57 protein-coding genes (2 of these 57 only partly in view) are annotated in these 57,671 nt (G+C 36.9%); 31 read left to right on the forward strand and 26 right to left on the reverse strand.

Annotated elements, in window-relative coordinates:
• The 7 genes from recR to trpB all read left to right on the forward strand — a co-directional run.
• Positions 1-35, forward strand: partial view of a recombination mediator RecR gene (recR, locus tag CQZ96_RS01060; RefSeq protein WP_004719588.1) — the final stretch only. The gene continues 562 nt to the left of window position 1, outside the view; 35 of the gene's 597 nt are visible here — the last part of the coding sequence; its start codon lies beyond the left edge, outside the window; its stop codon occupies positions 33-35.
• Positions 36-382: 347 nt separating this feature from the next.
• Positions 383-1,525, forward strand: coding sequence for a ribonuclease D (locus CQZ96_RS01065; RefSeq protein WP_016539239.1), 1,143 nt, complete (start codon positions 383-385; stop codon positions 1,523-1,525).
• A 184-nt stretch (positions 1,526-1,709) separates the two neighbouring features.
• On the forward strand, positions 1,710-2,015 hold the full coding sequence (locus CQZ96_RS01070) for a YcgL domain-containing protein (RefSeq protein ID WP_004822235.1): 306 nt from the start codon (positions 1,710-1,712) through the stop codon (positions 2,013-2,015).
• The gene (locus tag CQZ96_RS01075; RefSeq protein ID WP_016539240.1) at positions 2,008-2,421 is read left to right on the forward strand and encodes a hypothetical protein; all 414 of its coding nucleotides are present in this window, start codon (positions 2,008-2,010) and stop codon (positions 2,419-2,421) included. Before CQZ96_RS01070 ends, CQZ96_RS01075 begins: the two co-directional genes overlap by 8 nt.
• Positions 2,422-2,441: 20 nt before the next feature.
• A complete protein-coding gene (locus CQZ96_RS01080) occupies positions 2,442-3,293 on the forward strand; it encodes an AAA family ATPase (RefSeq protein ID WP_004719598.1) in 852 nt (283 codons plus the stop codon).
• 15 nt (positions 3,294-3,308) lie between these two features.
• On the forward strand, positions 3,309-4,496 hold the full coding sequence (locus CQZ96_RS01085) for a vWA domain-containing protein (protein WP_105712437.1): 1,188 nt from the start codon (positions 3,309-3,311) through the stop codon (positions 4,494-4,496).
• A gap of 123 nt (positions 4,497-4,619) precedes the next feature.
• Positions 4,620-5,828: a tryptophan synthase subunit beta gene (gene trpB / locus CQZ96_RS01090; protein ID WP_105712438.1), complete on the forward strand. Its 1,209-nt coding sequence runs from the start codon at positions 4,620-4,622 to the stop codon at positions 5,826-5,828.
• A 258-nt stretch (positions 5,829-6,086) separates the two neighbouring features.
• Here the strand turns inward: trpB and CQZ96_RS01095 are convergent, their stop codons facing one another.
• The 3 genes from CQZ96_RS01095 to CQZ96_RS01105 all read right to left on the reverse strand — a co-directional run bounded on the left by CQZ96_RS01095 (position 6,087) and on the right by CQZ96_RS01105 (position 7,457).
• Positions 6,087-6,518, reverse strand: a complete 432-nt coding sequence (locus CQZ96_RS01095; protein ID WP_004822228.1) for a CBS domain-containing protein — start codon at positions 6,516-6,518, stop codon at positions 6,087-6,089.
• 147 nt (positions 6,519-6,665) lie between these two features.
• Entirely contained in the window at positions 6,666-7,043 is a 378-nt protein-coding gene (locus CQZ96_RS01100; RefSeq protein ID WP_004719606.1) for a DUF2750 domain-containing protein, read from the reverse strand.
• Positions 7,044-7,223: 180 nt separating this feature from the next.
• Positions 7,224-7,457 (reverse strand): hypothetical protein, encoded by a 234-nt coding sequence (locus CQZ96_RS01105; protein ID WP_004719607.1) that lies wholly within the window; start codon positions 7,455-7,457, stop codon positions 7,224-7,226.
• A 222-nt stretch (positions 7,458-7,679) separates the two neighbouring features.
• Here CQZ96_RS01105 and CQZ96_RS01110 point away from each other — a divergent pair, with 222 nt between their 5' ends.
• Together CQZ96_RS01110 and CQZ96_RS01115 are read left to right on the forward strand one after the other, a co-directional pair.
• The gene (locus CQZ96_RS01110; protein ID WP_105712439.1) at positions 7,680-8,036 is read left to right on the forward strand and encodes a hypothetical protein; all 357 of its coding nucleotides are present in this window, start codon (positions 7,680-7,682) and stop codon (positions 8,034-8,036) included.
• A 264-nt stretch (positions 8,037-8,300) separates the two neighbouring features.
• Positions 8,301-8,627: a hypothetical protein gene (locus CQZ96_RS01115; RefSeq protein ID WP_056511806.1), complete on the forward strand. Its 327-nt coding sequence runs from the start codon at positions 8,301-8,303 to the stop codon at positions 8,625-8,627.
• 10 nt (positions 8,628-8,637) lie between these two features.
• On the opposite strand, the gene CQZ96_RS01120 is transcribed toward CQZ96_RS01115, so the two are convergent.
• Together CQZ96_RS01120 and CQZ96_RS01125 are read right to left on the reverse strand one after the other, a co-directional pair.
• On the reverse strand, positions 8,638-10,248 hold the full coding sequence (locus tag CQZ96_RS01120; RefSeq protein WP_105712440.1) for a M16 family metallopeptidase: 1,611 nt from the start codon (positions 10,246-10,248) through the stop codon (positions 8,638-8,640).
• Positions 10,249-10,261: 13 nt separating this feature from the next.
• Entirely contained in the window at positions 10,262-11,656 is a 1,395-nt protein-coding gene (locus CQZ96_RS01125; RefSeq protein WP_056511802.1) for a M16 family metallopeptidase, read from the reverse strand.
• A gap of 176 nt (positions 11,657-11,832) precedes the next feature.
• Between CQZ96_RS01125 and ftsY the strand changes: the two genes are divergently transcribed.
• The 5 genes from ftsY to CQZ96_RS01150 all read left to right on the forward strand — a co-directional run bounded on the left by ftsY (position 11,833) and on the right by CQZ96_RS01150 (position 18,435).
• Positions 11,833-12,939 carry a signal recognition particle-docking protein FtsY gene (gene ftsY / locus CQZ96_RS01130; protein ID WP_004719613.1) on the forward strand — a complete coding sequence of 369 codons (1,107 nt, stop codon included), beginning with the start codon at positions 11,833-11,835 and terminating at the stop codon, positions 12,937-12,939.
• Between the two features lie 474 nt (positions 12,940-13,413).
• Entirely contained in the window at positions 13,414-14,007 is a 594-nt protein-coding gene (locus tag CQZ96_RS01135; RefSeq protein WP_004719619.1) for a nitroreductase family protein, read from the forward strand.
• Between the two features lie 637 nt (positions 14,008-14,644).
• Positions 14,645-16,807, forward strand: coding sequence for a malate synthase G (locus CQZ96_RS01140; protein WP_105712441.1), 2,163 nt, complete (start codon positions 14,645-14,647; stop codon positions 16,805-16,807).
• Positions 16,808-16,997: 190 nt separating this feature from the next.
• Positions 16,998-17,618 carry a 2OG-Fe(II) oxygenase gene (locus tag CQZ96_RS01145; protein ID WP_004719624.1) on the forward strand — a complete coding sequence of 207 codons (621 nt, stop codon included), beginning with the start codon at positions 16,998-17,000 and terminating at the stop codon, positions 17,616-17,618.
• 145 nt (positions 17,619-17,763) lie between these two features.
• Positions 17,764-18,435 (forward strand): SOS response-associated peptidase, encoded by a 672-nt coding sequence (locus tag CQZ96_RS01150; RefSeq protein ID WP_105712442.1) that lies wholly within the window; start codon positions 17,764-17,766, stop codon positions 18,433-18,435.
• 3 nt (positions 18,436-18,438) lie between these two features.
• Here the strand turns inward: CQZ96_RS01150 and CQZ96_RS01155 are convergent, their stop codons facing one another.
• A complete protein-coding gene (locus CQZ96_RS01155) occupies positions 18,439-18,903 on the reverse strand; it encodes a MarR family winged helix-turn-helix transcriptional regulator (RefSeq protein WP_004719627.1) in 465 nt (154 codons plus the stop codon).
• Between the two features lie 962 nt (positions 18,904-19,865).
• Between CQZ96_RS01155 and CQZ96_RS01160 the strand changes: the two genes are divergently transcribed.
• Positions 19,866-21,407 (forward strand): TerC family protein, encoded by a 1,542-nt coding sequence (locus CQZ96_RS01160; RefSeq protein WP_004719629.1) that lies wholly within the window; start codon positions 19,866-19,868, stop codon positions 21,405-21,407.
• Between the two features lie 124 nt (positions 21,408-21,531).
• On the opposite strand, the gene CQZ96_RS01165 is transcribed toward CQZ96_RS01160, so the two are convergent.
• Positions 21,532-22,389 (reverse strand): alpha/beta fold hydrolase, encoded by an 858-nt coding sequence (locus tag CQZ96_RS01165; RefSeq protein ID WP_105712444.1) that lies wholly within the window; start codon positions 22,387-22,389, stop codon positions 21,532-21,534.
• Between the two features lie 126 nt (positions 22,390-22,515).
• Here CQZ96_RS01165 and CQZ96_RS01170 point away from each other — a divergent pair, with 126 nt between their 5' ends.
• Complete coding sequence (locus CQZ96_RS01170) at positions 22,516-22,974, forward strand: hypothetical protein (protein ID WP_056511786.1); 459 nt, start codon at positions 22,516-22,518, stop codon at positions 22,972-22,974.
• 53 nt (positions 22,975-23,027) lie between these two features.
• Here the strand turns inward: CQZ96_RS01170 and CQZ96_RS01175 are convergent, their stop codons facing one another.
• Together CQZ96_RS01175 and brnQ are read right to left on the reverse strand one after the other, a co-directional pair.
• Positions 23,028-23,264 carry a hypothetical protein gene (locus CQZ96_RS01175; protein ID WP_004719635.1) on the reverse strand — a complete coding sequence of 79 codons (237 nt, stop codon included), beginning with the start codon at positions 23,262-23,264 and terminating at the stop codon, positions 23,028-23,030.
• A gap of 644 nt (positions 23,265-23,908) precedes the next feature.
• Positions 23,909-25,201, reverse strand: a complete 1,293-nt coding sequence (gene brnQ / locus CQZ96_RS01180) for a branched-chain amino acid transport system II carrier protein (RefSeq protein WP_105712445.1) — start codon at positions 25,199-25,201, stop codon at positions 23,909-23,911.
• Between the two features lie 335 nt (positions 25,202-25,536).
• Between brnQ and map the strand changes: the two genes are divergently transcribed.
• A complete protein-coding gene (map, locus tag CQZ96_RS01185; protein WP_056511782.1) occupies positions 25,537-26,331 on the forward strand; it encodes a type I methionyl aminopeptidase in 795 nt (264 codons plus the stop codon).
• Between the two features lie 349 nt (positions 26,332-26,680).
• On the opposite strand, the gene CQZ96_RS01190 is transcribed toward map, so the two are convergent.
• From CQZ96_RS01190 to CQZ96_RS01205, 4 genes are all read right to left on the reverse strand, one after another.
• Positions 26,681-27,853: a benzoate/H(+) symporter BenE family transporter gene (locus CQZ96_RS01190; RefSeq protein ID WP_056511779.1), complete on the reverse strand. Its 1,173-nt coding sequence runs from the start codon at positions 27,851-27,853 to the stop codon at positions 26,681-26,683.
• Positions 27,854-28,142: 289 nt separating this feature from the next.
• Entirely contained in the window at positions 28,143-28,796 is a 654-nt protein-coding gene (gene leuE, locus CQZ96_RS01195; RefSeq protein ID WP_105712446.1) for a leucine efflux protein LeuE, read from the reverse strand.
• Positions 28,797-28,945: 149 nt separating this feature from the next.
• Positions 28,946-29,929 carry a transaldolase gene (gene tal, locus CQZ96_RS01200; protein WP_096734337.1) on the reverse strand — a complete coding sequence of 328 codons (984 nt, stop codon included), beginning with the start codon at positions 29,927-29,929 and terminating at the stop codon, positions 28,946-28,948.
• 88 nt (positions 29,930-30,017) lie between these two features.
• Positions 30,018-30,908, reverse strand: coding sequence for a LysR family transcriptional regulator (locus tag CQZ96_RS01205; protein ID WP_034618362.1), 891 nt, complete (start codon positions 30,906-30,908; stop codon positions 30,018-30,020).
• 147 nt (positions 30,909-31,055) lie between these two features.
• On the opposite strand from CQZ96_RS01205, the gene aceI reads away from it, so the two are divergent.
• The 6 genes from aceI (at position 31,056) to CQZ96_RS01235 (ending at position 39,564) form a co-directional block, all read left to right on the forward strand.
• Positions 31,056-31,481 (forward strand): chlorhexidine efflux PACE transporter AceI, encoded by a 426-nt coding sequence (gene aceI, locus CQZ96_RS01210; RefSeq protein WP_004822192.1) that lies wholly within the window; start codon positions 31,056-31,058, stop codon positions 31,479-31,481.
• A gap of 952 nt (positions 31,482-32,433) precedes the next feature.
• Positions 32,434-34,503, forward strand: coding sequence for a hypothetical protein (locus CQZ96_RS01215; protein ID WP_105712448.1), 2,070 nt, complete (start codon positions 32,434-32,436; stop codon positions 34,501-34,503).
• A 131-nt stretch (positions 34,504-34,634) separates the two neighbouring features.
• A complete protein-coding gene (locus CQZ96_RS01220) occupies positions 34,635-36,350 on the forward strand; it encodes an AAA family ATPase (RefSeq protein ID WP_105712449.1) in 1,716 nt (571 codons plus the stop codon).
• A gap of 23 nt (positions 36,351-36,373) precedes the next feature.
• Positions 36,374-36,787 carry a hypothetical protein gene (locus CQZ96_RS01225; RefSeq protein WP_105712450.1) on the forward strand — a complete coding sequence of 138 codons (414 nt, stop codon included), beginning with the start codon at positions 36,374-36,376 and terminating at the stop codon, positions 36,785-36,787.
• 396 nt (positions 36,788-37,183) lie between these two features.
• The gene (locus CQZ96_RS01230; protein ID WP_105712451.1) at positions 37,184-38,638 is read left to right on the forward strand and encodes a SulP family inorganic anion transporter; all 1,455 of its coding nucleotides are present in this window, start codon (positions 37,184-37,186) and stop codon (positions 38,636-38,638) included.
• Positions 38,639-39,180: 542 nt separating this feature from the next.
• Positions 39,181-39,564 carry a 5-carboxymethyl-2-hydroxymuconate Delta-isomerase gene (locus tag CQZ96_RS01235; protein WP_105712452.1) on the forward strand — a complete coding sequence of 128 codons (384 nt, stop codon included), beginning with the start codon at positions 39,181-39,183 and terminating at the stop codon, positions 39,562-39,564.
• Positions 39,565-39,603: 39 nt separating this feature from the next.
• On the opposite strand, the gene CQZ96_RS01240 is transcribed toward CQZ96_RS01235, so the two are convergent.
• From CQZ96_RS01240 to CQZ96_RS01250, 3 genes are read right to left on the reverse strand one after another with little or no spacing between them, the layout of a single operon-like run.
• Entirely contained in the window at positions 39,604-40,224 is a 621-nt protein-coding gene (locus tag CQZ96_RS01240) for a DUF4240 domain-containing protein (RefSeq protein WP_105712453.1), read from the reverse strand.
• Positions 40,225-40,283: 59 nt separating this feature from the next.
• Positions 40,284-41,150: a hydroxyethylthiazole kinase gene (gene thiM / locus CQZ96_RS01245; RefSeq protein WP_105712454.1), complete on the reverse strand. Its 867-nt coding sequence runs from the start codon at positions 41,148-41,150 to the stop codon at positions 40,284-40,286.
• A 9-nt stretch (positions 41,151-41,159) separates the two neighbouring features.
• Entirely contained in the window at positions 41,160-42,314 is a 1,155-nt protein-coding gene (locus CQZ96_RS01250; protein ID WP_004719663.1) for a hypothetical protein, read from the reverse strand.
• A 170-nt stretch (positions 42,315-42,484) separates the two neighbouring features.
• Here CQZ96_RS01250 and CQZ96_RS01255 point away from each other — a divergent pair, with 170 nt between their 5' ends.
• The gene (locus tag CQZ96_RS01255) at positions 42,485-42,745 is read left to right on the forward strand and encodes a hypothetical protein (protein WP_105712455.1); all 261 of its coding nucleotides are present in this window, start codon (positions 42,485-42,487) and stop codon (positions 42,743-42,745) included.
• 137 nt (positions 42,746-42,882) lie between these two features.
• Here the strand turns inward: CQZ96_RS01255 and CQZ96_RS01260 are convergent, their stop codons facing one another.
• Both CQZ96_RS01260 and CQZ96_RS01265 read right to left on the reverse strand, forming a co-directional pair.
• Positions 42,883-43,146: a hypothetical protein gene (locus CQZ96_RS01260; protein WP_004719666.1), complete on the reverse strand. Its 264-nt coding sequence runs from the start codon at positions 43,144-43,146 to the stop codon at positions 42,883-42,885.
• A 128-nt stretch (positions 43,147-43,274) separates the two neighbouring features.
• Complete coding sequence (locus CQZ96_RS01265; protein WP_105712456.1) at positions 43,275-44,468, reverse strand: hypothetical protein; 1,194 nt, start codon at positions 44,466-44,468, stop codon at positions 43,275-43,277.
• 546 nt (positions 44,469-45,014) lie between these two features.
• On the opposite strand from CQZ96_RS01265, the gene CQZ96_RS01270 reads away from it, so the two are divergent.
• The 3 genes from CQZ96_RS01270 to CQZ96_RS01280 all read left to right on the forward strand — a co-directional run bounded on the left by CQZ96_RS01270 (position 45,015) and on the right by CQZ96_RS01280 (position 46,666).
• Positions 45,015-45,680, forward strand: coding sequence for a DUF2057 domain-containing protein (locus CQZ96_RS01270; protein WP_056511748.1), 666 nt, complete (start codon positions 45,015-45,017; stop codon positions 45,678-45,680).
• Between the two features lie 61 nt (positions 45,681-45,741).
• Complete coding sequence (locus CQZ96_RS01275) at positions 45,742-46,128, forward strand: hypothetical protein (RefSeq protein ID WP_162242515.1); 387 nt, start codon at positions 45,742-45,744, stop codon at positions 46,126-46,128.
• Entirely contained in the window at positions 46,118-46,666 is a 549-nt protein-coding gene (locus tag CQZ96_RS01280; RefSeq protein WP_105712457.1) for a GNAT family N-acetyltransferase, read from the forward strand. The genes CQZ96_RS01275 and CQZ96_RS01280 overlap by 11 nt, the downstream gene beginning before the upstream one ends.
• Before the next feature lie 47 nt (positions 46,667-46,713).
• Here CQZ96_RS01280 and CQZ96_RS01285 read toward each other — a convergent pair whose 3' ends face one another.
• Genes CQZ96_RS01285 through cydP form a run of 5 tightly spaced genes read right to left on the reverse strand, consistent with a single transcriptional unit; the run spans position 46,714 to position 50,065 of the window.
• The gene (locus CQZ96_RS01285) at positions 46,714-47,010 is read right to left on the reverse strand and encodes a cyd operon YbgE family protein (RefSeq protein WP_056511744.1); all 297 of its coding nucleotides are present in this window, start codon (positions 47,008-47,010) and stop codon (positions 46,714-46,716) included.
• Positions 47,011-47,013: 3 nt separating this feature from the next.
• Entirely contained in the window at positions 47,014-47,115 is a 102-nt protein-coding gene (gene cydX, locus CQZ96_RS01290) for a cytochrome bd-I oxidase subunit CydX (RefSeq protein WP_002120988.1), read from the reverse strand.
• A 30-nt stretch (positions 47,116-47,145) separates the two neighbouring features.
• Complete coding sequence (cydB, locus tag CQZ96_RS01295) at positions 47,146-48,291, reverse strand: cytochrome d ubiquinol oxidase subunit II (protein WP_004719675.1); 1,146 nt, start codon at positions 48,289-48,291, stop codon at positions 47,146-47,148.
• A complete protein-coding gene (locus tag CQZ96_RS01300; protein WP_004719676.1) occupies positions 48,288-49,874 on the reverse strand; it encodes a cytochrome ubiquinol oxidase subunit I in 1,587 nt (528 codons plus the stop codon). Before CQZ96_RS01300 ends, cydB begins: the two co-directional genes overlap by 4 nt.
• Positions 49,874-50,065, reverse strand: coding sequence for a cytochrome oxidase putative small subunit CydP (cydP, locus tag CQZ96_RS01305; protein ID WP_056511741.1), 192 nt, complete (start codon positions 50,063-50,065; stop codon positions 49,874-49,876). The genes CQZ96_RS01300 and cydP overlap by 1 nt, the downstream gene beginning before the upstream one ends.
• Before the next feature lie 546 nt (positions 50,066-50,611).
• Here cydP and CQZ96_RS01310 point away from each other — a divergent pair.
• Positions 50,612-51,208, forward strand: coding sequence for an NAD(P)H-dependent oxidoreductase (locus CQZ96_RS01310; RefSeq protein ID WP_105712458.1), 597 nt, complete (start codon positions 50,612-50,614; stop codon positions 51,206-51,208).
• Positions 51,209-51,279: 71 nt separating this feature from the next.
• On the opposite strand, the gene CQZ96_RS01315 is transcribed toward CQZ96_RS01310, so the two are convergent.
• From CQZ96_RS01315 to CQZ96_RS01325, 3 genes are read right to left on the reverse strand one after another with little or no spacing between them, the layout of a single operon-like run.
• A complete protein-coding gene (locus CQZ96_RS01315) occupies positions 51,280-51,894 on the reverse strand; it encodes an OB-fold-containig protein (RefSeq protein ID WP_004822174.1) in 615 nt (204 codons plus the stop codon).
• A 14-nt stretch (positions 51,895-51,908) separates the two neighbouring features.
• Positions 51,909-52,220, reverse strand: a complete 312-nt coding sequence (locus tag CQZ96_RS01320) for a Rieske (2Fe-2S) protein (protein ID WP_162242519.1) — start codon at positions 52,218-52,220, stop codon at positions 51,909-51,911.
• Between the two features lie 18 nt (positions 52,221-52,238).
• The gene (locus CQZ96_RS01325; protein ID WP_105712459.1) at positions 52,239-53,234 is read right to left on the reverse strand and encodes an adenosine kinase; all 996 of its coding nucleotides are present in this window, start codon (positions 53,232-53,234) and stop codon (positions 52,239-52,241) included.
• 313 nt (positions 53,235-53,547) lie between these two features.
• Here CQZ96_RS01325 and CQZ96_RS01330 point away from each other — a divergent pair, with 313 nt between their 5' ends.
• The 3 genes from CQZ96_RS01330 to CQZ96_RS01340 all read left to right on the forward strand — a co-directional run.
• On the forward strand, positions 53,548-54,015 hold the full coding sequence (locus CQZ96_RS01330; RefSeq protein ID WP_105712460.1) for a GNAT family N-acetyltransferase: 468 nt from the start codon (positions 53,548-53,550) through the stop codon (positions 54,013-54,015).
• A gap of 535 nt (positions 54,016-54,550) precedes the next feature.
• Positions 54,551-57,490 (forward strand): insulinase family protein, encoded by a 2,940-nt coding sequence (locus CQZ96_RS01335; RefSeq protein ID WP_056511732.1) that lies wholly within the window; start codon positions 54,551-54,553, stop codon positions 57,488-57,490.
• A 27-nt stretch (positions 57,491-57,517) separates the two neighbouring features.
• A protein-coding gene (locus CQZ96_RS01340; protein WP_105712461.1) for a phospholipase A crosses the window boundary here: on the forward strand, positions 57,518-57,671 show its beginning. The gene runs 995 nt beyond the window's last position; the window shows 154 of its 1,149 coding nt (coding positions 1-154); its start codon is at positions 57,518-57,520; its stop codon lies beyond the right edge, outside the window.

Raw genomic sequence — 57,671 nt, forward strand, 5'->3', positions numbered from 1 at the left:
GTCAGGCTGTTCATAATCGCATGAGAATGAAATAGCGATCTTAGACTTGCTACCATTTAGAGTTTGTTGAGCTTGGATGTTTAGCGCAAATGCGATAACGATTAAAAGATCAACAAACTCTGTCTCATTTAAAAATTATTTACATTCAATCTAAATTTTTTAGGTAAACTCAAGCTAAAGCAATGATTAGCCATGTTATTTATTACTTTAAAATATACTTTTATTAAGTTGTAAAACCTATATATAAAATAAATATTCACAAGAAACTTTATTGAAAAATAAGGTGTTTACGGAGAATTAGTTTAAAAATATTATATTTAAATTTTATATATTAAGGTAAAATCATATTTCATTTGAATGTAACATTTTGACTTAAACTGACATGTTTCAATTTATTAATCAACAGACCGATCTCGAACATGTGTTGAATTTGATGCAACATACTTCGACTTATGGTCTAGACACTGAATTTATTAAAGTCGACACACTTTGGCCAAAACTCGGTGTATTCCAAATTAATGTCAATGGTCAAGTATTTTTGCTCGACGGCACAACCTTAAATTTAGATCGCTTTTGGTTTCAACTTTTTCAAGCACAGCAAAATATTTTTCATGCTTGTGGAGAAGATATTGATCTCATTTATCATTATGCAGATCAGAAAAATCTGAAGAATGTCTTCGATACCCAAGTGGGGTTGTCTTTTTTAGGACATGGTCTACAAGTCAGTTATCAAAATGCATTGAAATTGGTGTTAGAGATTGATATTGATAAAGATCAAACACGTTCAGATTGGCTGGCTCGGCCGTTAACAGATGAACAAATGAATTATGCAGCCAATGATGTTTTATACATTATGCGTTTGGCTGAAAAAGTAAAAGCTGAATTGGTCGAGAAAAGCTTATATTCACATGTGCTTGAAGATTGTCAAAATTTAACCTTTGAAATCGCTTCAGAAACACCAAAAGAAAAATTATATTGTGATATTGGTAATTATCGTCATTCCAGAAAACAATTGATGCAATTGCAACAATTAAGTGTTTGGCGTGAAGAAATGGTCAAAGCACTCAATCAACCACGTAGCTTTATTCTAAAAAATGCCACGATGATTGATTTGGTTGAAGTCAATCCTAAAAATAATTTTCAATTGTCCTCTGTGAAGGGAATACGTCCAAATATTGTGCGTGAACATGGAAAAACAATTTTAGATTTATTGAAGTTTCTGCCTGAAACCGATGAGTGGCCACTGCGTATTGCGCGCCCAATCAAGCATTCTTCTCAGGGAATCACCCTTGAAGTAGATGAGTTAATTTCTCAGGTTTCATTTGAAATGCAAGTACCTAAAGAAGTACTTATGCGTAAAAAATGGTTAAATGCCTTGTATCATCATGTGGTATTTCATGGCAATGAACAGGATTTACCTGGTTATTTGTTGGGGTGGCGCTATGAATTGCTTACCCAGCCACTTATCCATCTGTTACAAGAAGATATTAAGTTTTTAAGTATGCAGATGAAGGTCAATGAATAGCGGCTGTTGCTGCTGTTGTTTAGATGAATAATCACCAATAGCCAAGAAAGCTTACTGTGTTATTGTTGATCAAAGATTTAGCAATTGGACATAAATAACGACTGATGCGTTAACTTTCGATAATGTATCCGTCGTTTTTTTCATGTATGCTGTCAACTAAGTTTTACTGAAGCTGTTGTTTAAAATGCATTGTGATATTTATAAATCGAGCAAAAAAGATGAAATGTATCTTTATGTGGCTCGCCCAAATCATCCAAATACAGACGAAAGTGCAGATCCCTTAGCGGCTCTTTCTGAGCCACTACGTGTTGCCTTTGGTCGTGCAACGCATGTAATGCATCTTGAACTGAGCGAAGCTCGACCTTTGGCACGTGTAAATGTGTTACATGTAATCGATTCACTCAATACAAAAGGCTTCTTTATTCAAATGCCGCCAGAAGGTTTAATTAACCCAAATGCGGTTGAACCAGAGGGATTACGTGGTGCTTGATCAGTTATCAGGAATATGGGCAAATTTTTTAGATCTATTTGATGCTATCCCAGAAGATAATATCGCAATAACCGTCTATATTCTTGGGACGCTGTTGATTTTATGGTGCTGGTATTCGATTTCAAAACGATTGCCATCGCCACTTGGCGGTATTACATGGATCATTGTATTTGCCGTTCTTGCAACCCCGACCATTTCTGAAGGACCAAACTCAGCGATTGCGCCAGCAATATTTGGACTGTTATTTGGTATTCTTACCAAGGATTCACCATTGATTTGGTCAAATCTTGCCTTAATTACATTTGTCATGGGTATTGGTTTAGTCATTGGATTTTTTTGGTCTAAATACAAAACCACGAAAAATACCCAAGCAAGCGCTGTAGCAAAAAATATTTCACCACTTTAAATAAAAAATAAAGGTAAGTTATGTCTGTCGATTCTCAACAATTCACAGGTACTGAACAGTATATCGCAACGGATAGTTTAAAACTGGCTGTAAAAGCAGCTCGAGCATTGCAAAAGCCATTATTGGTGAAAGGCGAACCTGGTACAGGTAAAACCTTATTGGCTGAACAAGTTGCTGAGAGTCTAGGTCTTAAATTAATTACTTGGCACATTAAATCTACAACCAAAGCACAGCAAGGTTTGTATGAATATGATGCAGTTTCTCGTTTACGTGATAGCCAGTTGGGTGATGACCGTGTTTACGATATTAAAAACTACATCAAACCAGGTAAGTTGTGGGATGCATTTACCAGCGAAGAACGCTGTGTATTGTTGATTGATGAAATAGACAAAGCAGATATTGAATTCCCAAATGACTTGCTACATGAATTAGACAAAATGTCATTTTTTGTCTATGAAACAGGCGAAACCATTACTGCAACCCAACGTCCAATCGTAATCATTACCTCAAATAATGAAAAAGAACTGCCAGACGCATTTTTACGTCGTTGTTTTTTCCATTATATTGAATTTCCTGATGAAGCAACGATGCGTGAAATTATCGCAGTTCATTTTCCGAATATCTCTGGAACACTGGTTTCAGAAGCATTACAAGTCTTCTTTAAATTACGCCAAGTGCCTGGCTTAAAAAAACCACCTTCAACATCTGAATTGATTGACTGGTTAAGCTTGTTAATGGCAGATGATATGCCTGAAGATATTTTGCGTAATCATGATAAATCAAAAGCGATTCCACCTTTATATGGTGCATTGATTAAAAATGAGCAAGATGTACAGTTGCTTGAACGCTTAGCCTTTATGTCACGTCGTTAATGAGGAGATCGCAACATGTTTGTGCGATTATTTTATACCCTCAGAAAATATGGTGTTCCAGTTTCAACACGAGAACTCATTGATCTCAACCAAGCAATTAGTGAAGGCTTGGTTTTTGCCGATCAAGATGATTTTTATCAATTAGTAAAGACAGTCATGGTCAAAGATGAACGCTTCTTTGACAAATTTGACCGTGCCATGAAAGATTATTTTGAAGGTATCCATACTTTTGATATCGATGATCTGCTCAGCAAAGTTCGAAAACTTCCCAAAGACTGGTTTGATTTAGAGTTACTTGAAAAACATCTCACACCTGAACAGCGTGCTGAATTGCTGAAAGCAGGTTCGCTTGAAGAACTGATGAAGATGTTGGAAGAACGCTTGCGTGAACAACATAAAAAACATCAAGGTGGCAACCGTATGGTTGGCACAGGTGGAACTTCACCTTTTGGTGCTTTTGGTGACCATCCTGAAGGCGTGAGAATTGGTGGCCCGAGCCGTAAAAATTCAGCAGTAAAAGTTTGGGAACAGCGTAAATATCAAAATTTAGATGATGAACAAATTTTAGGTACTCGACAAATGCAAATGGCTTTACGTCGATTACGTAAGTTTGCTCGTCAAGGCGCTGCAGAAGAATTAGACATTAACAGCACCATTTATGAAACTGCCAAACAGGGCATTTTAGATGTACAAATGGTGCCTGAACGGCGTAACCGAATTAAAGTTTTGATGTTGTTTGATGTGGGGGGATCGATGGATTCACACATTGCACAATGTGAAAAATTGTTTAGTGCGGCAAAAACTGAATTTAAAACCTTAGAATATTTTTATTTCCATAACTGTCTATATGACTATGTGTGGAAAGATAATCATCGTCGTTCTTCTACCCGAATGAATACATGGGATTTATTCAATACCTATGGTAAAGACTATCGTGTAATTGTGGTGGGTGATGCAAGTATGGCACCTTATGAGCTGAAATCGGTCGGTGGTTCTGTTGAATATATGAATGATGAAGCAGGAGACGTATGGTTACGCCGCTTGCGCAATCATTTTGAAAAAACAGCATGGTTAAATCCAGAAGAGCAAGGTTATTGGCATTACACGCAAACCATCGCATTAATTAAACAATTATTCGACGATCATATGTTTCCAATGACCCTTAAAGGCATTGAGGATATGACGAAATATTTGTCACGGTAAATTAGGGTCTGTTGATATTTTATAAATGGTTTGCAGTGTAGGCTAAAATTGTCAATAAACCCTATTCTCAAGCAAAGTTGTTATTCATAAATTCAACGGCTGATTTATTAAATAGGGAAAGAAATGGATCATCAAATAAATGGTATTGCATTACCAAATGAACAAGGCTTTTTTGGTGAATATGGTGGTCAATTTATTCCACCTCATTTAAAAGAAGCAATGGATGAAATCAATGTCGCATATGAGGAAATTCGTAAAACGCCTGAATTTCAAAATGAATTGGCTGATTTATTTGCCAATTATGTAGGTCGCCCTAGTCCTTTATTTCATGCAAGACGTCTTTCTGATCAATTGGGTGGTGCACAAATCTATTTAAAGCGTGAAGATTTAAATCATACAGGCGCACATAAAATTAACCATTGTTTGGGCGAAGCTTTGCTTGCTAAATATATGGGTAAAACCAAAGTAATTGCAGAAACAGGTGCTGGTCAACATGGCGTTGCACTTGCAACCGCATGTGCTTTGGTTGGTATTCCATGTGAAATTCATATGGGACAGGTGGACATTGAGAAAGAACATCCCAATGTCGTGAAAATGAAGATTTTGGGTGCAAAACTGGTTTCAGTCACTCAAGGTACTGCAACACTGAAAGATGCTGTAGATAGCGCATTTGAAGAGTATTTGAAAGACCCTAAAAACTTTATTTATGCGATTGGTTCTGTGGTTGGACCGCATCCTTTCCCAAAAATGGTACGTGATTTCCAATCTATTATTGGCAATGAAATTAAAGTTCAAACCCAAGATCGCTTTGGCGCACAACCTGATTATGTGGTTGCGTGTGTAGGCGGTGGCTCAAATGCAATTGGCGCATTCACGGCATTTTTAAATGATGTAGAGGTTAAACTGGTTGGTGTGGAACCTGCAGGTCATGGTTTAGATACTCAACAGCATTCAGCAACATTGACTTTAGGTAAACCAAGTCAGATTCATGGTATGGCTTGTTATGTACTAGAAGATGAACAGGGCGCACCATTGCCTGTGCACTCGATTGCATCTGGTTTGGATTATCCGGGTGTAGGCCCTCAACATAGTTTCTTAAAAGATTTAGGCCGTGTGGAATATTCTACAGTAACTGATCAAGAGTGTTTAGATGCGTTTATGACCCTTTCACGCGTAGAAGGAATTGTTCCTGCATTGGAAAGCTCTCATGCTGTGGCGTGGGCAATTCGTGAAGCGCCTAAATTAGCGAAAGAAATCAAAATTGTTGTAAACCTTTCAGGGCGTGGTGATAAAGATGCCGACTATGTTGCTGAGAAGCTAAACCTAAACTGATGATTAAAAATTGATTGATCTAAAAACCTAGCTTTGGCTAGGTTTTTATGTTTTCGTTAAATTTGAAATTCAGCCTTAGTTTTTATTTAATGAACTCGATTGTTTATCCCCGTGATAAATGAAGATATGCAACTCAAAGCAGGTGATTATTTCTATTATCTTGAAATTTAAAATGGTTTTACATGCAAGCTGAGCTGCCAATTTTCTATACACAATAAAAAACCCTCCACATGGAGGGTTATATTTTTATAATGTCACTTAACCTGAAATATATTGTCTTAACTGTTCAATCAATTTTCGTTGATCTTCCATCGTAGCTTTGACTAAATCGCCAATAGAAACAAATCCAACCAGTGTTTCACCTTCAATCACAGGTAAATGGCGTAGGTGTCCGTCAGTCATTAAATTTAAACATTCTTCAACCGTATGGCCACGTGTCACAGAAATCACTCTAGACGTCATAATTTCAGCGACCGTTGTATGGTCAGAGGTACGCTGCATAAGCGCAATTTTACGCGTATAGTCGCGTTCTGAGAGGATTCCGACGACCTTTGTATCTTGAGTGACAACCACAGCACCAATACCTTTGTTTGCCATAAGTGTAATGGCTTCTAATACTGTGGCAGAGGGTGAAATCGTATAAATTTCACGACCAATCTTATCTTGGATTACTTGTGCTACTGTCGTCATAATTATTCTTCCTTTTCTAGGGTGCTTACCAATCTGCACACCTTTAACTTAACTGTATTTTTTAACTTTGCAAATACTTTGCAGTCATAAAAATATAAAGTTTATTTTTTACAACAATTTTAAACCACTAAAAATATATCTTCGCCTTTAAGCCGGTTGAAATTGAACATGACTATGGAAAAAGAAATGTTCCATTTGAGAGGTTGAGAGTTTAAATTTTCGAGATGAGGAATTAAACAATGCAGGCATGATATTGAGCCGTGTCAACGTAGGTAACAGCGATTCTCTAAAATCTTTAGGTGTTATTCTGCGAGGGGTGTAGTGAGGCCAATGAATCTTTGCATACTGATGGGCTTGAACAGCGTTTAGCCAAAAAGGAAAATAAACTTCATTTGAACCAGACTTCATTGCCCAGCCATCATGGTAAAGTCCCCAAAGTACACCACAATACATGAGTGATTTTAAAATAGAAATTTTAATAAACAATTCATTCGAAATGGGCTGAAGATGAATATACTTTTTCATAATTAACAATCTTATTTAGTACATTGCCTATTGTAGTTGAAATTCTTATAAGAACTGTTGGTGCTTTATGCTCAATCGTAAGCATTTATTAAAACAATAAAAAATGTATTGAAAGCGTAATGATTTATTAAAAAATGAAAAGGATAGGGGTTAAAAAAACGCCACCTAGGTGACGTTTTATTATGCTTGCATGGTTGCCATCTTTTGCCAATATTGGGCTTTTAGAGAATCACGTTCAACGCGGAAACCTTGGTAGTAAAGTTCTGCAAGAAACATTGCTGCTTTACCATGACCAGCTTTCGCCGCATCTTCTAATGCTTTTACCGCTTCTACAAAGTTCATTTCACACTGGATTGTATTTACAGCATCTGCATAAACATGTTCTAAGTCTTGGTGAGAGATTTGATGAATCATATATAACTCCTTATTGTAATTATGATCTTTTAACATAGCTCCCCAACGGAGCTTATACTTAACTAATCTAACTTAACTTTATTAAACTAATATTACAATTAGCCTTGTTTGTCAAGCGATTTGAAATCTATGCTTGACGAAGATAAGATTACATGATTAAACATTAATCAGAAATAATATTTATTAAAATCAATATGAGAATTAAGACAAAGGGAGAGCAAAATGACAAACACTATAGATGGCTTTATTTTTGATGTACCCGCTGCTGAGACTCAGATCGTTGAATTAGCTCAGTATCACCGTAAACAACTGGATGAGGCAATTTATCATCAAGAAATCCATCTTGGAGATTATTGTTTAGCCCAGCGTAAACGCGTGTACGATTATACCCGAAACTTAAATCCAGTGCAAAAAGCAGGCTTTTACCGAATCTATGATGGTGAATTAAGGCGTCTTGCTGATGATGATGATTTGCATCCTGCGCATGCAGAGGGTGGAGTGAGTATCTTTGCTGTCAGTATTGCATTGGCAATTATTGCGATCATTTTGTATTTTGCATTTTTGAGAGCAATTATTTAATCATGCAATTTATGCGTTAAGCGCTATTGTTCTCTAAACATTCATAAAGCTCTCGTCTTTTATTAGAGGAGAGCTTTCATTTTGTCGATAAATTATTTTTGCTGTTGCAGAGTTTGTCTGTTACGGTTTGCTTGGCATATTTCCTCAAGATATCAATGATGATTGAAGATGGCTGTATACTTGAGAATACAGATAAAATGTAGTTTAGAAAGCGCTATATTTTTATGATCAGAGTGATAAACTATCCATAATTAGAGGTAGTTCATGCGTAAATTCAAAGATTATTTTCAAAAATTGTATAGTTCTTTTCCTGTGGAAAATATCTTGAATTCCCTTGTGGTGATCATCAGTGCAAGTACGGTCTTTCTCGCAATATTGGCTTTAACACGGCCAATTAATCCAGATCAATACAAATATGTGGTGCAATATTCACAACAAGCAGCCAATCCTAAGACGCAAAAGATTGCCCATCAATTGCGCAGCCAAGATCGTATTTATGTGGTTGAATATTTACGCCTACTACGTGCCTATCATTTTGAAAACCAACAGGTAAAACGATATCCTGCGGTGGATAGTAAAGATCCACAATAACTGGCAATACTCATTTGGCTGGTTCCGCTTGCCGGCGAATTGTTTTTTGAATGATCAATGTCGGGACATCTGGCATGGCTTGCGTATCCACTTGCTTGTTTTGATTTGTACTGGATTGATCTGGGGTGGCTAAATCAGCACTTAACATGTCTTTTAATTCATTCTGATCCAGTGTTGGTGCAACAACAACCAAGGTGAGACGGTCTGCACGAAGATGTTTTTGAATCGCTTTTTGAACTTGTTTGGTGGTGACTTGGCTCAATTGCTTTTGATATTGGGTCAAATAATCCACAGGAAGTTGATAAAAACCAATCGATGCGATTTGTGCATTGATATTGGCATTGGAACTAAAGGTCATTGGGAAAGAACGTAACATGCCTTCTTTGGTTTCTTCGAGCTGTTTTCTTTGGATTGGATTTTTTACAAAATCACGTAAGGCTTGATGTGCAACTTTGATACTGTCCATCAATTGATTTTGTTCAGTGGAATAACTCAAACTGAAAAAACCCTGAGCCAATGTGGAGGTCAAATTACTATAGGCTCCATAGGTATAACCCCGTTTAACCCGAAGTTCTTTCATTAAAATTGAATTAAATCCGCTTCCGCCAAACATTTGATTGGCAACCTCTAATGCAACACGATCAGGATCACTGCGTTGAATAGCCAAGTGTCCCAACATCACATTGGCTTGAGTTGAGTTAAATGGGATGTAATGGATATTAAAATCACTTTGATCTTGTGGTTCAGGAAGTGCTTGTGCAGCTTCACCTTGGGTTAGATTTTGACTGATTAAATTGGCCAGTTGGGTTGCATCGGCTGAAGTTAAATTACCAGTAATCGCAATATTCATGTTTTGGGCAACAAGCAGTTTTTGTCTATAAGCCCTAAGTAGTTCTGGGGTAATTTTTTTAAGGCTCCCATTGGTTCCCACAGTGGGTTCGGCATAAGGATGTTGTCCATATAACGCACGATAAAAGCGAATATTCATAATCCGACTTGGATTTTCTTGGATTTGCTTCTGCCCAACCTTGGTATTATTTAGCACAAGATTTAAACCCGATGGATTAAATTGTGCATGATTCAGCACATGCAACATGGTATTGATAGCAGGGTTTAATTTTTCAGGATCTGACAAGACCCGGAGTCGGACGACAAACATATCACGGTACGCGGTAACGCTAAATTGAGCGCCTAATCCTTCAAATGTGGACGCGATTTCTTTTGCTGTGTATTGATCTGTGCCTTCAGTGATCAGCTTGGCTGCCATATTTGCCATACCATACAGACCTTTTCCTAGTGCTTCATCCTGTGACGAACCTGCATTAAAGGTGAGTTGAATATCCACAATAGGTAGGTCGGTGGCTGAAACAAACAGTGTTCTGACTTTTTGGTTGTTGGAGAGGTCTTGAACAAAGGGCGCTTGGTACTGTTGATGTTTATCAAGATTTTTTAAGCTTTGTAAAGTCGAATTTGCCTTAAGTGCGGAATCATCTATAACCGCATCGGTTTCATCATGATTGTCTAACTCAACCTCTGCATGGTTAAGGGGGGAGTAGAGTAAGCTGATGAACACAAACAAGGGTATTTTTATCGAATAGGTCGAGAATGGATTAAAATTCATGAGAGATCCTTTTTTATTCTTTTGTACTTTCAGGCATTAAATACAAACTACTCAGATTGGCTTTGACAAAATAAATATTGGCAATTCGTTGTAAATCTTGTGGCGTCACTTTGTCATAATGTTTGGGTAATTCATCCATTAAACGAAAACTTAGGCCGTTTACTTCCAAATTCCCAATCATATTGGCTTGTCCACCAATATCATCCTGACTATAGATTAAATTTGAAACGAAGTTGTTTTTGACACGATCGAGTTCAGCTTGATTGACTAATTCTGTTTTAAATAAATTCATCTCTTTTTCAATCGCTTTTTGTGCCTCATCCAGAGAAACATCATCACTTGGGATCGCGGAAATCATAAATAAACTGTCGCCACGATTATAGGGGTCATAACTGACACTGATTGCGGTCAGCACTTTTTTATCTCGAATCAGACGGTCTTGTAAGCGTGCGGAGATACCGCCATCCAGTAAGGACTGGATAATGGTCAGTGCGTAGGCATCTTGTGGGTTTTTTGCTGTAGCAATGGATTTGACATTCCAAGCCATAAACAAGTTGGGGACTTGTACTGGCAACTGCACTTCCATATGCCGATAACCCATTCGATCAAACTCTAAAACATCATTACGGTCAGGAAGCTCCTTTTTGGGAATTGCCGCAAAATATTTTTCAACCTGTTTAAGTGCCTGTTCTGCATTGACATCTCCCACAATTACCAAGGTCGCATTATTGGGGGTGTACCAAGTTTGATACCAATGTTTAAGATCATCCAGACGAATATTCTGTAGGTTTTTCATAAAGCCAATCACCGGTTGACGATGGTGACTGGTTGGATAGGCGATCCATTTAAAACGTTCGTAGGCTAGATTTCGTGGATTATCATCTGTCCGTTGTCGTCTTTCCTCCATAACCACTTTGATTTCAGGATCAAAGTCTTGTTGTTTGAGGACCAGATTTGTCATACGGTCTGCTTCAAGTTCCAAAGCCAATGGAAAATACTTCTTGGGGTAAAGCTGATAATAGTTGGTGTAATTTGTATATGTGGCAGCGTTGGTGCGGCCACCATAAATTCGACTCAAACGTGCAAACTCATCATCAGGAACTTTTTTGGTTCCTTTAAACATCATATGTTCAAGCACATGCGAAATACCTAGTACATTACCTGACTCATCACTACTTCCCACGCCGTACCAGATTTGGGTCATAACAATTGGTGAACGATGATCTTCACGGATAATCACTTTTAAACCATTTTTCAGTGTGGTTTCAAAGGTGGTCCTAGAAAGTTGGCTTTGAGGTGCTGCCTGAAGTTGCGTATTTACCGTGTTAAAAGATAAAAATAAAAGTGGCGCAAGGATAACTTTGGATTGTCTAAGAAGATTTAAGAATTTAGATTTCAGAATATACACAGATAACCCAAAAATTTATTTTAAATTTAGAACTATTCTTAAAAAATTAATGATTTAAAGCAAGGCTGGAATGTTGCATTTTGGTTTGCTTGTTTTATCGCTGCTTTAACGCTAAAAATGATGCAATCTATGCTAAACTCATTCTTTTTTAACGCTATGCTTTTCAAGGAATCGGCATGCAAGAACAGCAAAATAAATTCTTGATTGATGCGGATATCGGGGATGACGATGTCACATTACCTAGTTTACCAGCCGTCAATGTGCCTATTATTGAAAATAATGTAGAAACACCTAAAACGGAACCTGTTCAAACTGAGAGCCAAGACGCACAGATTGAATCGGCAGATGAAAAATCTAAAGGTGGCTTTTTTAGCCGCATGAAAGAAGGTTTGACCAAATCGCGTAAAAGCCTTGCCGATGGTATGGTCAATATCCTGATTGGTGGTAAAGAAATTGATGATGAGTTGCTCGAAGAAGTAGAAGAGCAACTTTTGGTTGCTGATATCGGGGTAGAGGCGACTAAAACCATTATTGCGAATTTGACTGAGCGTACAGAACGTGGTGATTTGATTTACTCACATTCATTGTATAAAGCGCTACAAGAAGAGCTGGTTGCTTTACTTGCACCTCGGGTAAAACCATTGCATATCGATCCCAATAAAAATCCATTTGTGATTTTGGTGGTGGGGGTAAATGGTGTGGGTAAAACCACCACGATTGGTAAATTAGCCAAACGTTTACAAGGTGAAGGTAAGAAAGTCATGCTTGCAGCAGGAGATACCTTCCGTGCAGCGGCAACTGAACAACTTCAAATCTGGGGTGAACGTAACAATATTGCTGTCGTGGCTCAAGGTCATGGTGCAGATAGTGCTTCAGTCATTTTTGATGCCTTTGAAAGTGCACGTGCCAAAGGTGTGGACGTTTTAATTGCTGATACAGCAGGGCGTTTGCATAACAAAAGTAACTTAATGTCTGAGTTGACTAAAGTAAAACGTGTGATGCAAAAAATTGATGCAACTGCGCCACATGAAGTGATGTTGGTGGTGGATGCTGGTACTGGTCAAAACGCGATTAACCAAGTTGAAATGTTTGACGAAGCTGTAGGCTTAACAGGTTTAACCATTACCAAATTAGATGGAACGGCAAAGGGTGGTGTGTTGTTTAATATTGCCAGTCGTACTCATGTACCAATTCGATATATTGGTGTGGGTGAGAAGATTGATGATTTACGTCCATTCTCTGCAAAATCATTTGTTGCCGCACTGTTTGAAACAGATAAGTAATTTAGATAACTATTTATCTTAAATGAGACTCCGCTTTATGCGGAGTTTTTTATTTTCTAAGATTGGGGTTAATGGTGGTATGTTATTGAAAGAAGACATCATAAGAATGTCATCAAGTTGTACTTTAATGCGATGTCTAGAATCATCTGTCCAGATTTGCAATATTTTTACCACAAAACAAGCAATGAAAAGTATATAGGATATTTGCCATATTCTTATTGTTGTAAAGCTCAAAGCAATAGGCTGAGTTTAATGGTAAATTTTAATTGAATTGTTTGATTAATAAATACTTTAATTGCAATTAAAAAGGGAACCACATAAACACGGTAGCATTTAAAAATTTCCAATTTCACATATTGTTCTAAATATAGAACACATTGTTATGTATATAAGCATGACGAAACTAAGAATGATGCAATACACTCAAACCATGTTAAATAACACGACCCATTTGGTCATAGAAGGATTAACACCATGTCATTTTTAAATCAAATCAAACAACGCCGTACAATTTATGCAATTGGTAGAGATTTAAGCTTAGACCAAGCGAAAATTGAAGAAATCATCAAAGATGCAATCAAGCATAGCCCATCTTCATTTAACTCACAGTCTTCTCGTGCTGTGATTTTATTTGGTGACTCACATGTTAAATTCTGGACAATCGTTTTAGAAACTTTACGTAAAATCGTTCCAGCTGAAGCATTTGAAGGAACTTCGGGTAAAATTAACAGCTTTATCGCTGGTGCTGGTTCAGTGTTGTTTTATGAAGATTTAAGTGTGATTAAAGCTTTACAAGAACAATTCCCATTATATGCAGACAATTTCCCAGTATGGTCTGAGCATTCAACAGGTATTGCACAATTTGCAACTTGGACTGCATTGGCTGAAGCGGGTATTGGTGCATCTTTACAACATTATAATCCAATCGTAGATGAAGAAGTGGCGGCAACATTTGATGTACCTGCTGACTGGAAACTTCGCGCACAATTAGTATTTGGTTCAATCGAAGCACCAGCGGGCGAAAAAACATTTATTGATGATGCAACACGTTTTAAAACTTTTAACTAAGTGAAACATTTTGTTTTAAGCTGAGGTCTATTGCTTATTTAGCTTAGACCTTGCTATTCCAGAAACCTGTTTAGAATGTAAATTTTAAACAGGTTTTTTATGTGCAGTGCGTTATCCCTGCTTGTCGCCAGACAATAGGTAGAAGCCTATGATTAAATAATCTAAAAAAGCATAAGTGGTTTAAAAAAAATTATGCGATTCCATCTTGTTGCTAAAGATTCTAATCATCTAAATTGAAACAATAAGATCAGGTTTGAACAAACAGAAAAAAATATAAGTGAATCGAACAATTCTTTACACAGAATTATGGATTGGTTTTATCGACATTTAGCGCTATTCATGGCTTAATCTTTGCTCAAGGAATAAAAGTGTATAAAAAAATGGGGAAATTAGGGTTGATTCAGCACTTTGGTCTAATTTAGACATTTTAAAAAATTTATACACTGTTAAAAAGCGATTTAGTTGATGATTTAGTTGATGGTGTTGCTGTATTTTTGATCGTTATTTTTTAAGTTAATGTCGCTATTTTTTTAATTAAAATGATCACTATTTAGCAATGTGATAGTACTATTCAGCATGGTTTAAATCGGTATACTAGAAACTCTTGTTATAAAAAGTAGCAATATCAGGAAAGACAATGACTGCACGTATTCAAAAAGGCAAGTTAGCGATTGCTAAAGAACTTTACGATTTCATCGAAAATGAAGCACTACCAGGTTCTGGTTTAGATAGTGAAACATACTGGAAAAACTTTGAGCAAGTTGTTGTCGATCTTAGCCCTAAGAATAAGGCGCTTTTAGCGAAGCGTGACGAGATTCAGGCTAAAATTGATGAATGGCACCGCAACAATAAATTTGAACTTCAAGCTTATAAAGCTTTCCTTAAAGAAATTGGCTACTTATTACCAGAAGTAGAAGATTTTCAAATCAGTACAGAAAATGTAGATGAAGAAATCGCATTATTGGCTGGTTCGCAATTGGTGGTACCTGTGCGTAATGCACGTTATTGCTTAAATGCGGCAAATGCACGTTGGGGTTCTTTATACGATGCGCTTTACGGTTTTGACGTGATCTCTGAAGAAGGTGGCGCGGAAAAAGGTAAAGGCTATAACCCAGTTCGTGGCGATAAAGTTATCGCATTTGCTAAGAATTTCTTAAATGAAACATTCCCATTGGCAAAGGGTTCACATACAGATGCAACAAAATATGCTGTTGAAGGCAAAAAACTTGTTGTAACCCTTAAAGATGGTTCAACCTCGACTTTGGCGAAAGAATCACAATTTGTCGGTTTTAATGGCGACGAATCTGCACCCGTTGAAATTGTACTTTTAAATAACGGCTTACATGTTGTTATTGAAATTGATGCAAATAGCCCAGTGGGTAAAACTGATGCGGCTGGTGTTAAAGATCTTGTTTTAGAAGCGGCTGTTACTACGATTCAAGATTTAGAAGATTCGATTGCTGCTGTAGATGCAGAAGAGAAAGTAGAAGGCTACCGTAACTGGTTAGGTCTAATGAAAGGTACGCTTGAAGAATCAATTGAGAAGAACGGTAAAACCGTGACGCGTACATTGAATAAAGATCGTACACATAAGAACTTGATCGGTGGTGAAACAACACTTCATGGTCGTTCATTGATGCTTCTTCGTAACGTTGGTCATTTAATGACGAACCCTGCGATCCTTGTAGATGGTGCTGAAATCTACGAAGGTATTATGGATGCTTTAATTACACCATTATTGACTTTCGCAGACATCAAAGGTCAAAACGAAAACAAAAACTCGCGTAAAGGGTCAATGTATATCGTTAAACCAAAAATGCATGGTCCAGAAGAAGTTGCATTTGCTGTTGAATTGTTTGAACGTTCTGAACAAGCACTTGGCTTACCAGCTAAAACTTTGAAAATCGGGATTATGGATGAAGAACGCCGTACATCTGTAAACTTGAAAAACTGTATTGCACAAGCGAAAGACCGTACTATTTTCATCAATACTGGTTTCATGGACCGTACAGGTGATGAAATTCATACCTTTATGGAAGCAGGTCCTTTCGTTCGTAAAGGCGAAGTGAAAAGCCAAATTTGGTTCCCAGCTTATGAAAACCGTAATGTTATGGTCGGTCTACAAGCAGGTTTACGTGGCAAAGCGCAGATTGGTAAAGGCATGTGGCCTAAACCTGACATGCTTTTAGACATGTATAAAACCAAAATTGAACATCCTGAAGCAGGTGCGAGCTGTGCATGGGTTCCTTCACCATCAGGTGCTGTGATTCACGCGATTCATTATCATCAATGTAATGTTTCAGCACGCCAACAAGAGTTATTGAAAACTGAAGCGCTTCCGTTAGATGACTTGTTGACACCGCCTTTAGCGACAGATACAAACTGGACTGAAGAAGAGAAGACCAAAGAGCTTGAAAATAACCTTCAAGGTATCTTGGGTTATGTTGTTCGTTGGGTTGATTTAGGTGTGGGTTGTTCTAAAGTGCCAGACATTAACAATGTCGGTTTAATGGAAGACCGTGCAACGTTACGTATTTCTTCTCAACACGTTGCGAACTGGTTGCGTCATGGTATTGTGACTAAAGCGCAAGTTGAAGAAGTTATGCAGCGTATGGCGAAGATTGTTGATGAGCAAAATGCCAACGATCCTGAATATAGCAACATGGCGCCTGGTTTTGACGGTTATGCATATAAAGCTGCTTATGATTTAGTATTCAAAGGTGGTGAACAGCCGTCTGGTTATACTGAGCCATTATTGCATGCGTATCGCTTAAAGTTAAAAGGCTATACAGGCGATTAATTTTATCGTCTAATTTATCCTATTAGCTTATCAATAAAGCCTCTTCGGAGGCTTTATTCTTTTTATGGTTTATTTTAAATGTTGCTTTGCTTTCATATATAAAATTTGTAGACCCGACTTTGAGTTTTAAGCCAATAATATAAAATCTCTGATACAATTTAAGGGAATTAATCATTAAGCTGAATTATAAATGACATCAATTCTGAAATTAGATGCGCTGAAAAATGCTGAAGTTGCAAGTACGCCTTATCCGTATTTTGTGGTTGAAAATGCTTTGGCTGACAGTGAAGTCCAGGCAGTAATCCAAGACTTTCCTAAAATTGAACAGGGCGGAAGCTTTAACATCGAAGATGTAGAAATTAAGCCTAATTTTGATCGCTTTCTAAAATCATTGGATACACCAGAATTTCGTCAAATTTTAACAGATAAATTTGATGTCAATGTGATGGAACATCCGATGATGATTACTTTACGTGGCTACTCTCGTCAAAAAGATGGGCGGATTCATAGTGATTCAAAAAGCAAATTGTTGACGGTTTTGATCTATTTAAATGAATCTTGGGATGCACCAAATGGACGTTTACGTATCCTCAATGACGATAAAGACATCAATAACTATGTGACTGAAATCAATGCAGGACCAGGCTCACTGGTTGCATTTAAAGTGACTGACAATGGTTGGCATGGCTATATTCCTTATGAAGGGCAACGTCAATCTATTCAAATTAACTTTTTGACCAGCGAAAAAGCCAATGCAAAACATAAGTTTTTCCATGGTTTAAGTGCCAAGGTAAAAAAGATTTTTGGATAAAAGCAAAGAGGATAAATTTCGGTTTATCCTCAATTTAAATTGCGAGCTGTCTCAACTTTTTATCAATGTCTAAGGTTCTTATCAATGGATAGCGGCGATAGATAGATTCCACAATTATAAATTAATCATTTAAAATCTTATTATTATGTGTGCTAATTTTAAACCGATCAGCTTAATACAAGTTCAGCAGCTTGGCTTACCCGCGATACCTTTCTCGTATGAAGATGAAATATTTCCAAGCTTTCAAACGCCGTTGTTATTTAAATCTAATCAAGGGATTGAATGGCGTTTAGTCAACTTTGGTTTAGTGCCAAAATGGGCTGAGGATAAAGAAGCAGCAAAACATACTTATAATGCAAGAAATGAAACGCTGATGGAAAAGCGCAGTTTTGTAGAGGCTTTTAGCAAGTGCCAATTTGGCGTGATCCCCGTGACAGAGTTCTATGAATCCAAATACATCAAAGGCCGACCACAGCGTTGGGGGGTAAGGCGTAAAGATGGCCAAGCTTTTTATATTGCGGCATTGTATGAGATTACCCGATTAAAAACCGGTGAAGTTGTTCGTTCAGCTACCATGATCAGTATGGACGCCCACCCCCATCCGATGATGAGTGAATTCCATGAACCTCGAACAGATAAGCGTTCGGTGGTAGTCATTCCACATCATCGACTTGATGAGTGGTTGGGCTTACAACAGCCCAATATTTCGAGTTTTATTGAGGGTTTCCCCGTGGCGGAGTTTGAGTGTTTTTATTGCCCCAAAGTATCAAATAACAAAAACTCGCCACAGTTGAACATCTTTGATGAAGAATCTTAAGGATTAATGTGCAAGATTCTTAAAGATGATTTTTAAATTTTCCATGGTTTTTTCAATTTGTAGTGGTGTTAAACCGTCAAATGACTGTTCAAGTACAACACTCATTAAATCATTAATTTTTAGCGTCATTTGTTGACCAGCTTCTGTTAAATGTACCCGTGTAATACGTGCATCATGTTCACAAGAGTAGGTATCTACAAAGCCTTCCTCTTTTAAGCGATAAACAATTTTGGTTGTCGTCGACATTTTTGAAACGATCATTTCCGAAAGCTCAGAAACACTTGCATCTGGTTTGGCTTCTAAAGCAACTAATAATCGTCGTCTAGAATTGTCTACCCCATACTTTTTAAGTACGTGATCTAAATTTAAAACATACTGAGAATGAACTTGGCTGATCCAATAGTATGGGAAATTTTCGATATTAAAATTTTCAGCTGCAGGTAAAAATTTTGCATATTTTTTAGTCATTTAGAGGTCCCTGTTTTTTGTAATTATTGCCATATATTAAGCGGTAATCATATTTTACTTTGAATACTTGAATCAATATGTGATAGATCACTTAATGAAAAAAACAAGTAAAATCGACGAAATGTAAATTTTGCTTGAACCAAACTTAAGTTAAAGTATTCAGTAAAGGCATTGTATAACTGTCTTAAATTAGATAAAAAGTAGTAATACCTTGCGTAAATTTAGTCGCTTCTTCATGCAATTTAGAATGAACAGAGTTCATTCTTTAGTTGTTAGTGTGGAATCGAAAGTTTCAAAACAACCGCAAAGGTTGATTTTATTGAAAGTCATTGAATGTCCCTGTGTCATAGTGGCTCCTCCTACGTATATTTCAGCTTGCTTAAGTATGAAAATTACCAAGAAGATGTTGTTAAAAGCAAGCTTATTAGTTAAAAAAATTAACATCTGATGTTATTTTAACTGAAAAATAAGAAAAATCAACTTGGCTTTACTGTTAATAATTAGGTTTGATTACGCCATAATGGGAATAAATCTAAGTATTTCCTCCCTAAATGCCCATATATCCGATTGAAAATCATTAATTAAATTAAAGCGATTTATACCGTTAGAAGGTAAATAGCATTTAATAACTATAGTTATACACAATTTATATTGAAAAAAGCTAATGACATTTTTGTTAGATTGAGTGAAAAATAATTTGAATAAGATGAATCGGCATCTGTAAAGCATCGAATTGATCATGCGAGGCAGGGATTACTTACAATTCACCCGTATCGCGAGGTTATTCATAAGAAAAATCTTAAATAAATGTAAAATTTTTGTGAAAATTAATTACAACTGCAAGATATTGTGCATAATTAATCTAATTTAGTTGAAAAGGTTTCATTCATGGATCCGTCGTCGTGTAGGTCAAATTTATTTTTCTTCTTATATATTGATAATAATAAGCAGGAGCTCTAATAATGGAATTTTTATTAGACCCTGGAATTTGGGTTGGTCTTTTAACCCTGATTGTTTTAGAAATTGTACTGGGTATTGATAACCTGGTCTTTATCGCCATTCTTGCAGATAAACTTCCTCCTGAACAACGAGACAAAGCACGTATTATTGGCTTATCTTTAGCCTTAATTATGCGTTTAGGCTTGCTGTCTATTATTTCGTGGCTGGTCACATTAACCAAGCCTTTAATCGCTTTTGGCGGGTTGTCTTTCTCAGGTCGAGACTTAATTTTATTATTCGGTGGACTGTTCCTCGTCTATAAAGCCGTCACTGAACTACATGAAAAAATGGAAGGCAAACCTGAGGTTAAAAGTTCAGGTGCAGTTGTTTATGCAAGCTTCTGGGCAGTTGTGGCGCAAATCATCGTTTTAGACGCAGTATTCTCTCTTGATTCGGTGATTACCGCGATTGGTATGGTCGACAATATCTATGTGATGATGGCCGCTGTAACGATTGCTGTGGTTGTGATGTTGATTGCGTCTAAGCCGTTAACCGCTTTTGTCAATAAGCATCCGACAGTCGTGATTCTATGTTTAAGTTTCTTATTATTGATTGGTGTGAGCTTAATCGCTGAAGGTTTTGGTTTCCATATTCCGAAAGGCTATATTTACTCGGGTATTGGTGTGGCAATTTTAATTGAAGCCTTTAACCAATTTTCCAGCCGCAATGTTGAAAAGCATCAGTCGAAAACGCCATTGCGTCATCGTACCGCAGACTCAATCTTAAAATTGATGGGAAGTAAGCTGGATGCAGATTTATTACAAAGCCCTGAAGCTTTAGCTGCTCAAAAAGCCTTTGGTGATGAAGAACGCTATATGGTTGGTGGTGTATTGACACTTGCTGAACGTTCAGTTGCCTCAATCATGACGCCAAGAAATCAAATTTCGTGGATCAATCTTGAAGATGATGCGGAGAGTATTCGTCAGCAAATCTTGGCTGTACCACATAGTTTATTCCCGGTATGTCGCGGACAATTGGATAAAGTGGTTACGGTTGTACGTGCTAAAGAGTTAATTGATGTACTGGATGAACCAGAGCAATTACAAGCCTTGCTTAAACGTAGTCGTCCGATTTTTATTTTTGAAAAAATGAAAGTGATTGATGCTATTCATACTTTAAGAACGTCTAAGGGGTCTTTGGTCTTGGTGAGTAACGAATTTGGTAATATCCAAGGTTTGATTTCTCCGTTGGATGTGTTTGAAGCAATTGCGGGTGAATTCCCAGATGCAGATGAACAGTTAGAGTTGATCAAACTGAATGATACAACGTGGAAAGCATCAGGTATGCTTGACTTGTATCAGCTTGAGCTGGAACTTGGCATGTTGGATCTAGTTCAAGAAGACTCAGGTTACTTTAGCGTAGCAGGTTTGATTTTAGACAAGACTCAAGGCGAAGCAAAAGTTGGCACTCAGATTGAACAAGAGGGCATTTGGTTTGAAGTCATCGAAATGGATGAAAATCGGATCAAGACGGTAAAAATTACCCGTCCAGAGCAATTTTCGTAACTGCTTTACGATTAAATCGCAAGCAGATATAAAAAACTAAAAAAATGCCTCATTAATGAGGCATTTTTTTAAATAAAAAGAGCACTTAGATAGGATTACTTATCTAAGTACTTAAAACTAAAAATTAATTTAAAATATTTTGTGCCATTGTTGGCCATAAATTTTGATGTGACTTCTTAAACATTAACATATGACCAATGGCTTTATGGCCTGTATCTTTCGGTTTAAGCTCTATCATTTCTGTGGTGGCTTTTGGATACAAGCGAAGTAAGTCTTTGACATTGGCTTCTGTAGCGATCTCATCATCCGATGACCAATACACCGTAATTGGGCATTGAATTTCGTTGTGATAGTCCTCGAAAATCGTTTTACCTATAGCGTTCATCACATAACCGGGTTTACTGCAAAATTCAGCCCATTGTTTTGCAACATTTTTGGGTAAATTTTCTCCCATGCCTAAAAACTTGGTTGCGCCATAGCCTTTGACTAAGCTTGAAACAGGGAAGATCATTTTAAACATGACAGGCGCCATACGTTTGGTTCGCCCTTTAAGTCCTTTTACATGTCCTGTAGAGCCTGAAATTGCAATCACTTGTGCCACTTTCTTGTAATTAGAAACAATGCCTAGTAATTGTCCCCCAGCACTATGACCTAAGAGTATGACTTGTTCTTTGCCTGTTTTATTCAGCAATGTTTCAATAGCAGCAGGAATATCCAGTTGTCCCCAGTCTTGAATACTTGCAGTGGACTGACGAATAGGACCATGTAAGGACTCACCTATACCACGAAAATCGAAGACTAGTACATCTGAACCTTGTTGGGCAAGCCATTCTATAAAATGATGATAAAAACCTTGGGTAATACCTGTTGCAGGACAAACCAAAATAGGCAATTGATGGGTTGATTGTTTTGCCGGATAAAAACGTGCAGTTAAGCTATAGCTATCTGCACAAGTTATGGTTAAATTTTCAAATGTATTCATGACAATTCAATGGGTATGCTTTAATGATTACTTTACATAAGTTCTAAAAAGAAACTTGATGAAAGTATGACTTATGAGTCAAAGGTAATATAAATATTTTAAGCTGTTGGAATTAGGATGTTTTAAATGGATTTAGTGAGTTTAAGTTTGTCGGTAAAGTTAGCTTTAATATTTAGTGGGATTTATCTATGGGTGGGTATGCTAACAGGGGTTTGGAAATATTACCAAATTAGTCGATCAGAAATGGCTCGAGCTCATTATTATGTCGATATCGCACATCGCAGTAGCTTGCTTTATGCTCCAGCCACTTTGATTTTAGCGGTGATGGCCTATTGTTCAAGCTGGACAGAAACCACAAATTTAATATTTGTCTTGATTAATTTATTCTTTTTTAGCTTTTCAATTGCCAGTTATGTTTTGCATGGTTTTTTAAAAGATACGACAAATCAATTCAAAGAACCGCACCAATTAGGAACAATGCACTTACCGAAAATATTGTTACGTATCGCAATGCTGTTATTGGTACTCGGGGAGATTGTTGCGACTGGAGGATTATTACTAGGAATGTTTAATACTTTGTTTTAATACTTAAATTTTTATGATTTTCTTATTTAAGATGGATGCATGGCATCCATCTTTTATTCTGTAATCTTCGCGAGTTTACGAGATTTATGGTCGACTACATCCCAAACATAGAAGGCAGCAGAAACGACTAATGCATAGGCAAAAAATTCAGGTTTTAAATTGCCTTGAATGAGTCCATGAATAAACAGAGTCACTAAAAGTGCAAGTGTTGTACTTAAATAGATGACTAGTTTTGTATTTGTCTTCAAAGAATTAATGAAGACTTGCTTATTGAAATGTATTGATAACATCCCCATTCCTCCTGTCTGCTCGACAAAAACCACATTGTTTTAGTCTGGATTGGTTTATTCAGTTGTACCATATCTAATTATTATTTCAAGAGCAAATATCTCTATTATTCAAAATAATTATGACATATTTATTACAAGTGATGATTATTTTATAAAAAATGAAAATATAAGTGATTTTTTTGATAAATGATGTAATTGTTGTTGAAGTAGTGTGAGCTAGTTATCAAAATAAAATACAATAACTGAATAGGTCTTGAAAGTATTATCGACTAAAGTTGATAAAAATTATGCAATATTTATGCAAAAATCGAAAAAAATGACTATTTTTTCAAAATAATTCAATTTTGGCATGGAGAACGGTTCACTCATTCAAAAAAAGCAACAACGCGACTGAATTTATCTTTGTTGAATTAAAATTAAGTTTTAGTATTTTTAGCCAAATGTTTTTTATACGTAGAGCAAAGCTTGATTTGATCTATTCAGGTGCATTGATCACATGTTTGAAGCACTAAGATGGATCAAAGAACGCTTTAAAAATTGTGTCGCAAACAATAACGGCCTGTGGGGTAAACATGACAATTATTGATCACTGTTAAAATAAGATTTGGGTAAAATCAAATTTTAAGGATGATAATTAAAAAGCTTTATTTTTTAACTTTATCAATTACGACACAGATGATTAACACGATCAATGATGGGATCACCCATGCAAGATTCTGTTCATTTAACGGTAAGTTTTGAATCATCAAAGGTAAGCTGTCTTTAAAGCTTGTGACTTTAATTCCTTCAATAAGACCAAATAAAAATGCAACGCCAGTAACAGGTGCGATAACCGTGGTTGGGTTATTGAATTTACCCCAAAAGAAGCTCAATAGAATGACCACAATTGCGGGTGGGTAAATTGCACTGAGTACGGGAACTGAAAAAGCAATCAGTTTGGTTAAACCTAGATTTGAAATCACCAATGAAAACAACACCAAAATAACCACTAAAACTTTATATGGAATTTTTGTCAGTTCAGAGAAGTATTCAGCACATGCGCAGGTTAAACCAATCGCAGTAACCATACATGCAATAAAAATCAAACCTGTCAGGAATAAAGAGCCTAAGTCACCAAAAGCATGTTGAACATAAGCATGCAGGATCACTGCGCCATTTTCAGCATTTGGAGCAGCATCATGACTGCCTAAACCAAGTTTAAATAAGCTGAGATAAACCAGCGTTAAACCTACACCAGAAATCAAACTTGCAATAATGGCATATTTGGTTACGAGCTTTTTATCTGTGACACCACGAGAGTGGATTGCATGAATAATCACAATACCGAAAACCAAAGCGCCTAAAGTGTCCATGGTTAAATAACCATTTACAAAACCTTCAGAAACAGGGCTGGTAGCGTAATTGTTGATCGCAGGAGAAATTGAACCAGTCGGGATCAGAAATGCTGCAATACCTAAAATTGCCAGTGCAATAATTTTTAGCGGTGCAAGAATATGACCCACTGTATCCAATAATTTATTTGGATAAAGAGAAACTAAAGTTACAAATGCAAAATAGATAACACTATAAATAAATAATGCTGTACCACCATTTCCAAAGTATGAGGAAAAACCAATTTCATAAGAAACAGTTGCAGTACGAGGTGTAGCAAATAATGGCCCAACCGAGAGATAACACACTACAGTCAGTACTAAGCTTGCGACTTTACCTAAAGGCGAGCTTAAAATCGCAATAGAACCTTCAGTTTTAGAAAGTGCCATAATGGTAATAACAGGTAAGCCTACAGCTGTGACTAGAAAACCTAGCGCTGCGAGCCATACATGTTCACCGGCTTGTTGAGCAACAATGGGTGGAAAAATAATATTGCCTGCCCCAATAAATAAGGCAAAGGTCATAAAGCCTAAAGCAATAATATCCTTTGTACGGAGATTAGTCATAAACTGTGGTTGAAAAAGCAAAACAGCGATTTTAGTAGAAATAGCTTATTTTTTGTATTTTATTTTATGGATAATATTCCCGTTTTTTATAAATTTTAACCAATTAGTCATATTGATTATATTTATGTGGATGATTCACAGTTAATTTTCAAAAATTGAAAAAATCAAAATTTTCAAAAAATATAGAATAGATAAAATCATCATATGGAAAGATTATACTTATTCTAAAATTTATGTGTTTGATTTTGCATTTTTATTGAATAAGATAGGCGGTAAATTGCCCTAAACGTATTGAAAAGGCATATAATATTTTTTCACTTTTGCGGACAGATCCAATGAAAGCTTCTACAGTCACTATTAAAACCGAACAAGACCTTGAAAAATTAAGAGTGTCGGGGCGTTTAGCTGCTCAAGTTTTAGCAATGATTGGTGAATATGTGGAGCCAGGGGTGACGACTGAGTATTTAGACGATATTTGCAATGATTTTATTGTCAATACGCTGAAAGTGATCCCTGCAAATATTGGATATTATGGTTATACTAAAACCACCTGTATTTCTCCAAATGAAGTGGTCTGTCACGGTATCCCATCAAAACACAAGGTTTTAAATGATGGCGATATTATCAATATAGATGTTGCGATTATCAAAGATGGTTATTTTGGTGATACCAGCCGTATGTACTATGTAGGTACAGTTAAACCTGAAGCGAAAAGACTGGTTGAAACGACTTATGAGGCAATGGTGGCTGGGATTCATATGGTCAAACCCGGTGCAACACTCGGGGATATTGGTCATGCAATCCAACAAGTTGGGCAACGTGAAGGTTATACGATCGTTCGTGAATATTGTGGTCATGGGATTGGTAAGATTTATCATGAGCAACCTAACGTATTACATTATGGTCAACCCGGACAGGGCTTAGTGCTTAAAAAGGGTATGGTTTTTACCATTGAACCAATGATTAATGCGGGGAAATCCAGTGTCAAAGAGCTGAAAGATGGCTGGACTGTGGTTACTGCGGATAAGTCATTGTCAGCACAATGGGAACATATGGTTGCTGTCACAGATACAGGATTTGAATTGCTTACACCTTGGCCTGAAGGTACTGGCAACTACCCTGAGATTTAATCTTTAGACTTTGGTCTAATGAATGAATTATGATCGGCGATTTATTGTTTTTTTATCTTTGAAAATGAGATTTTTCTCACTTTATTTACTGGGAATGTGGTTCTTTTAGGGGATGTTTTCGGTTGAGAAATATCCAATAAGTGTTTTTAAGTATTGGTTTAAATATTAACCAATCGCTAAGATAGCTTCCAGATTCTCGCTGTAGTTTCTATTGTTGTTTCAAGCTTTCTAGCTTACCCATCCTAGGGTAAGCTTTTTTTTGTCTATCGCTTCTCGATTTGCTTTGATTCGATGATTGAAAATTTAAAATAAGATGAATGAGCCTCCATTCATCTTATTGATCAGAATGCTATTTTTTAAGTTTAAAGTTTAAAATAAACGAAACAGCGAAGCCAAATAGGAGTCCCCAAAAAGCGGAACCAATCCCAAAAAACTGAACACCTGATGCACTGAATAAGAAGGTGAGCAGTGCGGCTTCACGATCTTTGACTTCATGAAATGCAATTGCAATATTATGGCTAATCGTACCAAACAAGGCGATTCCTGCTAATGCTACAATAAAAAGATGTGGAAAAGACATCAATAGACTTGTCAATGTTGCCGCAAATAGCCCCATCAAAATATAAAAGAAACCACAGCTCATGCCAGCAATATAGCGCTTCGCAGGGTCTGGGTGAACTTGGTCATCCAGACTGACAGCAGCACTGATTGCGGCAATATTCACGGTATAACAGCCAAATGGTGCAAGCAAAGTCTGCGCTGTACCTGTCCAACCAATAAGTTGGTTAACATGGGGTTTATAGCCATAACTTTTAATCATCGCAATCCCTGGTAAATACTGAGATGCCATATTGATTACAAATAAAGGCAGTGCCAATCCGAGAATTGCAGACCATGTGAACTCAGGTGTCATCCATACTGGTTTTGCCAATCCCCACTGTAAGGTTGGAACATGAAACTCCATAAAAAATGGACAAATGATAATTCCTGCGATCACGGTAATCACAATACAATAACGAGCCCATAGCCGTTTAGTGACGATATAAACCGCCAAAAGGCTGAGAATAAATGCCCAGTCGTTTTGCATACTGGCAAATAGAGCAATACCAAATTTGAGTAATACACCTGCCAGCATGGCACTGGTCAAACTCTGAGGAATATACGAAATAATTTTTTCAAATATGCCTAAAAAGCCTAGTGTGGCGGTCAGTAAACCACTCACTAAGAAAGCACCAATGGCTTCATAGAGTGAGTAGCCGCTGGCAGTGGCAATGATGAGTGCAAGTGCAGCGGTTGACCATGAGGTGGCAACAGGATATTTGAATTTCCAAGAAAGAATTAATCCTGAAAGACCTATACCTAAACCGAGTGCCCAAAACCAAGAGGTAATTTGTTCAGGGTTTGCGCCAAGTAATTGAGCCGCTTGTATGACGAGTACAGCCGAAACACTGATACCAATTAAGAAGGTAATGAAACCTGCAAATACAGCAGGTATAGAGAAGTCTTGGAGTAACTTTTGCATGATCCCTTGCTTTTAAATTTGATTGAATGGTTGAAAATGCAACCATCATACATGGATCATTTTAAAGCTTATAGGGTTAATTGGAATTAAATAGCAAAAGGAAAAATAAAATTGAATAAATTCTCATTTTTGGAGAATTTGGCTTTTTTAAAATTAAAACAGTTTAGTCGAAAGTAATTTATACTTACTTATAAAGATTAGATATTGCCTTGAATAGAAAGCGCAGTTTATCCAAAAGAACGATCCAAAAAGAATGCTTTAATCGGGAGATTTATTTAGCTAAAGCAGCTTACATCGTTGAAACAGCAAGCTTTATTCCAAAAGCACAGAACAGTAAGCCTACACAAGCAACACAACCTGCAGCAATTTTGTAGCGTGTATTAAAAAAAGTGGCGAGTTTAACGCCTGAGAAGATCAAGATCGTCAAATAACTCATACTGATGATTTGCAGAATCACTGAAAGTGCCGCAAAACTTAAAGCAGGGTAAGGGTAATCAGGATTGACAAACTGAACAAAGAACGAGAGATAAAATAAAATTGCTTTTGGGTTGAGTAAGCTGATGGTGAGTGCTGTTCGAAATGGATGAAATTGTTCGTTAGTTGCAGTATTCGATGTATTTGTTTGCAGCGTTTGTGGTTTGCTCTGCCAAGTTTTGATACTTGCGATCAGTAAACGAATACCGAGATAAGACAGATAGCTTGCACCAACAACTTTGAGAATGATAAATAACCAAGGAAAGGCATGTAGTAGAGAGGCAGCACCTAAAACAGTGCAGAGAATCAGGATTAAATCTCCTGTAAAGACACCTAAAGCACCGATATAGCCCGTTTTAATTCCAAATCGAGAGGCAATTGACATCACATACAATGAGTTAGGACCGGGTAAAATGACGATAAAAATAGTCCCTAGTATATATGTCACAATATCGGTAATACCAAACACAACATTCTCACTGTATAAGAAAAGCGAAATAAAAAAGCCGAGCGTTTATGATAACAAACTCGGCTTTAGAGTGTGAGCGATTTTAGTGCAATTTTAACCAAAAGCGCATCTACAATTTAGATTTATATAAATCATTCTAAATACATAGATTAGTCAATAAAATCAGCATCTAGGCCAAAAGATTGACGCAATAATAATGCAAGTTGTTCACGCGCTTTGATAAAACCGTCAATCCCGCTTTGCAATAATTGGAATGCCATTAAATCAGCTTCCAATTGTTGTTTAAATTCAGCTTTAGAAATCTCTTGATGTTCTTGAGCAGTCAGTTCAGTGTCTAAGCTGAGTTGAGAAACAACATGACGTTGATCATTGTTCAATTTTTCAAGCAGACCTGGTGCAACGGTTAAAAGATCACAACCAGCTAAACCTAAAACTTGGTCAATGCTACGGAAGCTAGCACCCATCACTTCAGTTTTAATTTGATGCTGTTTGTAGTAATGATAAATTTGTTTAACAGACAATACGCCTGGATCTTTCTCAATTGGATAGCTTTCTACATTTTCAGCTTTTTTAAACCAATCTAAAATACGACCGACAAATGGAGAAATCAAAGTAACATTGGCATCTGCACAGGCTTTGGCTTGGTGTAAACCAAAAAGCAGGGTTAAGTTACAATGAATACCTTCTGATTCAAGTACTTTCGCAGCTTGAATACCTTCCCATGTAGAAGCAATTTTGATCAGAATACGGTCTTGATCGATCCCATATTCTTTATACAATGCAAGTAGCTCTTTAGCCTTGGCAATGGTTTCTTCGGTATTATAGGAAAGGGCTGCATCTACTTCTGTTGAAACACGACCTTCTACAATATTTAAAATTTCTACACCGAGTTTGACGGTGAGAATATCGATGGTGCGTTCGACGAGTGCATCTAATTCATAACCTTCTTTTTTTGCTTGAGCATAGGCATCTTCAATTAGCTCACGACTTTCAGGCTGTTGTGCTGCTGCTGTAATGAGTGAAGGGTTAGTCGTTGCATCCAAAGGGCGAAATTGTTGAATTGCGTTTAAATCACCTGTATCAGCAACGATAGTGGTTAAGCGTTTTAATTGATCTAATGCAGATTGTGTCATTACCGATTATTTCTTAGTTAAAATATTTGTGATTTATTTATAACACAATGCGATTTGAGCAAAACAGGAAAATGTACTGAAAGGCCTATTATTTTGTATGAATTCTTTGATTTCGAATGTGATTAATCAAAAAACGAGCAGCTGAGCCTAAGTTGCTCTCACGACTCCAGACTAAGTCGACAAAATATTCAAATTTTGGTGTGAAATCGAGCAAATCTAAGATTTTTAACTTATGTTTGAGCTCTGGATTTTCATTAAACATTTCTAAGGGAAGTACCCCCCAACCCAGTTCTTTTAAAATTAAAGCACATGCTGAGTGGTGATTGTCAGTACGCCAATAGTTTTTAGAATAGAGTAATTCGGGTTTAATGGTTCGATCACGACTTGCCACGACAATTTGTCTGGATTGTAGGATTTGTTCAAAAGTAACTTGTTTATGTGCTGATAATGGGTGATGAATAGCTGAAACAGGAACCAAGGCTTCTTTTTTAAATTCGACAAATTGCTCACGGCTTTCAAGTATTTCACGTTCAAACATCAATGCCAGTTGTGCCGTCTGATTCATTAGCATTTTCAGCGCATCTTCTTGTGGTGCTGAGAAGATATTAATTTCTAAAGTTGGAAAGTGCTCTCCCAGCAGTGCAATGTATTCAGCCCAGTCTGTATGCAATAATTCTGAAACCACCACGATATTTAATGAGGATTCCAAGCCTTCGCTAAGCGCAATCGCTTGTTGTTTCCACTGATTCATTTCTACCAGCAGTTGTTCAGTTTTTTCATATAAGCGTTGAGCTTGAGGTGTGGGTATTGGTTCACGGCCTACACGATTAAAGAGTTTTAGATTTAAGTCTATTTCCAAGTTGGCGATAGACATACTGACAGCGGAGGGAACTTTGCCAAGCTGTCGTGCTGCTGCTGAAAATGAACCTGTTTCCATCACCGTTTTAAAGATGGTGAGTTGTTCTTGGTTGATATTCATGCACTTGGCACCATTATGTTTAGTTTTTCAGTCATTAAATTTACTCCAATTCACGCAACCTTTCAATAAAATTGAAAGAACCTGACTCGATTGATCAATATTATAAAAATATAATGCATCTATCGAATCAAGAAAGAGTAGTTTTAAATGATGATTTCCAAAAGAAGGGTTATTCATGCATTAAGCTATGAAGTCATCCTGTTGGTGATCATAGCGATTGCATTAAGTTTTATTTTTGAAGTGCCAATGGAAGTTACCGGCGTATTAGGTGTTGCAATGGCCGTGACTTCAGTGGTTTGGAATATGGTTTTTAACCATTTCTTTGAGCAATTTGAACGTAAGAGAAAGCTTAAACGTACCATTGGTGTACGTATTTTACATGCCATTGGTTTTGAGGGTGGTTTGATGTTAGCCACGATTCCAATGGTTGCTTACGCAATGGATATGTCTTTGTGGCAAGCAATTTTATTGGATTTCGGAATGACCACCTGTATTTTGGTTTATACCTTTATTTTCCAATGGTGTTATGACTTGATTGAAGAGCGTATGGGGGCAAAACCTGTACATTCTTAATTAAGTCTGCAATGCATTTATTTTAAATTTTAGTGAAAATTTCAAATGTGTTGCGATAGAGATCCCCTTAGTTTTATTGAAAAGTAAGGGGATCTTTTTTTATAAAAATTTAATTAAATTAATTTTCTGGAAAAATTGTTTGATTATAAAAAAACTGCAATGCCACACCTTACATTCAAAGTTTAAATAGCTTTGCGTAGGCAATGCCTCACTTTTCGTAAGAGATTCCAAACCTTGCGCTGCAAACAAAGCTATGCTTTGTTTTTGCTCATGTTTGGCGAGGGGTACGTCCTTTACCCCCGCCCGACGGCGACATCCCTGTCGCCCCACGATAGGATCACCATCTATGATTCAAAAGTACAAAAATGAATTGATAACCAATTGTTACTCAAAGTTCATATAAAAACATAAGCTTCATTTATGATCAGTTGCTTGATAGAAGTCACTTGTATAAATAATTAGGTGGTTTGACTATAAGGAATAAAAACTAGGTAAAACATAATCAATAAAATAAAAACCCGTTACATGATCACAGCTCAGTTTAAACAAACTTTTGCAAAAGATAATTGAATTCAATTTGTTTTGTAAAATTGTTCGCCTACAATAGGGTCTGTTAACATTTCATAAATGGCTTGCGTTGTAGGCTAAAATTGAGCAGGCAAGGCATGAAACGAAGAGAATAGCGAGACTATTTTCGAGTTTCATAACACAGACTGAGATAATTTTAACCACAACCCTGAGCAAGAACAAAGCACTGCTTTGTTTGCAGCGCAAGGCGCAGCGGGGACTAGAGTTTTTTTGTCGCTACGTCGTTACGAACTACCCATTTAGCTGACTAAATTTCGTATTTCGTGCCTCGAATGGTTTAAAAAAACTCGTTGTCGCAAACATAGAAGAAGTGTCAACAGACCCTAATAAATTCAATATATGTAAGAGATGGATTGAGGCAAATATGGTGCAGACAGTTCAGGAGCAGCTGCCACATAGACACCAGCTTGCTGCTCAAGAATTACTTCAGGTTTCAGCAAATTTAAATAAGATTTATCTTGATCAATTTGACTATTTGTCCGAGATTACTGCGCACAACTTTTTCCAGTTTGATCCACAACAGCATAAATTCAGTCTGGCAAATCAGTTACTCAATATCTATTTTGATGAAGAAAAGGGTTTAATTTTTGATTTAAATTTTGAAAAGTTACCGCGTTCTTTAGAAAATAAAATCAATATCAATCGTTTTGTTCAATATTTCTCTGAAAATATTTATTTTTATACAACAAAATATCATGAGATACATCCGACTGATTTAAAGACCAAAGCCCAAATCATTCGCCAAACACTGATTGAACAGGTTTTTGAGTGGGTGGATGGTGAAAATCGGGTAGAGCAGTATTTATATAATATTAGTGAAGCAGATGCAGAACGTATTGATCAAATTTTGCTGCACTATGAATATTTTGATTATGCCTATGTTTCTGATTTTGCTAAATATGGTAAAGCAATCCCTTTAAGTGTTGAAATTAATATTAAGCATTTAGTGCTGATTAATTCTGTATTGGGTCAAGAGTTTTTACCGATTCAGTCATTGGTACCTAAATTTCAACAGGCCATTTTTTCTTTAGATCAGTTTATTCCAGCGCATTATTTGCGTATTTTAAAGATTTTCCACCCAGAAACATTACGCTTACATGAACTCAGTCAGTATTTTGCAAGTTATCAATTACTGGCTGTACATGCTCAAGAACAACCGCAAATGCTTGCTTATGCAAAATATATGAAACGGGGCTTTTGGCAATATCAGGATTTATTGAGCAAGCAGCACTTTTTACAAAAAGATGCTGAATATTGGGAACAGGATCAAGTTCCACAATTTCCAATTTGTAGCCTTAAGCGCACTGCAAATTGGCTATTTAAACAAGATGAACAGGTCAATGATTGGATTAGTCGACATATAAAGGATCCCAATGTCAGGATCACGATCACAGCATTAAGTCTGATTGATACTTCAAAGATTTATCCTGAAGTCACTATAAGTGTTTTAAAGTATTTTAAAAATATTGCAGCGCGGCTATTTTTAATTGAATGTCATTCCTTTGCAATTACAAATGAATGGCAAAATCACCAAAAGAACAATCGTTATAGTTTTTTAAAAACAGAGATTGAAAATAAATCGAATAAGAAAATAATTTCTAATTCTTATTTATATATCGAAGAATGGTTGGATTTCGCTGCGTTGATGTTGGCGGATCAACCACAGACGTATAAAAAAATATACCTTAAGATAAATCGTATCATTCAAGCATTTATGCTGTTTGTACAACACATTGCTCAGGGCTTGCCCACGCAACTGATTAAGTTTATTGATCCGCAACGACAACAACATGCTGAATTTTTTATTCAGTTGCAAAAGCACAATATAACAGTCGATGATTTCCGTAAAAAACTGAAACACATGCAGATTGGTCGTGCATCTAACCATAGTATTTATGACAGCTTTGTTTTGGACTATGTGATGAATTTATTTAATGATCATCACGATATAGGGCGGAATGTCACTTGGTCTGGTCTATATCAACAAGCACAGCGTTGGCATCAACATCATTATTTTGTTGATACCTTATCAACACTTAAAGAAAAAATAGATGTAGAGCATTGGGATCGCGTTGCACCAATGCAAAAGATTTATTTTGAAGAGTGGTGCTATGAAGAACTGAATAGCCTAAAACGAATTATTCAAGAGTCGTTGGTGTTTAAACACTGTTTGGCATTGTCCTATTGTGCGCGGATTGTAGATCGTGAATATGTAGCATTTCATGTATCGAAAGTTGATGATGCGACTCAGGAAATGACTTTGGGTTGTTATTATAAATTAGGACGTTTGGTCTTTGATCAATTGCGTTTACCCAATAATCATATTCCTGATGAGTTTTATATATTGAAAGCTCAAGCTTTTATTGATGATGTAAATCAGCATTTAAAATGGAAAAGCAGTATTCAACCCAATGAAGAATTGGGGAATTTATAGTTTGACGCAGATCATTTTTGAGTGAGCGACTTGGCTTTAATTCACTTTTCATGATGCATTTGGCTTAACTTTTTATGCAAAAATCGTTAGGCTATAGCCGTCCCATCCTGTTTAGGTAATTCAAGGCTGTTATGAAACAAGAAACTGCACTCAAACTTATGAAAGCGGGTGAAAATGTCTTTTTGACTGGATCTGCTGGTGCAGGAAAAACCTATACGCTTAATCAGTACATCAATTATTTAAAAGCACGCAAAGTCCCTGTTGCAATTACAGCATCTACGGGGATTGCAGCAACACATATGAATGGCATGACGATTCATACTTGGGCAGGCATTGGGATCAAAGATACGCTGACTGATGATGATTTAAAGCGTATGAAAGAGCGTAAATACTTAAAAGAGCATTTAGAAAATGCCCAAGTCTTGATCATTGATGAAATTTCAATGTTACATGCCAAACAGCTTAATTTGGTCAATCAAGTTTTAAAATATTTTAAAGAATCTGATGATGCTTTCGGTGGTATTCAAGTGATTGCAGCCGGAGACTTTTTTCAGCTGCCGCCTGTAGGAAAAAATAGCGAACTAAATCGAGATAAATTTTGTTTTATGTCAACCGCTTGGGTTGAAGCAAAATTTCGTGTTTGCTACCTGACAGAGCAGCATCGTCAAGATGATTCGGCATTGAATGATGTACTCAATGCGATTCGTGCCCAGAATATTCAGCCACAGCATATTCAAGCGCTACAAGATACCCGTAATCAAGACATTGGCGATACCTACACGCGTTTATATACCCACAATATGGACGTGGATAGCATCAACTTTCAGCATCTCAATGCGATTGAAGGGGATGATCATCAATTTGTAGCGGTGACAGATGGTAATGAAAAGCTGATTGAAACATTGAAATCTTCTGTACGTGCACCTGATGAGTTGACGCTTAAAAAGCATGCCAAAGTTATGTTCGTTAAAAATAACTTCGATATGGGCTATATCAACGGTAGTTTAGGTGAAGTTATTGGTTTTGAAGAAGACGATGAACTAGGAATGTTACCTAAAGTCAAAATGACCGATGGTACAACCTTGTTGGTTGCGCCAGAAACATGGTCTGTTGACAATGAAGGTGGTAAAACCATCGCCAGTCTACAACAAGTGCCATTACGGTTAGCTTGGGCGATTACTATTCATAAATCACAAGGGATGACCTTGGAAGCTGCGGAAATCAACTTAAGCCATACCTTTGAAAAAGGGCAGGGTTATGTGGCTTTATCCCGGCTTAAATCGATTCAGGGTTTAAGATTGTTAGGTTTTAATGATCAGGCATTGGAACTGGATAGTCTTGCAATTAAAGCAGATCGCCGTTTTCAAGAGTTATCCAATGAAGCCGAAGTGCATTATGCAGATTCAGACTTAACCACACAGCACAATGCCTTTATTCGTCATTGTGGCGGGACGTTAAATACCACTGAAATTGAACGTAATGAAAAGAAGCTGGCGCGTAATAGTGGTAAAACCAATTATGCTTCGGCAACACTTGATGAAACACGTGAATTGTTTGAAAGTGGCTATGAGGTTCAGGATATTGCGGTTGAACGTGGATTAACTCCTGCGACGATTATCAATCATTTGGCTCGTTTACATCGAGAGCAAGGTTTAGATATCTCGATTGCAAATCCTGGTGAAGAAGTTGTAGAAAAAATTCGTGTAATTTATAAAAAATTAAAGAAACGCCAAGATCCAAGTCATTTTAATGATGATGGTGCGATTAAATTGCGTCCAATCGTTGATTTAACCAGTCCCAAAATGGGCTATGATCAGGTACGTTTGGCATTGTTATTTGTTGAGTGATAGATGTTTTTAGTGATGAATTAATGGCTAAATTTGAGAAAAAGTTATTAAGTCCACGTTTAGCTATTTTGTCTAAATGCAAATATTCTAATAGTTATAATCTCTGCTTTCAGTTGTGCCCATTTTATTATGCGCATGAATTGATAGATTCAAATATTTCTTTTGAAGGGTTGGAGCTACCATCTCCATTTTTAAAAGATTTGCTTGGGTTGACGTTGGTTTTTGATGAAAATGAATGTGATGCATTTAATGGGTGTTTTACCATTAAAAGTATCCATAATCCTGTCGATTTATACCAATTGGCATTTATTGAAAGTCGTGACGGTTATCTAAAAGTGATTGCGAAAATCAAGATCGATTTTGAGTTTGAGCAATTTGATGATTTTGAAAATCTAGAATTGGTGATCAATGCTACTGTTGCATCTCAGATCTTATGATTCAATCGTTTTAAGTTAAAAAGAATGAATTAACACAGATACTTATTGATGATTTTGTTAAGGTCTATCAATAGAATACAATAGATGTCGTGCTTTGAATGAGATAAAGAACCATAAAGCGCCCTAGTCCAGAAATGTTTCATATCATGGTTATTCTTATTCTAAAATTAAAGTGAATTTCAGCATCGTATAGCTGTGTAGTAAATTTGGATGCTATACTCGCACTTTAACTTCCTTCAAAACCAGCGCTTTTTTATGACACTTACGCCACCTTAAGTTTATTTACCTCTTCTAATCTGTAAATAACTCATCACTGTCTAGTGATGTGGTGTAGTCGTTTGTGTATCGTATATCACATCACTAGCCTATCAAAAAATCAAAAAATAGGCGCTATTTATGTTATCTAATATCCGAGAACAATGGTTCTCTAACATCCGTGGGGATGTGCTTGCTGGACTTGTTGTGGGGCTTGCACTCATCCCTGAAGCTATCGCTTTTTCAATTATTGCTGGTGTAGATCCAAAAGTGGGTTTATATGCATCATTTTGTATTACCGTCGTGATTTCGTTTGTTGGGGGACGTCCAGCAATGATTTCAGCAGCAACAGGCGCTATGGCATTGCTTATGGTCACTTTAGTAAAAGAGCATGGCCTTGAATATTTACTTGCTGCAACAATTTTAACGGGTGTGATTCAAATATTTGCAGGCTATTTGAAGTTAGCGAAGTTAATGCGGTTTGTTTCTAAATCTGTAGTGATTGGCTTTGTGAATGCTTTAGCTATCTTAATTTTTATGGCTCAGTTGCCTGAATTTGTGAATGTGACGTGGCATGTTTATGCTTTGGTTGCATTAGGTTTGGTAATCATTTATTTATTTCCGCTCATTCCAAAATTAGGAAAAATACTGCCTTCACCGCTTGTGTGTATTATTGCAATTACGATATTGGCAATGAGTCTTGGATTTGATGTGCGAACAGTTGGGGATATGGGGGCTTTGCCTGATACGCTTCCAATATTTTTACTTCCAGACATCCCTTTGAATGTTGAAACATTGAAAATTATCTTGCCGTATTCATTCGCATTAGCGGCAGTTGGTTTACTTGAATCTATGATGACAGCGACGATCGTGGATGAAATGACTGATACACCAAGTGATAAATATCAGGAATGCAAAGGGCAAGGAATCGCGAATATTGCATCTGGTTTTATGGGAGGAATGGCGGGTTGCGCAATGATCGGTCAATCTATGATTAATGTGAAATCAGGCGGTTTTTCTCGCTTATCAACATTCTCAGTGGGTATTTTTCTTCTTATTCTTGTTGTATTTATTAGTGACTGGCTCAAAGTGATTCCGATGGCTGCATTGGTTGCTGTAATGATTATGGTCTCTATTAGTACCTTTGAATGGCGTTCTCTAACTAGCTTTAAAGCAAATCCTAAAAGTAGTAATGCTGTGATGATCGTGACCGTCATAGTGGTCGTGGCTACTCATAACCTCGCATTAGGTGTACTCAGTGGCGTTTTGCTTTCAGCGCTATTTCTTGCCATTAAATTAGAAGATGATATTCAGGTGAAGTCTACTTTTGAAGGTTCAGCACGTTTATATGATTTAAGCGGTCAGATTTTCTTTAGCTCTTCTGAAAAATTTATGCAAAGTTTTGACTTCAATGAGAAAATTTCAGATGTCATTATCGATTTGACTCACTCCCATATTTGGGATGTCACATCTGTTGCGATGTTGGATTCTGTTGTAAGCAAATTTCGTAAGAATGGAATCAACGTCACAGTACGTGGTTTAAATGAAGCGAGTTCAATTATGATCGATAAGTATGGCACACATGCCAGAATTTAAATTAAGGAGACTCTATATTTATGTAGAGTCTCTAAAATCGGTATAATCTTAATTATGCAAGTACTTCGTAATATGAATTAGCTAAGATTCATTTATGGGATATATGCCACAAATGCTAAAACTAAAATTAGCAAGAGAGAATGGTTTTAGCTTGTGGAACAGTGATACAGCTGAAAAATATAATCAATGTAGTGTAAAAAAATAAAATGTTTGAAATAGTTAAGATGTTAACTTAAGCCCAATGTCTAGCTTTTAAAAAAGATTCAAACTTAAAGTAATATTTACAGATTAAAATCAACGAAATATAGATTAGTATTTGATTTATCTCGAATTCCTTATTATTTAGAAAATTTAGTATTTGGAAGTAAATTTGTAGAGCTAAAAGTAAGCTAAAAAAATAACACCTCTATGACTTGCTTTTTCTTTTACAGTTCTCATAAATCTAAGCGCTAAAATGCTAATTTAGTGTTAATTTTACAGTTTTTTTATATGTTAATGCTATAATTCTTATCAATATCTAGTGCTTTCAAACGGTTAATACCATGCCACAAATGTTTATTGATTATTCTGACAATATTCAAAATTTAGATAAAAAGAAATTGATGTTGGGCTTAAATCATGCACTGTTTGATACAGGTTTAGTGGGGCAAGCATATGATATTAAATCCCGTATTCAATCAGTTTCGGATTATTTGATTGGCTTTGGGGATGAAAGTGGCGAGCAGAGTAATCAAGCATTTATTTTCGTACGTTTACAAGGTCTAAGTGGTCGTACTGAACCACAAAAAGACTTAATGACTGAAAATTTATCGCAATTTTTACAGTCATTTGAAGATTATTCTGCACAGGGTTTAGAAATTCAGCTCTGTGTAGAGTTTGCTGAAATGCCACGAGAAATTTATAAAAAAGTTTTTGTGCAAAAATAATCAGATTGGGGCTTAAAAAAATAAGCCCCAATCTTTTACTTATTCACTTCTAAGCTCGCATATTGCTTTAACCAGTTTTGGATATCGCGTTTGTAACTCAACACTATTGAGTAAATCTCTTTCAATCTCGCCCGCTGCAAAATCATAGTGATGTTCTGGATATTGTAAATATACCGCATCACGAATCTCAGACTCTTCTTCATTTTCATGATGGACGCTATACGCCTCATCAGCAACATAGAGTAGACCCTCAGCCCAAGTGTCTCCTATATTAAAACTATATTTCCCGCTAACAAAGCTTTGAATATCTTCTTGTATGTCATCAAAGAATTCCTTGCCTTTGAGGATTAACCAACATCTAAAATAAATAAAACCATCATCTGATAAATAGGCATCGAAATTGAAAATACCATCTTTTTCAGTAAAATCAGATTCTAGAATTGTCGAGAGTTCTGCGATTTCAGCACTATAGAGTTGTGAGAGTTTGAGCTGAAGTGTTTTTTCAAAAAAAATCAGTTGTTGTTTATCTAACTGAGATAAATATTGCACAAGATTTTGTAAATGCTGGTCAATATCATAGTCAGACCAGTGAGCATCTTTGTTGTGATTCGACTGGTCTATTGCGTCCCAAAACAATTTTTCTTCTTCTCGTAATGACATCAGTGATTCCATAGGTTTAAGCTTAATTTTAATGGTAAAAGCAAATTTATATGTTTAGTCTAAAGACTTAAGACTTCTATATCAGCATATTGCCAAATTTTATCTGCACTCATTTGATATATTTCATCTAAAAATGCGACATTAAAGCTCCCAACAGCTTGGGCTTTTTCAAAAGCCAGTTTTCCTGCAATCGCAAAATGGATATGTGCAGAGATTGTTGCAATCGTGGCTGTTGTGACTGCACTATAAGCTGCAATTAATGCCCCTAAAGCGCAACCTGTTGCAGTGACTTTAGGCTGTAAAAAGCTTCCGCCATTGACCTGAATCACACTATTAAATTCTTTAGATAGAATAAAATCAGATTCACCAGAAATTGCAACACATTCGGTATGGGTTAAAAGTGCTAAAGCCTGTAAATACACTTCATTGCTTGACACAGTACTGTCTACACCTTTGGATTCAACTTGATTGCCTGCAAGTGCACTGATCTCTGAGGCATTACCGCGAATAATAGTCGGTTTAAGCAAAACTAATTGATCGACCATTTCACTGCGCCATTTGAGAAATGCACCATAACCAACAGGGTCGAGAACCCACGGTGTATTTTTATTTGCTACAGTTTGTGCTGAAATTTGCATGGCCTGCATTTGTTCAGACGTAGGCGTTCCCACATTGATACTTAATGCCGAAGCAATAGAAGCAAAGCTTTCCGCCTCAAATGGGTTATCAATCATTGCAGGTGAAGCCCCAGCAGCCAGTAAGACATTTGCAGCATAATTTGCTGCAACACTGTTGGTGATACACTGGACTAAGGGCTGTTGAGTTTGCAACTCAGTCCAAGCATCCACAACTTTTTGTAAAATGACATCAGTGTGGGTATGAAGTTGATCCGTTTGAGAATGTGTAATATTTTCAGGATGATTCATAAATGCTCCTTACTGAGTAAAGTAGTGGTCTTGGTGTTTGCAACTGCGACAAAATAATGTCACATAATTTTGTGCATCATACTCAACTGTTAATTCGTTTGAGCCACAATACATACAGCGCTTTTGTGAATAGAAATTTAAGCGTGGTTCAATCTTTTTCCAAGATTTCCACACAGGTTGAAAGAAGATACCTTCATCGTAGCCTAAAAACCGATAAAACAGTATTTCACTCATCCTACTTAATGGAATATTCGGTGGACGTGGCAGGGTTGAGGTTTCCCATTTTTCTGCAATTGCACGTTCTCGATATTGTTGCACTGTTTTTTTGAGAATATTGGTATTAATAAAGTTTTCGTTACGAACTTGTAGCGCCTTTTTTTGATATAAATATTCAAGCGCAGTTTGAATGAGATAGAAAATTTGCCCAACGGCTAATGTGTCGAGTAGGTGATAACAGAAGATTTGGAAGTTTTTATTGCCCGAAATCTGGATACCCCACGTGCGGCAATAATGTTGGGTAAACTGTACAATTTCTTGATACAGCACAACATAGAGTGCATTTTTGACTTCTTCGGATGTTTTAAATGGGATACCTTGGCTTAGATTTTCATAGAACCAATGGCGTAGTTGTGTTGCGATACTAAACATACTCGGTTCGGAATAACCATCCAAACGGACATTGATATAGTATTGGTGTGCATCATCACTAAAATCTTTGGCAACAAAAACATTGTCTTTAATCAGTTGATTGAGAAGTTGACTTTGAAAATAGTAATTGGGGGTAATGGGATGATATTTAATCACTTCCCAATCAATAAACTCTTGATGGTTGGTATTTTCATGCACCTGATTGTCTAAAATACTCAGTAAAAATAATTTATGTAAAAAACTGAGCTGGTCTAAACCTAATTCAAAATTATCTTTTTTCTTTAGCTTACGGGTTTCTTGCAAGCGAGTTTCTTTAATCAGCTTACGCCGTTTGCTTTGGCATGTTTCACAATGACAGTTGCGTTGATTGTTTTGAAAAACTTGATGATTGCAATGGCTACATTGGTGAAAACTGACTTCTTTCTCAAATTCTTCAGCTTCAACATAATACATACTTGCCTGACAAAGTGGGCAAAATGTACTTTCATCCAGCTGTTTTTGCAGAATTTGAAGCATAGAGATAAATATATAAATTATTAAGGACTTTTCATTATACACATCTATATAGATGAAAGCTGATTGCTTAAAATGAATGTTTTATAAAATATACATATTCGATGATGATTGAACCCATTGTATGATTATTCAATGATATTCAAAGACTAAATCTCAACGATTGAATCCAGTTGAGTGCAAGTTTAGATGTTTCGGAATGGGATCATTTTTTAATCTTTTCATCTGGACTGTACATAGAATGCCGTTATGGTATTTTCTTGCTCAAAGCACTTAAAAATATTCAAATTAATCCGATTGAGAACCGTTATATGGGGCGCTTCGTTGTGTCAAAACATATTGACCATTCAGAATTATTGCAGGATAAAATAGCGCAGTCTGGTTTACATTATCATTTTGAAAAGCAAATATTCGTAATCCATTTGCAAAAGTAACAATGTGGGGCTTTGGGGGAAATGAACTTGTATGGTTTAGCAGTTTATATTGTTTAAATGCGGTAAATAGAACGTATCTATTGATTCTATTTACCGATAAAAGGTGATTTAAACAATAATCCTAACGCTTAGCTGCCTTAATAAGCAGCAGGGCACGGTAATTCAGAATCCTCAAAATGCTCCATTTTAGCCTGAAGCAATGCCTTGGCTTTTTTAGCTGGAACTTTGTGCTGTCCTAGCATTTCATATTGTTTTAAAAGCGCAGTCACTTCACTGGTTTTTAAAGGAATGCCTTCACAAGTCATAAACATCGCAATAACCTGATGATCTAACTTAGCTTTATCCAGCATTTGCATCGTTTTAATGTTTTCAACACGGACTATATGGTCTTTAAAAATCATGTTGCACCTCATTTTTTGTTGAGTATTTTTATTGTGCGATATACACAACATTAAACAAGCAAGAACTGTGCTCAAAATGTAGTCGCTTTGAAAAAAGTGTAATGTTGTGCATCGAGGTGTTTAATGATTTATCGCGCACCTACGGGTTGGTACAATCCATTACCCTTACCAATATGTGATTGATAGATTGGAATCCATGGTGCGAAGAATATATTTTGTTTCCATTCATTTAGCACATTAAAACCGTTACGTGCAATTGCGATACGATGTTGTACATTGGCCAGATTGGTTGCTGTGAATGGTGCGCGTATAATCAGATAGGGAGTGAAAATTAATTTAAATTTATTGATACCTACAAAGATATCACCACGTAAGCCTAAATTTTCTAAACTGAGTGACAACATAAAATTATTAATTTTAGAAAAATCACGCATTATTGGCTTATCCCACATCGGCTGTAGAATTTTTTCTTGTTCATGAATGCCAAAGCTGATAGCTGCATCTGTAGCCAACTTTTTAAATTTTGATGAATAAATGCTTGATCTAAGCGCTTCTTCATCCGCGATTTTCTGTAATTGAAACGCTTGAGTCAGGGTTGATCCATAACCAGTCAGTTGTTGTGCCAACACTAAAGCATCATAGTGTTGATGCATGATACTGAGTCCACCAATATCTGCCATCACATTGGCCTGCCCATTAATTAATTCATTATTGGCTTGGGCAATGGTGGCCTGTAATGTGGGTACATTCATCCCTGCAATAATGATGTTTTGACCATTGGTGACATTTAAGGGATCCAAAGCATTAGACAATGAGAAGGTTAATGCATAGGTAGAACGGACATCATTGGCAACAAAAATACCCAGATTTGGCCAGAAGAATTTTGGATTGTTACGACTGAGTGCATCGTAATACATTAAAATAAAAGCATTAGTTGCAAGTAATATTTTTTGTTGTGACTGGTTGCCATAAGTATTTATAGCAAGCTGCCTAACTGTGGAAAATTGCTGGCGAATTTTGCTTCGGATACTTTCGTATTGCTGAATGGTGGATGTAATGGAAGGATCGTATAGAAAATTTTGATTATTGGCTATGTTGTAAAGTTGCTGGTACAGGTTTTTTTCAGACGTATTCAGATTGCGTTGTGCCATATTGGCATTCATATTGTAGGCAAGTTTTGAGAGTTGTGCTGGGCTCGCTTGAGTGGCATAGCTGGTTGCTGCCATTGTTTGTGTGGCATAAGGTACGACCAAAACAGCTGTAATACCGATGATACATCTCGTTAATATTGCTTTAAATCTGGATATGGTTTTCTTATTCATGGGGAACATCCTGTTAATTTGTTTTTTAGAATTATGCTTATTTTGAATGTGTGCTATTCAAAGGGTATAGGGTCTGCTGATAATTCGTCTATGTTTGCGACTACGTGTGTTTTTTAGGTGATACTAGGCGTGAAATACGAAATTTAGTCATTCTAAATAAGTAGTTCGTAACGACGTAGCGGCAAAAAACACACTAGTCCCGAAGGGTTGTGGCTAAAATTATCTCAGCCTACGTTATGAAACTCGAAAATAGTCTCGCTATTCTCTTCATTTCCTGCCTTGTCTGCTCAATTTTAACCTACAACGCAAGCCATTTATGAAATGTCAACAGACCCTAGTTATAAATAAGAAAAAATAGATTTAAAATGTGCGTTCAGGACAAGCAGATGAATGGTTTTTCCAGTAAATGACAAAATTATGTGACAAGTAAAATGAAAATGGTTTCATTATAAAAATCAGAACAAATCGCCATTGTCATAAAACTGTCATCACGACATTGCATAGTGCAATAAATTTTACATATATTTGACATAAGAGTAGAGCAATATGGCATTTAAATACGGCGTTGCTGCATTAGCTTTAATGCTAAGCGGATCAGTTTTTGCAGCAGTCACCTTATCTGCGCCAGAAGAAATTGTAGTATTGGCGGTGAACGATCAAGAAGTGAATTCAGGTTTAATCCGTAAAAAGAATGAATATAAAGTCGATGCTGGTCAAGTTGCAGTAAGTGTTCGTTATCAACAATATTTTGAACATTTAAATGGTGAACACGACATTTTAAAATCGGGTGTGGTCACAGTGACAGCGCCAGATTTAAAAGATGGTCAAACTTATAAAATTGCTTTGGTAAATCCACCTCAGCGTTTTGAAGATGCAAAAAAATATGCAGAACAACCAACGATTGCGATTTATGACAATAAAAACCGTCTCGTGGTGCAACAGACTGGTGTGAATACTGAAGCGAAGCCTTGGTTAGGTTCTGGTTTATTCGGCAAAGTGATTGATTTAACTTCAAGTAAGAAAGCGCCAGTAAATCAACCAGCAGCTGTATATGCAACAACGACAAGCCAATCGCCAGCAACAACCTCAGTTGCTAAGACTACTCAAACCGTGAGTGATGCCAATTCGGCAGATCGCCAATTGATTCAAATCTGGCAAAATGCAAGCAAGGCGGAACGTCAGAAGTTTATGACTTGGTTAGCTGAGCAATAATTTGAAGTACATGTAAAAGACCATTTCGATGGTCTTTTTTGTGTTATAACAAAGTGTATTTTTGAAAAAAAGAATAAAAATGTTTGAAAGTTTTTTGATGTCAGATGATTTCCTTTATACAGTAGCGATCATTTTTACCGCTATTGGCTTATTTGCTTTTAGCTGGATTCCATATCGAGCTTATTGTATTACAGCGCAACTCTTTCAGAATAAATCTAATATTTTCCATTTTCTGGCTTTCTTTGCTAGTTTAGGTATTTTATATATCTGGTCAAGCTCATTTTATAAGCTAATCTTTAAATGTATTGCCGGCACTGCCCAAATGCATTGTTCGGGTAGTCGAAGTGGAGAATTGCTGATTCTCTTGGAGGTTGCTTTATCACTGGTCATTTTTGAATTGGTCTTATTTATCTTCAAGTTTTTAAAAAGCAAACTGTATGCAGCTTAATTTTAGAACAGCACGAATATCCGACATTACAAATTTAGTTGATTTGATTAATTCTGCTTATCGACAGCAAGAAGGTCGTAGTTGGACAAGTGAGTCACAAATTGTCACAGGTGATCGCATAAATGCCAAGCAATTAAAACAAACATTGGCTCAGAATAATTTTCAGTTATTTGTTGCTGAATTAGATGAGCAAATTGTCGCATGTATTGGTCTGACTTTTATCCAGCATGATGTGGAAATCGGCACATTTTGTATTGCAGCTCAATTCCAAAATCAAGGTATTGGCAAATATGTTTTAGATTTTGCTGAACAGTATCTGCATGAAAAAGTCCTATCTAACCATTGTCATTCCACGCATTTCGTTATGTGGGTTTTAAGTGTACGTCATGAATTGATTGCTTATTATCAACGCCGTGGCTATGTACAAACGGGTGTAGTGGCGGATTATCCTTTAAATGCAAATGTAGGCATACCTGTTGTAGATTTGCATTTAATTGAAATGAGAAAGAGGGTGCCCAGTAAAGTTTCATCCAATTAAAATAAAACCCTGAATAAATCAGGGTCTTATTTTTTCAAATTTAGGAATTAGCTGAAGAACCAAGTGTAATAGCCCCATAGCATGAGTGGCCATGCGACATAGGGACTAAATAACCATTTCCATAACCAAAACTGTGGCAGAAATCCTACCCCATGTATAAAGCCACCTGAAATACCAATCATTACCATCATGAGCGCACTATGGTTATAGTGACCATTGGCATCAAGCATTGCCCCAGGGTGAATCAACAATACCGCAGCAAGAGGCAATGCCATCAAAAACGAAATGGCCATTGCAAACTTATTCGGCTTTCTTTCTTTTGTTGTCATTGCGATCTCTGTCATGGTTTATTCCTCATCCAAATCTTGATGATGTTCAATATAGAGTGCACTTAAAACACCTGCAAAACACGCCATCAAGATCCCAAGAATCCAAGCGAAATACCACATAAATATTCTCCTATTTGCTTAGACACAGCCTTAGTACAGGCTGTGTGAGTTGTCTTGAACATGTTTGTTGGTGATAACGCCCCACATTTTGTAATAACACCATGTGGTATAGATTAAAATAATTGGCACAAATATAGAAGCAACCACAGTCATTACTGTCAATGTATTCTTACTTGAAACCGCATCCCACATGGTTAAACTTACAGTTGGGTTGATACTTGATGGCATTAGGAATGGGAACAGTGCAAAACCAGCAGTTAAAATTGATCCAGTCACCGCTAAGGTAGAACCTGTAAAGCTCACGCCAGCTTTGTTTTTACCAGCACCAAAGATAATCAGGATTGCGCCAAGGATTGCAGAAATCGGTGCAAGCATGGTGATTGGGTAAATTGAATAGTTATTCATCCAACCATGGTTACCTGTTGTTAATACTTCTTTCGCAAGCGGATTGGCAACAGCATTGGTATTAAATGGCTGTACCAAAGTATATCCTTCGATGCCACCAAAATATAACCAAGCACCCACGCCCAAGAAAGTGACTAAGAAGAGTATACCCATCAATTGTGTTGCTTTCGCAGAACGTTGACGTAATACACCATCTGTACGTAGCATTAACCATGCGCCACCATGTGCACACAGCATCGACAAACTTACAATTCCGCAAACCAGTGCAAATGGATTGAGTAGGGCAAAGAAGCTACCTGTATAAGTCGAACGTACAGTCTCATCTAAAGTAAACGGTACACCCAAGAACATATTACCAAATGCAACACCGAAAACCAGCGCGGGTACAGCACCACCGATACATAAGCCCCAATCCCAAGAATTACGCCATTGGGTATTTTGCAGTTTAGAGCGATAGTCAAAGCCAACAGGTCTAAGGAAGAGTGCAAATAAGACCAGCAAGAGCGCCCAATACATACCTGAGAAAGCCGTTGCATAAACCATAGGCCAAGCAGCAAATAGTGCGCCACCCGCAGTCACGAACCACACTTGGTTGCCTTCCCAATGCGGTGCAATGGTATTGATTGCTGCACGGCGTTCATCATCAGTTTTACCTACAAATGGCATCAGTGCCATTGAGCCCATATCGAAACCATCTGTGAGGGCGAAGCCAATCAGTAGAACACCGACTAAAACCCACCAGATAATTTTGAGAAGTTCATATTCGATCATGATTGATTCTCCCCAGTTTGAGCTTGCTGAGCTTCAAGTTTCTCGAAGTGATATTTACCTGTGTGTAAAGAGCTTGGTCCTAAGCGTGAGAATTTGATCATTAAATACATTTCGATAATCAATAACACAGTATAGAACGCGGCTAATGCAATGATTGATCCCCATACATCGCCAGTGCTTAAACTCGATGCAGAGAGATGTGTAGGCAACACTTCACCAATGGTCCATGGTTGACGACCACCTTCAGCTACATACCAACCTGTTTGTGCTGCAATCCAAGGTAATGGCAGTGCAAACAATGCAAATTTAAGTAACCATGGTTTATTTTCTGCATTACGTTTTGCCACAGCAAATGTTGCAAGAATAAACAGAAGTAGCATCAAGAAACCAGAAGCGACCATTGCACGGAAAGAGAAGAACAATGCAGTTACATTTGGAATGGTATCTTTTGTTGCTGCTTGAATATGTGCTTCAGAAGCATCTGTTACATTTTCAGTATATTTTTTAAGAAGTAAGCCATAACCTAAATCTTTTTGGTTTTCTTTGAACGATGCCATAAGTTCAGGCGAACGGTCACCAGCACGAAGTTTTTCAAGTTCGCTATATGCCACCATACCATTACGGATACGTGCCTCATGTTGAACCATCAAATCTTTAAGCCCGGTGACTTCTTTATCGAGTGAACGTGTGGCAATAATACCCATCGCATACGGGATTTTTATGGCATAGTCAGTACGTTGTTCTTCCTGATTTGGAATACCAAATAAAGTAAATGGCGCAGGTGCTGGATGTGTTTCCCACTCAGACTCAATTGCAGCCAGCTTGGTTTTTTGAACATCACCAAGCTCATAACCAGATTCATCACCCAATAAGATGACTGAAAGTGTAGACGCTAAACCAAAGATTGCAGCGATGGCGAAAGAGCGACGCGCAAATGGTAAATCACGTTTTTTCAATAAGTAATAACTTGAAATGGCGAGAACAAAGATTGCACCAGTGACATAACCTGCAGACACCGTGTGAACAAATTTCACTTGAGCAACTGGGTTAAAAATCAAAGCACCAAAGTCGACAAGTTCCATACGCATGGTTTCAAAATTAAATTCTGAACCGACAGGATTTTGCATCCAACCATTGGCAACTAAAATCCATAATGCTGATAAATTCGAACCCAGCGCAACTAACCATGTCACACTTAAATGTTGAACTTTTGAAAGGCGATCCCAGCCAAAGAAGAATAAACCAATAAAAGTTGATTCTAGAAAGAATGCCATCAATCCTTCAATGGCAAGTGGCGCACCAAAAATATCACCCACATAGTGAGAGTAGTACGCCCAGTTTGTACCGAACTGGAATTCCATGGTCAGACCAGTGGTTACACCTAAAGCAAAGTTAATACCGAAAAGTTTGCCCCAGAATTTGGTCATGTCTTTATAAATTTCTTTACCAGAAATCACATAAGTGGTTTCCATAATGGCAAGAATAAAAGCCAGACCTAGAGTAAGTGGTACAAATATAAAGTGATACATCGCGGTCATTGCAAATTGGAACCGCGAAAGATCGACCACGCTTTCAGAAATCATCAACGTGTCTCCTTGATTTGGGAAGGACTGCCAGCAATACGCTCAGCAACTTGGTTATCAAAATTTTTAGGAATAGTCGGCGCATCAAACCAGATATGTTTGATCGTCATTAAAAGTGCAATCTTAATTATTAATATGATTGCAATTTCCCTGACAAGCCGCCGGTTTAAATCGTTAGGTTTTAAGCTCATGCGTTAAGCCTATTATTTAAATATGCTTATATTATTAAACAAAACGCAACAAGAAATAAATAGATAAAACAGTTAAAATAAAAATATATTATTAAATTTAAATTAAACAATGACTTAAAAATTTGTGTTGTTAAAAAATATACTAATTTTTATTGATTTTAAAGTTGATTAAAACACTTGTAATTAATAAAAATAAAACCTAGTAAAATAGTATTGTTTAGATTTTATTAAACCAACTAAATTGGTTTGAATTAAGTTTGGTGAGAAATTATTCCGATTAAAATGGTTGGTTTAAATTTTTGCTGAGTTTATTATTTTAGAAAAAATCCAATTGAGTAACAAATATGGGGGGAATAATAATCGTGATTTATGCTTAAATTTTAGTCATAATTAAAAGTTGAAAGATGTTTCTATTTTGATAGTTGGGTATTTATTTGATTATGTACAACTTCATCTATATTTGGATTTTTGCTGAAGTTCAATGATTTAAATTCCTGTTCATTTTATCTAATAAATTATAACTGGTTGAGCTGAAAGGAAATCACCATGAAATGTTTAGTTGTTATTGCTCACCCTGTAACTGATAGTCTTTGTCAAAGCTTGGCGAAGACCGCAATAGCGACTTTAATTGCCAATGGTCATGAAGTTGTGATTGAAGATCTGTACGCTTCTGGTTTTTCACCCGCACTGACAGATGAGGAACGTCAAAGTTATTATAGTCCTACATTTGATCAAACAGCTGTAAAAGAGAATATAGATGATTTACTTTCCGCAGAAGCTTTAATACTGGTCTTTCCGACTTGGTGGTTTGGTTTTCCTGCAATGCTGAAAGGCTGGTTTGATCGTATTTGGGCTCCTGGAGTTGCTTATGATCATGCAAACGATTTGGGTGCAATTCAACCTAAACTCGACAACCTAAAATACACATTGGCGATTACTTCATTGGGTTCAGCTTGGTGGGTAGATCGTTTGGTACTTTGGCAACCAGTAAAACGCATATTGAAAATCGCATTATTGAGTACCTGTGCACCAAAATGCGATTTTCAAATGTTGTCACTGTATAAAGCTGAATCACTTACTCAAGTTCAAATTGCATCATTTTGTGCACGGATTGAAGCTAAAATTGCAAGTTGGCCAAAATGAGGGCAAGTTATGATTGACTTAAGGTAGTGAAGTAATAAAGGTATTGGATGTGCTAACACCGAGTTAGACTTTTAATACTGATCTGAACTAAATAGATGATTTGAGATCGAAATTTTCTTGGCAATATAATGTGATTTTCTAAAACGTATTAAGATGATTTGCGATTGAAATTCTAATTCACCAAATTCTGGTTCGACTTGGATATAGTGCAGTTGTCCATTTTCATCACGGACCCGTGCTTGAGCTGAAAATCCTGGTCGTGCATTACCACTAGAGACTGTAGCCAATCGTCCAAGCAAGTCAACTTGATTCAACGTAACTTTAGGTTTTATCACCTGATCCAAACAATGAATCATAAACACGGTAAAAAAGATCGCAATCACCAATGCGGGTAAAACTACATAATACCAAGCGGCAAATACTTGTTTGCTTGCAAAGATAGAGAGCTGTAAAAAATAGCCTGCAAAACTAAAATTCAATAATAAAAAAACGAAAATAAGTACTTTGGAAAATTTAACTTGTAACAGCGGCGACTCAATGAGCCAATCTGGTGAAATTTTTTTCAGAAAGGTGCTTGGCCGTAAGCCGATATAGTAGCCAAAAGTTTCTGCCATACTCAGCAGAATTAAAGCCAAGACACTGAGGTGAAAGGGCATTAATTCATGTTCAAATAAGAATCCAAGCATGGCAGTTTCCAACCTTATTCGTCCTCGATGTAAATACCACCATCTGAATGGACTGAAATATTCACTTTTTCAAGTTTATCACCCAGACATGGTCCTGAAATACATTCACCTGTTTCAACTTCAAACAAAGCACCATGTGTAGAGCATTGAATATATTCGCCGTCTTGGTCTAAAAACTGATTTTCCAGAAATTCCAGTTCAGTTTGTAGATGAGGGCAGACATTTTGGTAGGCATAAAATGCACCATCACGTTGAGTGATAAAAATGGTGTCGCCAGTCATTGTGTCAAACGCACGTGCCTTACGCTCTTCAATTTCATCGGTCATTGCAATTTTTTCAGACATTTATGCACATTCCTTTTTGAACGTTTCGAGTAGATCTGCGTATTCTGCAACGTCTAGGCGTGGTCCAAACTTAGACACCACTTCACTTGAAATAAGAATAGCAAGTTGTGCCGCAGTTTGTAAATTTTCACCATTATTTAAAGCATATAAGAAAGCACCTGAGAATGCATCACCAGCACCATTTGCATCTACTTTACGACCTTGAACATAAAAATGCTGTTTTTGATCTGCAACTAATGCACCTTTTTCACTTAGTGTAATCACCACATCAGTACTTAGTGTTTTTAATTTATTCAGCGCAGCTTCAACAGAGTCAGTTTCTGTATACATCATGGCTTCTTGTTCATTACAGAAAATTAGATCCACACCATCATCGATTAGTTCATTTAGACCTTGACGTGCATATTGCACCATTGCCGGGTCAGATAGGGTCAATGCGATTTTAACCTTGTGATCACGGGCAATTTGACGTGCTTGTTTTACGGCTGCGCGTGCTGAATCACTTGTAGACAAGTAACCTTCGATATATAACCATTGCGCTGTTTTTAAAGGTTCGAAATCCATTTGTAGATCTGAAAGTTCTGCAGTAATGCCGAGATAAGTTTGCATCGTACGTTCTGAATCTTCACTGACCAGAACCATACATGTACCCGTAACACCTTCACTGATCGATTTTTTCGAAGTTTTGATGCCTGCTTCATTTAAGCCGTCGAGATAAATTGTGCCTAGATCATCATTTCCAACACGGCACGCATAAAATGCTGAAGAACCTAATGCACTGAATGCCACTGTGGTATTGGCAGCTGAACCGCCAGATGCTTGACCTTTATAATTTTGGCTGGCTTTTAAATTATTGTATAGCTGAGTTTGAGACTCACCATCTGCGAGTTGCATGGTGCCTTTTTGCAAATTTTGTTCAGCTAAAAAGAGATCTGATACTTTAAATTCTTGGTCAATGAGCGCGTTACCAATTGCAAAAAGGTCAACTATAGCCATGTTCTTCATCACATCAATGTTAAAAACATAAAGTTTACACGAATGCTCAGCTTTACAGTAGTTTGTTGAAAAAATTTCAATTACATTTGTCAAATATGGTTTGTTGGAATTTTATAACTTGATGGTGTGCTGAACAAAACCTGTTTTTGAGATGATTATTGCGTAATTTAAGCCATTGTGTTGATCAGTGTGAGTCATTAAATTAGATTGTTTCACGGTGATTGATTGAGATCGCTGGGGTAGGTTTTGTTTAGAAATAAACATAGGCATAAAGTTAAAACTGTCTACAGACCCTAAATATATTGGAGGTTGAGTGAATATTTTAATTCAACAGGTAGATCAATTGCCTGCGCAAATTCAAGATTTAGCCGTAGTTGCTGAAAAAGAAGGGTTTCATTTTATTCAACGTTTGGTTGATGAGTTTCAGCAAGGCAGCAATAAATTTAATCGACATGGTGAATTTTTATTGGTTGCGTTTGATGGAGATAAACTGGTTGCATGCGGTGGTTTAAATATTCAAATCAGTGAAGATGGTGATACAAAGCAGAACCCTGAAACTCAGCATAAAATTGGTCGGGTACGTCGTTTCTATGTATTGCCTGAATACCGAAAAACTGGATTGGGTAAAAGTTTATTGCTCGAACTTGAAAAAAGAGCAAAATCTAATTTTTCTGCCTTGTGCTTAAGTAGTGAAAAAGATGCAGCGCCATTTTATCAAAAGCAAAATTATGTTTTTGTCTCAAATCACCCAAATTATAATTACTTTAAATATTTAATTTAGTGAATTTGGAAATCCCTTGGCCTATAGCGCTTAACTTTGAGTAGCAGCATAATTCGATCAAGGGGCTGCTGGTTTATAGCTATAGGCTTTAAGATACTTTTTATTTTTGGGGATGTATCCATGTTGATCTCCAAAAATTTTTCTTGGTAAATATACTAAAAATAGCCTAAGCAATTCTTTTCTATAAAAAGCTCTTAATACAGATAACACTTGTTTAATCATTTTCAGGGAAAGCCTATTTAGATTGGTTCACAACCTTTACTCATTATCGGAATACATAGAAAACATTAGCCTAAAAAGGCTCGAAGCATCACTAATTAAAATATTGAGTTAAAAAAGTTAAGTTTTACAGTGATGATAGAATCTTTTGATCATCACTTTTTTATTTATCTCATTGCTGATTCTTGATATTTGAACAGCAAGTCGCGATGAATCCTGATTGATTTACTAAGAATTAGTGTTAGGAATGAATCGCATTTATTAAAGTTTCGGTTATACTTAAACGTATAGATAAACATTTAATATTGGAGATCGCATGACTGTAGATGTCACTGAAACCTTATCTCAAACTGTTCATCCTGCGTTTCAGCTGGTACGTCAACACCATGTAGAAGCTTTAGACATTTTAGTGTCTGAATATAAACATAAAGTGACTGGTGCAATGCACTACCATTTAGCAACTGATCACGACGAAAATGTGTTCCTTGTTGCTTTCCGTACTCAACCAATGGATTCCAAAGGTGAGGCACATATTCTTGAACATACAGCATTGTGTGGTTCAGAGAAATTCCCAGTACGTGATCCATTCTTTTTGATGATTCGTCGTTCATTAAATACTTTTATGAATGCGTTTACAGCAGCTGATTGGACCGCTTATCCATTTGCAACCCAAAATAAAAAGGATTTCCAAAACCTTTTGGAAGTCTATTTGGACGCGGCTTTTGCGGCCAATTTAAATCCATTGGATTTTGCTCAAGAAGGTATTCGTATTGAGCTGGAAAATGGTGAGCCTGTTTATAAAGGCGTGGTATTTAATGAAATGAAAGGGGCAATGAGTTCACCGTCAGATCAGCTTTATCATCAGCTTGCGCATCATTTGTTCCCGAAAACAACCTATCATTATAATTCTGGTGGTGATCCGAAGGATATTCCTGACCTAACTTATGATGAGTTAGTGGCGTTTTACAAATCACATTATCATCCGAGTAATGCAGTATTTATGACTTTTGGTGATGAGCCTGCTTATAAACTGCAAGAACAATTTGAAAAGTTGGCGCTGTCTAAATTCAGCAAAGGTGAAACGATTTACTCTAAAGAAGAGCAGAGACTAACAGCTCCGATTGAAGTACAAGAAACCTATGCTGTTGATGCAGAAGATTTAACAGACAAGACTTATCATATTTTGTCTTGGTTATTGCCAAAAACCAGTGATGTTAAACTTCGCTTGGGTATGCGTTTGGTTGAAGGAATTCTTTTAGAAAACTCTGCTTCGCCGTTGCGCCATTATTTAGAAACATGTGGTTATGCACAGTCTACAGGTCCAATCATGGGTGTAGATGATTCTAACTATGAAATGACGTTCTATTGTGGAGTTCAAGGTTCAAATCCTGAGCATACTGAAGAATTTAAAAATGGCGTGCTTAATATTCTTCAAGATGTTGCTTCTAAGCCTATCGATAAAGACATGGTTGATGCAATTTTGCATCAAATTGAATTACATCAACGTGAAATCAGTGGTGATGGTACGCCGTATGGTTTAACACTGATCCTCAATGGTTTGGGCAATGCAATTCATCATAATGATCCAATCCATGCTTGGGATGTAGATACTGCCATTGCAGAAGTAAAAGAAGAACTCAAAGATCCGATGTGGTTATCCAACTTGATTCAAGTTCATTTATTGGATAACCCGCATCGTGTACAAATGACTTTAGTTCCAGATGCAAATAAATCTGCTCAAGAAGCAGAAGATGAAAAAGCACGTTTGGCGAAAATTGGTGAGGCTTTGTCAGAAGCAGATAAAGCTGAAATTATCGCCCAGACAGAAGCTTTAAAAATTCGTCAAGAAACACCAGATGATTTGAGCTTATTACCTAAAGTTGGTTTGGAAGACATTCCAGCTGAATTGGCCATTGTTCAAGGCCAATTGCGTGAAGTGATTTGCAATGGGGTAGATACACCATTAAATCTGTACCATGCAGGTACAAATGGAATTTACTACCAACAAGTATTGATTCAAATACCAGATCAAATTGTAAAATCGCCTTATTTTAACTTACTGTCTGTTCTCATGGGAGAAGTCGGTGCGGGAGAATATGATTATCTTGAACTTCAACAGTTACAGACGGCAGTCAGTGGCGGTTTGGGAATGGGCGCTTCACTTCGTTCTAAAACCGATGACAAAGGTCAAATTAGTGCATGGTTGACCTTAACAACCAAATCTTTAACGGATAAGTTTGATGCAATTCAGTTGCTTAAATTGGCTTTTGAGCAACTACGTTTTGATGAAAAAGATCGTATTATCGAACTTTTACAACAACGTAAAACACGTTGGGCTTCTCGTTTATCGGGTTCTGGACATAGTTATGCAATGCAAATTGCCTCACGTCATATGAGTGCGTTGGCAAAACGCGATTATGACAATACAGGCCTAGGCGCATTGAATTGGCTAGGTGATTTGATCGCAAAAATTGAAAAAGATGATGCGGCATATGATGCGTTTATAGATGAGTTAAAATCAATTCATAAAGGCTTAATGCTTGCACCAAAACAATTTTTATTGGTGTGTGAAGAGCATCATTCAGAGCGTTTAGTTGAAGAAGTGCAAACGGTTTGGGATAAACTTGCAGTTGATCAATCTCCTGTCTATTTAACGCAAGTGGCTATGGATGAGAGCAATGCAGATCAAGCTTGGTTAATTCAAGCCAATGTTCAATTTTGTGCTTCTGCTTACCAAGCTGTAGATGTTGCCCATCCAGATGCAGCGCCGTTGATGGTGCTTGCAGGCTATTTACGCAATGGTTTCCTACATAGTGCTATTCGTGAAAAGGGTGGTGCATATGGTGGGGGTGCAAGTTATGATGGCAATGCTTGCTCGTTCCGATTCTATAGTTATCGTGATCCACGCCTTGCAGAAACTTTCCAAGACTTTGAAGCAAGTTTAGATTGGTTGTTAAACAAAGAGCAGCATGATTATCAGCTTGAAGAAGCCATTCTTGGTCTGGTCTCTAGTATGGATAAACCAGGTTCACCAGCAGGTGAAGCCATTACTGCATGTTATGCATTGCTTCATGGACGTACACCTGCGTTTAGAAAGCAATTACGCGAGCGCTTATTAAACGTTACTATTGATGACCTTAAGCGTGTCACACAAACTTATTTACTTGAGCAAAAGCCTGTAAGAGCTGTAGTCGCTCCAGTTGCCAAAAAAGAAGTGTTGGAACAATTAGGTTTTGAAATTAAGAAAGTAAATTAACCCTATAAATTCTTTCTGGAGAATTCTATGTCGTTCAAAAATTTTGAACGTACACCATTGAATCTGAGCATCTTAATGATGCTCAGTTTTGGTTTGGTGACCATTGCACATGCAGATGATACTGTACAAGTGAATCCTGCAAGTACGCAAGCCTGTGTTGCACTCGAATCTAATGCTGACC

Origin of the sequence: Acinetobacter sp. MYb10, assembly GCF_002980175.2 — a bacterium.
GTDB lineage: Bacteria > Pseudomonadota > Gammaproteobacteria > Pseudomonadales > Moraxellaceae > Acinetobacter > Acinetobacter guillouiae.

What these genes read in the sequence shown, in the direction of transcription:
- CQZ96_RS01065 (WP_016539239.1), top strand. Translation starts at nt 383, where the DNA reads ATGTTTCAATTTATTAATCAACAGACCGATCTCGAACATGTGTTGAAT.
- CQZ96_RS01070 (WP_004822235.1), top strand. Translation starts at nt 1,710, where the DNA reads ATGCATTGTGATATTTATAAATCGAGCAAAAAAGATGAAATGTATCTT.
- CQZ96_RS01080 (WP_004719598.1), top strand. Translation starts at nt 2,442, where the DNA reads ATGTCTGTCGATTCTCAACAATTCACAGGTACTGAACAGTATATCGCA.
- CQZ96_RS01085 (WP_105712437.1), top strand. Translation starts at nt 3,309, where the DNA reads ATGTTTGTGCGATTATTTTATACCCTCAGAAAATATGGTGTTCCAGTT.
- trpB (WP_105712438.1), top strand. Translation starts at nt 4,620, where the DNA reads ATGGATCATCAAATAAATGGTATTGCATTACCAAATGAACAAGGCTTT.
- CQZ96_RS01095 (WP_004822228.1), bottom strand. Translation starts at nt 6,518, where the DNA reads ATGACGACAGTAGCACAAGTAATCCAAGATAAGATTGGTCGTGAAATT.
- CQZ96_RS01100 (WP_004719606.1), bottom strand. Translation starts at nt 7,043, where the DNA reads ATGAAAAAGTATATTCATCTTCAGCCCATTTCGAATGAATTGTTTATT.
- CQZ96_RS01105 (WP_004719607.1), bottom strand. Translation starts at nt 7,457, where the DNA reads ATGATTCATCAAATCTCTCACCAAGACTTAGAACATGTTTATGCAGAT.
- CQZ96_RS01110 (WP_105712439.1), top strand. Translation starts at nt 7,680, where the DNA reads ATGACAAACACTATAGATGGCTTTATTTTTGATGTACCCGCTGCTGAG.
- CQZ96_RS01115 (WP_056511806.1), top strand. Translation starts at nt 8,301, where the DNA reads ATGCGTAAATTCAAAGATTATTTTCAAAAATTGTATAGTTCTTTTCCT.
- CQZ96_RS01120 (WP_105712440.1), bottom strand. Translation starts at nt 10,248, where the DNA reads ATGAATTTTAATCCATTCTCGACCTATTCGATAAAAATACCCTTGTTT.
- ftsY (WP_004719613.1), top strand. Translation starts at nt 11,833, where the DNA reads ATGCAAGAACAGCAAAATAAATTCTTGATTGATGCGGATATCGGGGAT.
- CQZ96_RS01135 (WP_004719619.1), top strand. Translation starts at nt 13,414, where the DNA reads ATGTCATTTTTAAATCAAATCAAACAACGCCGTACAATTTATGCAATT.
- CQZ96_RS01140 (WP_105712441.1), top strand. Translation starts at nt 14,645, where the DNA reads ATGACTGCACGTATTCAAAAAGGCAAGTTAGCGATTGCTAAAGAACTT.
- CQZ96_RS01145 (WP_004719624.1), top strand. Translation starts at nt 16,998, where the DNA reads ATGACATCAATTCTGAAATTAGATGCGCTGAAAAATGCTGAAGTTGCA.
- CQZ96_RS01150 (WP_105712442.1), top strand. Translation starts at nt 17,764, where the DNA reads ATGTGTGCTAATTTTAAACCGATCAGCTTAATACAAGTTCAGCAGCTT.
- CQZ96_RS01155 (WP_004719627.1), bottom strand. Translation starts at nt 18,903, where the DNA reads ATGACTAAAAAATATGCAAAATTTTTACCTGCAGCTGAAAATTTTAAT.
- CQZ96_RS01160 (WP_004719629.1), top strand. Translation starts at nt 19,866, where the DNA reads ATGGAATTTTTATTAGACCCTGGAATTTGGGTTGGTCTTTTAACCCTG.
- CQZ96_RS01165 (WP_105712444.1), bottom strand. Translation starts at nt 22,389, where the DNA reads ATGAATACATTTGAAAATTTAACCATAACTTGTGCAGATAGCTATAGC.
- CQZ96_RS01170 (WP_056511786.1), top strand. Translation starts at nt 22,516, where the DNA reads ATGGATTTAGTGAGTTTAAGTTTGTCGGTAAAGTTAGCTTTAATATTT.
- CQZ96_RS01175 (WP_004719635.1), bottom strand. Translation starts at nt 23,264, where the DNA reads ATGTTATCAATACATTTCAATAAGCAAGTCTTCATTAATTCTTTGAAG.
- brnQ (WP_105712445.1), bottom strand. Translation starts at nt 25,201, where the DNA reads ATGACTAATCTCCGTACAAAGGATATTATTGCTTTAGGCTTTATGACC.
- map (WP_056511782.1), top strand. Translation starts at nt 25,537, where the DNA reads ATGAAAGCTTCTACAGTCACTATTAAAACCGAACAAGACCTTGAAAAA.
- CQZ96_RS01190 (WP_056511779.1), bottom strand. Translation starts at nt 27,853, where the DNA reads ATGCAAAAGTTACTCCAAGACTTCTCTATACCTGCTGTATTTGCAGGT.
- tal (WP_096734337.1), bottom strand. Translation starts at nt 29,929, where the DNA reads ATGACACAATCTGCATTAGATCAATTAAAACGCTTAACCACTATCGTT.
- CQZ96_RS01205 (WP_034618362.1), bottom strand. Translation starts at nt 30,908, where the DNA reads ATGAATATCAACCAAGAACAACTCACCATCTTTAAAACGGTGATGGAA.
- aceI (WP_004822192.1), top strand. Translation starts at nt 31,056, where the DNA reads ATGATGATTTCCAAAAGAAGGGTTATTCATGCATTAAGCTATGAAGTC.
- CQZ96_RS01215 (WP_105712448.1), top strand. Translation starts at nt 32,434, where the DNA reads ATGGTGCAGACAGTTCAGGAGCAGCTGCCACATAGACACCAGCTTGCT.
- CQZ96_RS01220 (WP_105712449.1), top strand. Translation starts at nt 34,635, where the DNA reads ATGAAACAAGAAACTGCACTCAAACTTATGAAAGCGGGTGAAAATGTC.
- CQZ96_RS01225 (WP_105712450.1), top strand. Translation starts at nt 36,374, where the DNA reads ATGGCTAAATTTGAGAAAAAGTTATTAAGTCCACGTTTAGCTATTTTG.
- CQZ96_RS01230 (WP_105712451.1), top strand. Translation starts at nt 37,184, where the DNA reads ATGTTATCTAATATCCGAGAACAATGGTTCTCTAACATCCGTGGGGAT.
- CQZ96_RS01235 (WP_105712452.1), top strand. Translation starts at nt 39,181, where the DNA reads ATGCCACAAATGTTTATTGATTATTCTGACAATATTCAAAATTTAGAT.
- CQZ96_RS01240 (WP_105712453.1), bottom strand. Translation starts at nt 40,224, where the DNA reads ATGTCATTACGAGAAGAAGAAAAATTGTTTTGGGACGCAATAGACCAG.
- thiM (WP_105712454.1), bottom strand. Translation starts at nt 41,150, where the DNA reads ATGAATCATCCTGAAAATATTACACATTCTCAAACGGATCAACTTCAT.
- CQZ96_RS01250 (WP_004719663.1), bottom strand. Translation starts at nt 42,314, where the DNA reads ATGCTTCAAATTCTGCAAAAACAGCTGGATGAAAGTACATTTTGCCCA.
- CQZ96_RS01260 (WP_004719666.1), bottom strand. Translation starts at nt 43,146, where the DNA reads ATGATTTTTAAAGACCATATAGTCCGTGTTGAAAACATTAAAACGATG.
- CQZ96_RS01265 (WP_105712456.1), bottom strand. Translation starts at nt 44,468, where the DNA reads ATGAATAAGAAAACCATATCCAGATTTAAAGCAATATTAACGAGATGT.
- CQZ96_RS01270 (WP_056511748.1), top strand. Translation starts at nt 45,015, where the DNA reads ATGGCATTTAAATACGGCGTTGCTGCATTAGCTTTAATGCTAAGCGGA.
- CQZ96_RS01280 (WP_105712457.1), top strand. Translation starts at nt 46,118, where the DNA reads ATGCAGCTTAATTTTAGAACAGCACGAATATCCGACATTACAAATTTA.
- CQZ96_RS01285 (WP_056511744.1), bottom strand. Translation starts at nt 47,010, where the DNA reads ATGACAGAGATCGCAATGACAACAAAAGAAAGAAAGCCGAATAAGTTT.
- cydX (WP_002120988.1), bottom strand. Translation starts at nt 47,115, where the DNA reads ATGTGGTATTTCGCTTGGATTCTTGGGATCTTGATGGCGTGTTTTGCA.
- cydB (WP_004719675.1), bottom strand. Translation starts at nt 48,291, where the DNA reads ATGATCGAATATGAACTTCTCAAAATTATCTGGTGGGTTTTAGTCGGT.
- CQZ96_RS01300 (WP_004719676.1), bottom strand. Translation starts at nt 49,874, where the DNA reads ATGATTTCTGAAAGCGTGGTCGATCTTTCGCGGTTCCAATTTGCAATG.
- cydP (WP_056511741.1), bottom strand. Translation starts at nt 50,065, where the DNA reads ATGAGCTTAAAACCTAACGATTTAAACCGGCGGCTTGTCAGGGAAATT.
- CQZ96_RS01310 (WP_105712458.1), top strand. Translation starts at nt 50,612, where the DNA reads ATGAAATGTTTAGTTGTTATTGCTCACCCTGTAACTGATAGTCTTTGT.
- CQZ96_RS01315 (WP_004822174.1), bottom strand. Translation starts at nt 51,894, where the DNA reads ATGCTTGGATTCTTATTTGAACATGAATTAATGCCCTTTCACCTCAGT.
- CQZ96_RS01320 (WP_162242519.1), bottom strand. Translation starts at nt 52,220, where the DNA reads ATGACCGATGAAATTGAAGAGCGTAAGGCACGTGCGTTTGACACAATG.
- CQZ96_RS01325 (WP_105712459.1), bottom strand. Translation starts at nt 53,234, where the DNA reads ATGGCTATAGTTGACCTTTTTGCAATTGGTAACGCGCTCATTGACCAA.
- CQZ96_RS01335 (WP_056511732.1), top strand. Translation starts at nt 54,551, where the DNA reads ATGACTGTAGATGTCACTGAAACCTTATCTCAAACTGTTCATCCTGCG.